Annotated in this window: 52 protein-coding genes and 1 pseudogene (2 of these 53 cut by a window edge); 32 read left to right on the top strand and 21 right to left on the bottom strand. The window is 26.7% G+C overall.

Features of this window, described 5'->3' with window-relative positions; translation table 11 throughout:
* The 11 genes from ACH5BK_RS02390 to ACH5BK_RS02340 all read right to left on the bottom strand — a co-directional run.
* Positions 1-940 carry the 5' portion of a hypothetical protein gene (locus ACH5BK_RS02390; RefSeq protein WP_404304206.1) on the bottom strand. Its footprint begins 104 nt before the window's first position, so only the first 940 of its 1,044 coding nucleotides appear in the window; its start codon is at positions 938-940; the stop codon falls past the left edge of the window.
* Between the two features lie 97 nt (positions 941-1,037).
* Positions 1,038-2,216: a glutathionylspermidine synthase family protein gene (locus ACH5BK_RS02385; RefSeq protein ID WP_404304205.1), complete on the bottom strand. Its 1,179-nt coding sequence runs from the start codon at positions 2,214-2,216 to the stop codon at positions 1,038-1,040.
* A 3-nt stretch (positions 2,217-2,219) separates the two neighbouring features.
* A complete protein-coding gene (locus ACH5BK_RS02380) occupies positions 2,220-2,867 on the bottom strand; it encodes a UPF0323 family lipoprotein (RefSeq protein ID WP_404304204.1) in 648 nt (215 codons plus the stop codon).
* Between the two features lie 140 nt (positions 2,868-3,007).
* The gene (locus ACH5BK_RS02375; protein ID WP_404304203.1) at positions 3,008-3,340 is read right to left on the bottom strand and encodes a DUF6172 family protein; all 333 of its coding nucleotides are present in this window, start codon (positions 3,338-3,340) and stop codon (positions 3,008-3,010) included.
* 61 nt (positions 3,341-3,401) lie between these two features.
* A complete protein-coding gene (locus ACH5BK_RS02370) occupies positions 3,402-4,490 on the bottom strand; it encodes a S8 family peptidase (protein ID WP_404304202.1) in 1,089 nt (362 codons plus the stop codon).
* Complete coding sequence (locus tag ACH5BK_RS02365; protein ID WP_404304201.1) at positions 4,487-4,873, bottom strand: hypothetical protein; 387 nt, start codon at positions 4,871-4,873, stop codon at positions 4,487-4,489. Before ACH5BK_RS02365 ends, ACH5BK_RS02370 begins: the two co-directional genes overlap by 4 nt.
* Positions 4,874-4,875: 2 nt before the next feature.
* Positions 4,876-5,751 carry an FAD:protein FMN transferase gene (locus tag ACH5BK_RS02360; protein WP_404304200.1) on the bottom strand — a complete coding sequence of 292 codons (876 nt, stop codon included), beginning with the start codon at positions 5,749-5,751 and terminating at the stop codon, positions 4,876-4,878.
* A 1-nt stretch (position 5,752) separates the two neighbouring features.
* The gene (locus tag ACH5BK_RS02355) at positions 5,753-7,498 is read right to left on the bottom strand and encodes a hypothetical protein (protein ID WP_404304199.1); all 1,746 of its coding nucleotides are present in this window, start codon (positions 7,496-7,498) and stop codon (positions 5,753-5,755) included.
* Between the two features lie 8 nt (positions 7,499-7,506).
* Positions 7,507-8,742: a DUF3570 domain-containing protein gene (locus ACH5BK_RS02350; RefSeq protein ID WP_404304198.1), complete on the bottom strand. Its 1,236-nt coding sequence runs from the start codon at positions 8,740-8,742 to the stop codon at positions 7,507-7,509.
* The gene (locus tag ACH5BK_RS02345; protein WP_404304197.1) at positions 8,733-8,954 is read right to left on the bottom strand and encodes a DUF4266 domain-containing protein; all 222 of its coding nucleotides are present in this window, start codon (positions 8,952-8,954) and stop codon (positions 8,733-8,735) included. Before ACH5BK_RS02345 ends, ACH5BK_RS02350 begins: the two co-directional genes overlap by 10 nt.
* Positions 8,955-9,407, bottom strand: a complete 453-nt coding sequence (locus ACH5BK_RS02340; protein WP_404304196.1) for a TlpA family protein disulfide reductase — start codon at positions 9,405-9,407, stop codon at positions 8,955-8,957. It abuts the gene before it with no gap.
* Between the two features lie 181 nt (positions 9,408-9,588).
* On the opposite strand from ACH5BK_RS02340, the gene ACH5BK_RS02335 reads away from it, so the two are divergent.
* From ACH5BK_RS02335 to ACH5BK_RS02320, 4 genes are all read left to right on the top strand, one after another.
* Positions 9,589-14,712 (top strand): Ig-like domain-containing protein, encoded by a 5,124-nt coding sequence (locus ACH5BK_RS02335; protein ID WP_404304195.1) that lies wholly within the window; start codon positions 9,589-9,591, stop codon positions 14,710-14,712.
* A 108-nt stretch (positions 14,713-14,820) separates the two neighbouring features.
* Positions 14,821-17,700 (top strand): Ig-like domain-containing protein, encoded by a 2,880-nt coding sequence (locus ACH5BK_RS02330; protein WP_404304194.1) that lies wholly within the window; start codon positions 14,821-14,823, stop codon positions 17,698-17,700.
* Between the two features lie 9 nt (positions 17,701-17,709).
* The gene (locus tag ACH5BK_RS02325) at positions 17,710-20,646 is read left to right on the top strand and encodes an Ig-like domain-containing protein (RefSeq protein ID WP_404304193.1); all 2,937 of its coding nucleotides are present in this window, start codon (positions 17,710-17,712) and stop codon (positions 20,644-20,646) included.
* A gap of 11 nt (positions 20,647-20,657) precedes the next feature.
* Positions 20,658-23,885 carry a hypothetical protein gene (locus tag ACH5BK_RS02320; protein WP_404304192.1) on the top strand — a complete coding sequence of 1,076 codons (3,228 nt, stop codon included), beginning with the start codon at positions 20,658-20,660 and terminating at the stop codon, positions 23,883-23,885.
* Positions 23,886-23,897: 12 nt separating this feature from the next.
* Here ACH5BK_RS02320 and ACH5BK_RS02315 read toward each other — a convergent pair whose 3' ends face one another.
* Positions 23,898-24,077: a hypothetical protein gene (locus tag ACH5BK_RS02315; RefSeq protein ID WP_404304191.1), complete on the bottom strand. Its 180-nt coding sequence runs from the start codon at positions 24,075-24,077 to the stop codon at positions 23,898-23,900.
* Between the two features lie 117 nt (positions 24,078-24,194).
* Here ACH5BK_RS02315 and ACH5BK_RS02310 point away from each other — a divergent pair, with 117 nt between their 5' ends.
* Positions 24,195-24,767 carry an HPP family protein gene (locus ACH5BK_RS02310; protein ID WP_404304190.1) on the top strand — a complete coding sequence of 191 codons (573 nt, stop codon included), beginning with the start codon at positions 24,195-24,197 and terminating at the stop codon, positions 24,765-24,767.
* 20 nt (positions 24,768-24,787) lie between these two features.
* Here ACH5BK_RS02310 and ACH5BK_RS02305 read toward each other — a convergent pair whose 3' ends face one another.
* The gene (locus ACH5BK_RS02305) at positions 24,788-25,138 is read right to left on the bottom strand and encodes a cupin domain-containing protein (protein WP_404304189.1); all 351 of its coding nucleotides are present in this window, start codon (positions 25,136-25,138) and stop codon (positions 24,788-24,790) included.
* A 223-nt stretch (positions 25,139-25,361) separates the two neighbouring features.
* On the opposite strand from ACH5BK_RS02305, the gene ACH5BK_RS02300 reads away from it, so the two are divergent.
* Both ACH5BK_RS02300 and ACH5BK_RS02295 read left to right on the top strand, forming a co-directional pair.
* The gene (locus tag ACH5BK_RS02300; protein ID WP_404304654.1) at positions 25,362-25,511 is read left to right on the top strand and encodes a type II toxin-antitoxin system CcdA family antitoxin; all 150 of its coding nucleotides are present in this window, start codon (positions 25,362-25,364) and stop codon (positions 25,509-25,511) included.
* 40 nt (positions 25,512-25,551) lie between these two features.
* Positions 25,552-25,815 (top strand): annotated as a pseudogene (locus ACH5BK_RS02295) (CcdB family protein); the annotation flags it as partial.
* 34 nt (positions 25,816-25,849) lie between these two features.
* On the opposite strand, the gene ACH5BK_RS02290 reads toward ACH5BK_RS02295, so the two are convergent.
* The gene (locus ACH5BK_RS02290; RefSeq protein WP_404304188.1) at positions 25,850-26,518 is read right to left on the bottom strand and encodes a hypothetical protein; all 669 of its coding nucleotides are present in this window, start codon (positions 26,516-26,518) and stop codon (positions 25,850-25,852) included.
* A 69-nt stretch (positions 26,519-26,587) separates the two neighbouring features.
* Positions 26,588-27,385 carry a shikimate dehydrogenase gene (locus tag ACH5BK_RS02285; protein WP_404304187.1) on the bottom strand — a complete coding sequence of 266 codons (798 nt, stop codon included), beginning with the start codon at positions 27,383-27,385 and terminating at the stop codon, positions 26,588-26,590.
* A 115-nt stretch (positions 27,386-27,500) separates the two neighbouring features.
* Between ACH5BK_RS02285 and ACH5BK_RS02280 the strand changes: the two genes are divergently transcribed.
* Both ACH5BK_RS02280 and ACH5BK_RS02275 read left to right on the top strand, forming a co-directional pair.
* Positions 27,501-28,181: a hypothetical protein gene (locus tag ACH5BK_RS02280; RefSeq protein WP_404304186.1), complete on the top strand. Its 681-nt coding sequence runs from the start codon at positions 27,501-27,503 to the stop codon at positions 28,179-28,181.
* Between the two features lie 49 nt (positions 28,182-28,230).
* On the top strand, positions 28,231-28,674 hold the full coding sequence (locus ACH5BK_RS02275; protein WP_404304185.1) for a hemerythrin family protein: 444 nt from the start codon (positions 28,231-28,233) through the stop codon (positions 28,672-28,674).
* 9 nt (positions 28,675-28,683) lie between these two features.
* Here ACH5BK_RS02275 and ACH5BK_RS02270 read toward each other — a convergent pair whose 3' ends face one another.
* Positions 28,684-29,298: a class I SAM-dependent methyltransferase gene (locus tag ACH5BK_RS02270; protein ID WP_404304184.1), complete on the bottom strand. Its 615-nt coding sequence runs from the start codon at positions 29,296-29,298 to the stop codon at positions 28,684-28,686.
* A gap of 86 nt (positions 29,299-29,384) precedes the next feature.
* Between ACH5BK_RS02270 and pgeF the strand changes: the two genes are divergently transcribed.
* From pgeF to ACH5BK_RS02215, 11 genes are all read left to right on the top strand, one after another.
* Positions 29,385-30,053 (top strand): peptidoglycan editing factor PgeF, encoded by a 669-nt coding sequence (gene pgeF, locus ACH5BK_RS02265; RefSeq protein ID WP_404304183.1) that lies wholly within the window; start codon positions 29,385-29,387, stop codon positions 30,051-30,053.
* Between the two features lie 335 nt (positions 30,054-30,388).
* Complete coding sequence (locus ACH5BK_RS02260) at positions 30,389-31,645, top strand: malic enzyme-like NAD(P)-binding protein (RefSeq protein WP_404304182.1); 1,257 nt, start codon at positions 30,389-30,391, stop codon at positions 31,643-31,645.
* A gap of 72 nt (positions 31,646-31,717) precedes the next feature.
* Positions 31,718-32,551: a formyltetrahydrofolate deformylase gene (gene purU / locus ACH5BK_RS02255; protein WP_404304181.1), complete on the top strand. Its 834-nt coding sequence runs from the start codon at positions 31,718-31,720 to the stop codon at positions 32,549-32,551.
* A complete protein-coding gene (locus tag ACH5BK_RS02250) occupies positions 32,551-33,015 on the top strand; it encodes a tRNA (cytidine(34)-2'-O)-methyltransferase (RefSeq protein ID WP_404304180.1) in 465 nt (154 codons plus the stop codon). The genes purU and ACH5BK_RS02250 overlap by 1 nt, the downstream gene beginning before the upstream one ends.
* A 92-nt stretch (positions 33,016-33,107) precedes the next feature.
* Positions 33,108-33,767: a response regulator transcription factor gene (locus ACH5BK_RS02245; RefSeq protein WP_404304179.1), complete on the top strand. Its 660-nt coding sequence runs from the start codon at positions 33,108-33,110 to the stop codon at positions 33,765-33,767.
* Positions 33,757-34,614 (top strand): sensor histidine kinase, encoded by an 858-nt coding sequence (locus ACH5BK_RS02240; protein ID WP_404304178.1) that lies wholly within the window; start codon positions 33,757-33,759, stop codon positions 34,612-34,614. The genes ACH5BK_RS02245 and ACH5BK_RS02240 overlap by 11 nt, the downstream gene beginning before the upstream one ends.
* 75 nt (positions 34,615-34,689) lie before the next feature.
* On the top strand, positions 34,690-35,628 hold the full coding sequence (locus tag ACH5BK_RS02235; protein ID WP_404304177.1) for an SPFH domain-containing protein: 939 nt from the start codon (positions 34,690-34,692) through the stop codon (positions 35,626-35,628).
* The gene (locus ACH5BK_RS02230) at positions 35,600-36,058 is read left to right on the top strand and encodes an NfeD family protein (RefSeq protein ID WP_404304176.1); all 459 of its coding nucleotides are present in this window, start codon (positions 35,600-35,602) and stop codon (positions 36,056-36,058) included. The genes ACH5BK_RS02235 and ACH5BK_RS02230 overlap by 29 nt, the downstream gene beginning before the upstream one ends.
* Positions 36,048-36,263, top strand: a complete 216-nt coding sequence (locus tag ACH5BK_RS02225; protein WP_404304175.1) for a hypothetical protein — start codon at positions 36,048-36,050, stop codon at positions 36,261-36,263. The genes ACH5BK_RS02230 and ACH5BK_RS02225 overlap by 11 nt, the downstream gene beginning before the upstream one ends.
* 99 nt (positions 36,264-36,362) lie before the next feature.
* Positions 36,363-38,459 carry a TonB-dependent receptor gene (locus tag ACH5BK_RS02220; protein WP_404304174.1) on the top strand — a complete coding sequence of 699 codons (2,097 nt, stop codon included), beginning with the start codon at positions 36,363-36,365 and terminating at the stop codon, positions 38,457-38,459.
* 10 nt (positions 38,460-38,469) lie between these two features.
* A complete protein-coding gene (locus ACH5BK_RS02215; RefSeq protein ID WP_404304173.1) occupies positions 38,470-39,894 on the top strand; it encodes a 4Fe-4S binding protein in 1,425 nt (474 codons plus the stop codon).
* A gap of 22 nt (positions 39,895-39,916) precedes the next feature.
* Here the strand turns inward: ACH5BK_RS02215 and ACH5BK_RS02210 are convergent, their stop codons facing one another.
* Positions 39,917-40,543 carry an HAD family hydrolase gene (locus tag ACH5BK_RS02210; protein ID WP_404304172.1) on the bottom strand — a complete coding sequence of 209 codons (627 nt, stop codon included), beginning with the start codon at positions 40,541-40,543 and terminating at the stop codon, positions 39,917-39,919.
* Between the two features lie 382 nt (positions 40,544-40,925).
* Between ACH5BK_RS02210 and ACH5BK_RS02205 the strand changes: the two genes are divergently transcribed.
* The 6 genes from ACH5BK_RS02205 (at position 40,926) to ACH5BK_RS02180 (ending at position 46,239) form a co-directional block, all read left to right on the top strand.
* A complete protein-coding gene (locus ACH5BK_RS02205; protein ID WP_404304171.1) occupies positions 40,926-41,636 on the top strand; it encodes a sulfite exporter TauE/SafE family protein in 711 nt (236 codons plus the stop codon).
* Positions 41,637-41,709: 73 nt separating this feature from the next.
* A complete protein-coding gene (locus ACH5BK_RS02200; RefSeq protein ID WP_404304170.1) occupies positions 41,710-41,895 on the top strand; it encodes a hypothetical protein in 186 nt (61 codons plus the stop codon).
* 20 nt (positions 41,896-41,915) lie between these two features.
* Positions 41,916-43,760 (top strand): TonB-dependent receptor plug domain-containing protein, encoded by a 1,845-nt coding sequence (locus ACH5BK_RS02195; RefSeq protein ID WP_404304169.1) that lies wholly within the window; start codon positions 41,916-41,918, stop codon positions 43,758-43,760.
* Position 43,761: 1 nt separating this feature from the next.
* Positions 43,762-44,589 (top strand): ABC transporter substrate-binding protein, encoded by an 828-nt coding sequence (locus ACH5BK_RS02190; RefSeq protein WP_404304168.1) that lies wholly within the window; start codon positions 43,762-43,764, stop codon positions 44,587-44,589.
* The gene (locus ACH5BK_RS02185) at positions 44,573-45,271 is read left to right on the top strand and encodes an ATP-binding cassette domain-containing protein (RefSeq protein WP_404304167.1); all 699 of its coding nucleotides are present in this window, start codon (positions 44,573-44,575) and stop codon (positions 45,269-45,271) included. Before ACH5BK_RS02190 ends, ACH5BK_RS02185 begins: the two co-directional genes overlap by 17 nt.
* Positions 45,268-46,239, top strand: a complete 972-nt coding sequence (locus ACH5BK_RS02180; RefSeq protein WP_404304166.1) for a FecCD family ABC transporter permease — start codon at positions 45,268-45,270, stop codon at positions 46,237-46,239. The genes ACH5BK_RS02185 and ACH5BK_RS02180 overlap by 4 nt, the downstream gene beginning before the upstream one ends.
* Here ACH5BK_RS02180 and ACH5BK_RS02175 read toward each other — a convergent pair.
* Both ACH5BK_RS02175 and ACH5BK_RS02170 read right to left on the bottom strand, forming a co-directional pair.
* Positions 46,236-46,856 carry an ACP phosphodiesterase gene (locus tag ACH5BK_RS02175; protein WP_404304165.1) on the bottom strand — a complete coding sequence of 207 codons (621 nt, stop codon included), beginning with the start codon at positions 46,854-46,856 and terminating at the stop codon, positions 46,236-46,238. The genes ACH5BK_RS02180 and ACH5BK_RS02175 overlap by 4 nt on opposite strands.
* Positions 46,856-47,602 carry a metallophosphoesterase family protein gene (locus ACH5BK_RS02170; protein WP_404304164.1) on the bottom strand — a complete coding sequence of 249 codons (747 nt, stop codon included), beginning with the start codon at positions 47,600-47,602 and terminating at the stop codon, positions 46,856-46,858. The genes ACH5BK_RS02175 and ACH5BK_RS02170 overlap by 1 nt, the downstream gene beginning before the upstream one ends.
* A gap of 107 nt (positions 47,603-47,709) precedes the next feature.
* Here ACH5BK_RS02170 and ACH5BK_RS02165 point away from each other — a divergent pair, with 107 nt between their 5' ends.
* Entirely contained in the window at positions 47,710-48,972 is a 1,263-nt protein-coding gene (locus ACH5BK_RS02165; protein WP_404304652.1) for a cobyrinate a,c-diamide synthase, read from the top strand.
* Positions 48,973-49,037: 65 nt separating this feature from the next.
* Here the strand turns inward: ACH5BK_RS02165 and ACH5BK_RS02160 are convergent, their stop codons facing one another.
* Positions 49,038-49,250 (bottom strand): malate dehydrogenase, encoded by a 213-nt coding sequence (locus ACH5BK_RS02160; RefSeq protein ID WP_404304163.1) that lies wholly within the window; start codon positions 49,248-49,250, stop codon positions 49,038-49,040.
* A gap of 57 nt (positions 49,251-49,307) precedes the next feature.
* Between ACH5BK_RS02160 and ACH5BK_RS02155 the strand changes: the two genes are divergently transcribed.
* Entirely contained in the window at positions 49,308-50,285 is a 978-nt protein-coding gene (locus tag ACH5BK_RS02155; protein WP_404304162.1) for an SLAC1 anion channel family protein, read from the top strand.
* A gap of 56 nt (positions 50,286-50,341) precedes the next feature.
* On the top strand, positions 50,342-51,361 hold the full coding sequence (locus ACH5BK_RS02150; RefSeq protein ID WP_404304161.1) for an aldo/keto reductase: 1,020 nt from the start codon (positions 50,342-50,344) through the stop codon (positions 51,359-51,361).
* Positions 51,362-51,418: 57 nt separating this feature from the next.
* On the opposite strand, the gene ACH5BK_RS02145 is transcribed toward ACH5BK_RS02150, so the two are convergent.
* On the bottom strand, positions 51,419-52,852 hold the full coding sequence (locus tag ACH5BK_RS02145) for a diguanylate cyclase (protein WP_404304160.1): 1,434 nt from the start codon (positions 52,850-52,852) through the stop codon (positions 51,419-51,421).
* Positions 52,853-53,027: 175 nt separating this feature from the next.
* Between ACH5BK_RS02145 and ACH5BK_RS02140 the strand changes: the two genes are divergently transcribed.
* The 3 genes from ACH5BK_RS02140 to ACH5BK_RS02130 form a co-directional block, all read left to right on the top strand.
* Positions 53,028-55,571, top strand: coding sequence for a methyl-accepting chemotaxis protein (locus ACH5BK_RS02140; RefSeq protein WP_404304159.1), 2,544 nt, complete (start codon positions 53,028-53,030; stop codon positions 55,569-55,571).
* Positions 55,572-55,721: 150 nt separating this feature from the next.
* Positions 55,722-57,404, top strand: coding sequence for a YdiU family protein (locus ACH5BK_RS02135; RefSeq protein WP_404304158.1), 1,683 nt, complete (start codon positions 55,722-55,724; stop codon positions 57,402-57,404).
* Positions 57,405-57,498: 94 nt separating this feature from the next.
* Positions 57,499-57,671, top strand: the 5' portion of a protein-coding gene (locus tag ACH5BK_RS02130; protein WP_404304157.1) for an STAS domain-containing protein. The gene runs 289 nt beyond the window's last position; the window shows 173 of its 462 coding nt (coding positions 1-173); its start codon is at positions 57,499-57,501; the stop codon falls past the right edge of the window.

Here is a 57,671-nt window from a genome sequence, read left to right as displayed (position 1 = left end):
TAATAATCATCTCCATAGACTCTAGGTTTTTACTTTCTAGTTCTTCATCTAAGTTAGCATACTTATGTAATAGAGCATCTAAAGCAAAATGGTAATCATAGGCTAACTGTCCTTTATCATTTAGTACTTTTTTTATAAAAATCCAATTATCAAAAATTTTAGACCAAGATCTTTTTTGTTCACCTGTTTTACAAAGGTTCATAATAATGGCTTTGAATTTAAAAAGAGCAAAATAAGCTTGATGACTACTCCATAATTCTTGAATCCACCAGTCCTCATATTTAGGAAAACCTGTGAATTTTTTGATTTTTTCTTTTTTTTGATTTTCTTCTTTTTTATCTTCATTTGAAACAAAGTTATTTTGAATATTTTTTAATAAAACACTAAAATGTAATATAAGAATAGGGATTCTAAAATTTAATAGTTCTATTTCTTTTAGTTTTTCATCTTTACAATTTTTTAGATGGTTTTCAAAATCTTTTCTAATCTGACTTAATTCATCTTTTAGCTCTTTATGATCTCTTAGGTTTAATTCTAGGGATTTTTCTGCTACTTCAAACAGTTCATCGTCTTCAAAATTAACTTCTTGGGGAAGTTCATCTAAAATCATCATAGCTTCAAGTTTTTGATCATCACTTCTTTGATTATTGTTTTTTATTCTTAGATTTTGATTTTCAAAGTATTTTTTTCTTTTTATTGCTTCTTCAAGTTTCTCTTTTTCTTCAAGTTCTTTTAAATCTTGTTTTAAGAGTTCTTCATACATGGCTTTATGTTTAGTTAGTTTTTCTCTTGTTTCTTCTAAGGTTGATTCAGTTGAAGCTAGGGCTAAACGTGAAAGCCTATTTTCTCCTGCCTCATGATTTGATAATTGTTTTTGAAGTAAACTTACTCTTTTTTCTTCTTCTTTTATCATTTCTTCAAGGGCTATCATACTATTCATAAAGGCTCCAATATGTTAAAAAGCTTAGGTTTTTATATTATAGCTTAATTTAATTATTTTAAGAAAGTATTAATTAATAACTAAGGCATTGCCTTAGTTATTTTATAACATGTCCTACAAATTTTGACATATTATTTAAGATTTTTTCACCTCTTCTAAAACCTAAACCAGAAGCTTCATAAGCATAAAATACTCCTGCTTGATATGAGTTTCCTTGACTATCTGTTGGAAGTTCTACATATTCTTGATAAATAGCTTTGTGTCCTTCATAATCACCTTGTGTCTCTACATCTATACTTCCATCTTCATTTATGATTTTAGTATTTGCTCCTTCTCTACCAAAACATCTCTTTTCAACTTGTTTTTTACCTTGTAGTGGTTCAAAAGAAGTTTCAAGTAGAAGTGGGTGATTTGGATATAAATCCCAAAGAATTTTCATAAAGCCTTTTGATTGGAACATTAAAGTATAAGCAGGGTTGAAAATGATTGCTTTTTTTTCTTTAATGATTTCAGTTAAGATAAGTGCTAATTCACCTTCATCAATAGCTATATCTTCCCATGGAATAAGCTTAAACCAAAACTCAAATAGTTCATCTTCTTTGAAAATACCTTCATCATTAAATCCAACTTGGTCTATAAATTCAAAGTCTGTGTTAAAACCAGCTTCAGTTGCTATATGTTGTAGAAGTTTAGTTGTATTTTCGTCTTCTGGAAGTCCTGAAATAGATGTAAATAATATTTTCCATCCAAGTTTTGAATAGTATTCATCAAACTTTTCTAAGTCACTATCAAGTGTAATAATTCTTTTGAAGTTGTCTTTTAGTGCATCATATAGGTTGTTAAACTGGCTTGCTTCATCAAGTCCATTTTTCTTTAACATTGCCCATTGAATAATAGCTGTTTCAAAAAGTGAAGTTGGTGTATCTGCATTAAATTCGATAAGTTTAATAGGCTTATCATCAATACCACCTGCTAAATCAAATCTAGAATATAAATGCCAATGAACATCATTTTCCCATGACTCTTTTATCATTTCAACAAGATTAAAAGGTATATTTAATTCATGGAATAAATCATTTTCGACTACATACTCTCCAGCTTCACAAAACATATCATAAAGTTCATTTGTTGCTTCATAGTAAGCCTCTGCTTCTTCAGGAGTTATTTCTACTATTTCATCTGCTACATAAGAAGTATTATCTTCATCTGTATGCCATACAAATCCTATAGATTCTAAATATTCATCTGTTAATGGTTCTAGTTTTTGTAATTTCATTTATCATCCACCAAACGATCTTGAAGAACCAAATGAACTTTTAGAACTTGAACTAGATGATTTACTTCCAAAGAAACCACTTTTTTTACTTGAACTAGATGTTTTAGAACTAGTTGCATTTTTACTAAATGAGTTTTGCGATCTACTGTAAGTTTGAGGTGATTTATATTGAGCTTTTCTTTGATTTTGATAGTTTTGATTATTGAATAGTTTATTTCCTAACCAAGAACCAATCATAGCACCTGCAATAGAAGATAGTAAAACTCCTCCTAGTCCCATTCCACCATTAGACATTTCTGGATTTGTAAGAGGTGATGTACCTGCATCGATTTTTGCTTCTTCTTGTTTAACTAATTTATCTATTTCTTCTTTAGTTAGAATTCTTTCACTTCCATCAGGTTTTCTTAAAACGATTGTTGTTTTTGAAGCAGGAAATTCATCTGCAATAGCATATCTTCCATCAGTTGATTGTTCAATAACTACAAAGGCACCTTGCTTTTGAGAAGCTTGTGAAAATGCGTCACTTTGACCTTGTTGCTGGTTATTATTTCCACCATCACTACAACCTACAAGTCCTGTAACTAAAATAGCACCAAGTCCTCCAACCATAGCATAATCTGATATTTTTTTAATATGATTTCTTTTCTTCAAACTAGTAATCCTTTTATACTTATATAAAATAATAAATTTTTAGGATATGATACTTAATTGTTGCTATAAAAAAGATGAAGAAAGACAAAAAAAGTCTTGATCTTTTTTCGTCTTTAGTTTTAAAATTAATTGTTAGTTAATTATTTTGATAAGTCTTCTGTAGTTTCTTCTTGTGATTCTTGAATTTTTTCTTTTTTCTCTTTAATACCATGAGTTGCTATAATCTCAAGATATAAAGTTTCAGCTTTACAAGATGCTGCCTCATCAATTGCTTTTGTAATATCTATAAATTCTAAATGTTGTGCTTCTTCGCCATTTATAGAACTTTTACAATCAAATTTCCAAAAGTCAACGTTTTCTGGTAGTTTTTTCTTTTTTTCTCTTTTGATATATTTTCTAACTTCGTGTTTTATTGCTTCAATAATTCTATCTGGATGTCTTTTCCCATCTTCAAGTTTAAACGTTTTTTTCAATTTTTCTCTTTCGTTTTAATTTAGAATGATACTATATCTAAATTTTAATTTTAATCTACTTTTAAAAACTTTGCATTAAAGATGTAAGATTTATCTTACCAAATCCATAATAGTTGTTTCTTCCATTTTCATAGCTATACGTACCAATTTTATCACTACTATTTTTTAATAAATTTTCTACTTCTATTCTTGTTAAGTTTGGATTCTTTTCAAGCATTAAAGCTATAACTCCTGTTACTATTGGTGCAGCAGCTGATGTTCCTGTAAATCTATTTGAGTCATTAAATAACATGTAGTTTTCATCAATTGAACTTTTACCTTTAAGTCCTGAGTCATCTAAAGTGGTGATTCCTAGATATTCTCCTCCAGGGGCTACTAAATCTAAATTTACTCCATAGTTACTATATGAAGTTAGTAAATTATCTTTATTTGTAGCAGCAACACTAATAACTTCAGGAATATTTGATTCATCATTACCCATATTTTTGCTCTCATTTCCACTTGAGAAGACAATTATTGTTCCTTTTCCATTTCTTCCGTTATTTGCAAGATTTACGATTTTATTTCTAACTGCAGCTGAAACGTTATATGTTCCCCATGAGCAGTTTATTATATCTGCTTTAAACTCTTCGGCTTTATTAAATAGCTCTATTGTTTCACTATCACTCATCTGTCTTTTATGTTTTAGAAAAATTAATTGTGAATTACTCGCTATTCCTTTAATTCCAAGTTTATTATCTCGTGCTCCAATAATTCCACTAACTGCTGTTCCATGGCTTTCATTTGAATTTTGAGAGACATTAGTACTTTTTGAACTAAGATCATAAGTGTTGTTTACAGCACCTTTTAAGTCTTCATGGTTAACATCAAATCCATCATCAATTATGGCAATTCTTACACCTTTTCCACTATAGTTTTTTAAGTAAATAGAAGGATTTATATGTGCATTATTCGCAATTGAATTAAATGAGTAAAATAAAGTATTTCTCTTTAAATACCATTGTTGAGACAAATACTTGTCTTCAAATAAGACTTCATTATTGGTTGAATTATTATTTATTAAAGCAGAAGTACTTTTTTCACTTCCTCCTCCACCACCACAACCTTGAAAAAGAAGAACAATAAAACTTATTGATAATATGATTTTCATCTTGCAAATACCTCTTTTACAAAATCTGGTTGAGCAAATATTACATCATTTTTTCGATTAAGCTCATTTGATACTTCTAATGTTTTACTTTTATTTGTGGTTTTTACTAAGAATAGATTAGAATCTAGTTTTTTTTCAATTTCTAAATCATATAATTTAAGATATTTTTCAACCAATGTACCTTCCTTTAAAGAAAGAATTATATTTTTATTTACTCCTAAAACTACGTTGTTCTCATCTTTGTAATAATCTACACTGCTTGAAGCTCTTGAAATATCTTGAATTTTTTCTAAATGTATTTTTTGATTATCTTTGATATAAAAAAAATCGTTTGAAAATACATAGCTTGTAAGTATTGTTAAAATAATTAAGATTTTGTTCATTTTTATCCTTGATTTATTATATTTTGATGAACATTTAAATTTTCATCTATTAATGCAACTTTAATTTCATCATTAATTTCACAATTTGAATCTATCATAAAAGATGTAGAAAAAATCCCACTACATAAAGTAGAATCACTTATTACTGTTGAAGACAAGATTTCTTCTTGGTCTTTTTTATTTAGTATATGTGAGAACTCATTATCTTCTATATTATATGATCTTTCATAGTTTGCAGATGTAGTTAAAGCTTGATTAGAAAGATTTATATAAAGTAAGTTTTCTTTAGGATTTTTAGGGTTTTTTATTCCAACACTAAAGGGTTGTCCATCTGGTTTTAATCCAATAGTCAAAATATCACCACCATAATTTATTAAAGCAGATTTTATATTGAACTCTTTTATGATTTTACCTGCTTCATCAACACTAAACTCTTTTATTACTCCACCTAAATCAAATTTTGTTTCTTTGTATTTAAAGTTAAGTTTATTAGATTTTATTTCCCAAGTGTTATTGCCCATCTTGTTTTTTAAAGTAGCTAAACAGTTATTTAGTTTTGTAAGTTTTTTATGCTCATAACACTTTTTTATAGTTCCAACTGTAATATCAAAAAGGTTATTTGTTTGCTTTGAATACTCTTTGACTTTTGATAATACTTCCAAAGTTAGTTTATCAACTTGTACAATATTGCTACTTCTATTATTAATGCTCTTATTAAGATATGATTTTTTATCATAAAAATTGTATTTTTTTTCTAAAGCATAAGTGTTTTGTTTTATTTTTTCAAAACACTCTACTGCTATTATTTCATTCTCACAATATAAATGAACCTCACAATTTGTTGTCATGGCATTAAATGTAAATTTAAATAGTTTCATTTTATTTCCTATGATTTTTTAACCAATTTACTTTTTCTGTATTATCAGGAGCTTGTCCATCACCTTTTAATTCTAAAAAGTAACCATTAAAATCAGTTATTGCCATAAGCTTTGTATTTGTAATAAATTTAAAATCATTTATATTTTGATTATAAGATGCTGTACTTTTTACACTTTCATTGCTTAATAAGAATGTTTCTATAGTTCTAGAGTTGTCAAGTGTAACTGCTAGATTTAACTTATCATTTGAAAGATTTATTCTTTTGATATTTGAAGTTGCAGTAAATACTCTTTTAACTTGTATATTATTAAGGTCACTAATATCTAATAAATATATTTCATTGCTATTTTCAAAACTTATTAAAACTTCTGTATTATTTACATTTAAAAATTTATTTGGAATTTTTGTTAAATCATAAGAAGTAATAAAACTATATGTTTGGGCATCATAAATATAAAAAGAACTATCTATTAAAGCAAAAATATATTTTGTATCTTGAGAAATAATAGTGTCTTTTACACTTGAAGATGTATTTATTTGCATAAGAGGAGAATTTAAATCATCCATATCAAAAACAAATATCTTTCCTAAAGAAGATCCTAAAACTATTTTTTTAATACTTTCATTTATATTCATACTTGTAAAAGCATTATAAGAATAATAGTTGTTACTTCCTACACTTAATGAAGCATATTTAAAACTAGGGATATTATTTTCGTTGAAAACTCCCTTATAAATTCCTAAACCTGTATTTGTATTTTCATTTTTATCTTTTTTTACTAAAGAATACATACTGTTATTTGAAACAATAAGTTTTGATAAAACTTTTTCACTAGCTCCTGAGGAAGTTTGTTCCCCATTTACTCCATCTAAATAGTTCGCAGTTGCTAATTTATTAAAATTTGTATTATCAATTAAAGTTAATCTATTATTCCATTTTGAGTGGACGATTGTTTTGTCGCTACTTGTTGTACTTACTGCTACACTTCGTTGGTTATTATCCTGAGAATCAATTGAAATTGAATTATTTGTTTTTGTTAAAGAATAAGAACTATCATATCTTTTTTGTACAGGAATAGATGTAACATTAACATTAAAATTATCTTGTTTAATAACTTCATCTACAACTGTAGCTACGGTTTTAAGAGGTTCATCTTTTTTTAAAGAATATGCTGTTTTAAAAGAACTTACAAGGCTATTTGCTTCAATATTCACAAGATTTGGATTAGAACTTATATAATCTTCACCATCAAGTAAATTTCCTTGAAAAATTGAAGATGAATTTAAAAGTTCGTCTTTAGCAGTTTGTTTTGTAGCATAAGGGTTAAATAATTGTTCATTTAATGTTAAAGTTGTAAAAGGTGTTATTGTTTGATTCGCACTATTTTGAACAGCTGTTAAAATATATTCATCATTTATATTTGCTAGTAAAGGAGCATCACCTGCTTGTTGGGTTTTAAATTTTGAAAAAGAAAACTTACCATCTTCATAACTTTTTTCACTAGGTTCACTAGGATCACATTTTCCATTTATATTCATATCAAAACATACTGTGGCATTTTGAATATATCTACTTGTTAAGACTCTTCCAGAAAGTCCATCTTTTTGTATATATAAAGATTGATTAGAGGTATTATTTACTTCACTATTTGATGTTGCTTTATAGTCACCTGAACCTCCACAACCTTGTAATGCAATAATTGTAACTAAAGATAAAGTACTATTATATATTATATTTTTTTTCATTTTCTTCCTTAAAATCTGTATTTTAAGCCAACACTAGCCCAGTTCATATTTAAACCAAAAGATTGTTCTTGCCTTGCACCAATTATATTTATGTCTATGTCTTTATTTGCATGATATTCAAACCCTAAACTTAAAGTTATACTGTCATATTTTGATAGTCTTTCATCGGCACTTGCATAACTTGTTTCATCAAAATGAAAAGATGAAGATTTGTGATCTTTATAAAAATCAGCTTGTGTTTGATTGTAATATCTAATAAGTGGAATAAAAGTTAATTTAGGTAAAACTTTTATATATGAATTGATGGTAAATGTATTTGAATAAATTCCCCAATCATCTGCGTAAAATCTATAGTTACCATGTAAAGATACTTTTGGATGTATCTTGTAAGCCATATCAAAACTTACTCCATTTGATAACCTTTCTTCAGGTCTTTTTTCTTTTGCTAAAATATAATTATAAACAGGATCAAAAGCAGATGTAGAAATATCAAAATACCTTACAACTGTTTGATAAGGATTACTAAGTTCTCCTTCTTGTTTACTAGCAAAATAGTTTGCTTGAACTACAAGATTTCTTGTTAAAACTTTTGTATATCCTATTTGAAAGTTAACTACATCAAAGTCTTTCCATTTATTATTATCTCTTCTATGTAAAGCTTCATTTTGTTGAAGAGAAACACCTACACTAATAGAGTCATTTTTAGAACTATCCAAATTATATAAATAACCTAAAGAAGCTTCATAACTTTTAAAATCTTCTTCTTTTGAATATGCAAAACCTGTAGTAATTTCATCTCTTTTAGGTGTTCTTTTAATTAAACTTAATGAAATAGCTTTTCTAGTGTCATCAATGTTCGTATTTTTATATACAAAATCATCTTTTGAAGTTTTTGCATTTGATAATAGTTCATTATTATCATTTAGATTCTTACATAAAGTAGGGTTATTAGTACATCTTGTATCATTAGATGTCTTAGTATCTATACCACTTGCTCCTGATGTTGTATCCCAAATAGGTGTACCTCCACTAATAGTGTCATAAGATAGGTTCATATTAAATGTATAATCTGTTCCAAAATCTTTTTTAAAATCAAGGGCAGTAAAATCAATTTTCATTCTATTTTGATTTTCTTCATACCTCATTTGAGAAAGTTTTACTTCATCACTGCTTGCTGCATTTAAAATAGGTGCTGTTATAGATGTAGCTCCTATAACAAGTAAAGATAGTTTTTTTAGTTGCATCCACAACCTCCACCACCAATTCCATTTCCACCAAAACTAGCCTCTTTTGATGTAAAAATATGTTCATTTATCTTTTTTATCATGGCATCTCCTCCACCTAATTGCATATTAGCTTGGGCTAGGGTACCTTTTTCCCAAGGTTTAACTTCTTGATGACAAGCACTTAAAGATATAAGTAAAAATAATAATAATGATAAATTTTTAACATTCATCTATAAACCTTTTACATCATTTTTTATAACTTCATCAACATTATCAATTGCTCCATATAAAATTTTTACAACTGTTCCATTTTTTATATAGTAAAGAGCAGGCATTCCAATAGGTTGAAATTTATTTACTATTTCATATTCACTATCTGAAATTACATTAAAAGTAATTCCTAACCTTTTAATAAAAGCTTTTCCTTCATTTACATCCTTATCAGTTGCAACCCCAATAAAAGTTATTTTTTCTTTTTCTTCTTTATGTAGTTTATTTATTAATGGCAATTCTTTTTCACAAGAAGCACACCAAGAAGCAAAAAAATCAACTATAGTTATATTGTCATTTTTAATGCCAAGCTTCTTAATAACATCATCATCTAATTTGTCCCCAAGCTTATAAGCAAGTAAACTTTTAGGTATAAGCAAAATTAATAATAATGCACTAAATATTGTTTTCATAGGTAATCCTTTGATTTTTTTTTGCGGAATATTATCCTTTTTTCTTTTTATTGTCAATATTGATTATAAATATCAAAATTAAAAAGTATTTTACTTTTTAAGGTAGTATTAATAAAATTGATAATATTATTTCGGGTTATTATTGATATCGATTATCAATTATCAATTTTGGAGATTTGTAATGAATAAGATTCTTGATTTAAGATTTACATTATTTTTTATGATTATATTTGTTTTCACAGCTTGTGATAATAGTAATCATACAAAAACTAGTAATTCTAATGCAGTAAATGGTTATGCTCAAAAAGGTCCTTTTAAAAAAGGCTCTAATGTAAAAGCATTTAAGTTAGTAAATGGTGAGAAAAGTACAACATTTATCGAAACAAAAGTTGATGATAATAAAGGGACTTATAATTTAGATATTCCTTGGGTAGGGCCTACACTTATTGAGATTAGTGGTGAGTATTTTAATGAAACAGATGGTACATATATTCAAAATGGTTTCTTAACTTCTATTATAAATATAAAAGAGAATCAAAAACAAAACTCAAATGTAAATATACTTACACATTTAGCTTCAAAAAATATTATGAAGGAGTTAAAAAATAATTCATCTTCTATTGATGAAGTTATTAAAACTTCAGATAAAAAAGTAGCGAACTTATTTAATCTTGATTTACATGAAAAAAATTTGAAAGATTTAGATTTAACAAACAATAAAGATGAAGAAATAAAAAAAGCAAATGCTCAGCTATTAAAAATATCAGCAGCAATTCTATCAACAAGTAATCCTAAAGAGACTTTAGAAAAAATCACTGAAGATTTTGAAGAAGATGGTGAAATAAATAATGCTGTAGATGAGTTTAACGAATTAAAGCAAAAAGAAGCACAAATAAATTTAGATGAGATTTCATCAACTATGAAAAATAATTTAGGTTTAGAAGATATACCTACAAATGAAGTTTTAGAAGGAACTTTATCTTTAAATAATAATATTTCTTTTATCAATTTAGCTGATGTAAAACCAAATACTGTAGTTGAATCAAATACTATTACAGTAGAAGGTGTTAATCTTGAAGCTCAAATAAGTATAGAAAATGGTGAATTTCAAGTAGATAATGAAGCTTTTTCAAGTGATACTTCAAGTATAAAAAATGGTCAAACTTTAAGAATAAGACACACAAGTGCAAATGAATTTGATAAAACAAAAACAACAATCGTAAAAATTGCAGGTATTGAGTTTAAGTTTACATCAACAACTCAAGAAAATACAAGCAAAGTTATAAATATAAGTGAAGCCCAATACTCTACAAAAGAGAAAACAAACAAAGATGTAAAAGTTACTTTTGTAAGTGATGATGATTTAACAGTACCATCAACTTGGCAAAAACAATCAAATGAGTATTTTAAAATCTATACAGAAAATACAAATGAAAAGGTGATTTTTGAAGATAAGTTTGGTAATAGTGTAGAAAAAACTATATCTATTTCAAATATTGATAAAACTGCACCTATTTTAAGTCAAGCACAATACTCTACTAAGACCTTAACAAATGCTAGTATTACAGTTACTTTTACAAGTGAAAGTACTGATATTGTAACTCCTAGTGGATGGGATAAAAATGAAAATAGCTTTAGTAAAGTTTATTTAAATAATCAAATTGAAGAAGTATCTTTTAGTGATGATGTAGGAAATATTACAAAAAAACAAATTGTAATTTCAAACATAGATAAGACTGCTCCTACTGCAAGTATTGAGTATTCTACAATTGAAAATACAAATGAAGATGTTATTGTAACAATTACTTTAAGTGAAGATGTAAAAGAATTAAATGATAATAGTTGGAAGAAAGAGGGAAAGGTATTCACTAAAACTTTCTCTTCAAGTGCAAATGAAACTATTACTTTTACAGATTTAGCTGGTAATACAGTAGAAAAAACTGTAGCTATTTCAAATATTGATAAAAGTGAGCTTAGTGCAGAAGTTGTAGGAATTTCTTCAACTCCTACAAATCAAGATGTTACAGTAACTCTTAATTTCAATAAAGACATTAAAACTGCACAAGAATCTTGGAATAAAATTTCTAATAGATCTTATTCAAAAGTATTTGCTCAAGATAGTACTGAAACTGTAAATTTTACAGATATTTCAAATAATATTTTTACAAAACAAATTGTAATTTCAAACATAGATAAGACTGATCCTACTGCAAGTGTTGAGTATTCTACAATTGAAAATACAAATGAAGATGTTATTGTAACAATTACTTTAAGTGAAGATGTTATTGATTTAACTGATAACTCTTGGAAAAAAGAAGGAAAGGTATTTACTAAAACTTTCTCTTCAAGTGCAAATGAAACTATTACTTTTACAGACTTAGCTGGTAATACAGTAGAAAAAACTGTAGCTATTTCAAATATTGATAAAAGTGCTTTAAATATTACTTCAATAAGCCCAAGTAATAATAGTGAAAACATTGATATTAAGACTAAGTTTGTAGTGCTATTTAACAAAGAGTTAGCTACTTTAGAACAAAATGATATAGAATTATTAGATGCTTTAGATAATGTAATATCAACTAATATTGTAGTAACTAATAATAAGGTAGAAATTATAAGTGACTCTGACTTAGAATACTTAAAAGTATATAAGTTGAAGATCTCTTCAAACATAAAAGATATTTCAAATAATAGCTTATCTCAAGAACAAACATATACATTTAAAACAACAAAAAAAAGCGGTACACACTATGATGCTAATGGTTTAGTTTATAATGAAATTGTATCTCCTAGAACAGGTAGTATTTGGTTAGATAGAAATTTAGGTGCAAGTGCAGTTTGTACAACAAAGGATGATGCAAATTGTATTGGTGATTTCTTCCAATGGGGAAGATTAATGAATGGGCATGAAAAAAGAAATAGTGAAGTTTCAGCTACAAGAATTGATGTTGATAGCCAAGAAAATAATAAATTTATAAAAGCAAATGGATATGGTACTTCATCTTGGTCAAATAATAAAGATGAAACTTTATGGAGTGGTGTTAATGCTAGTAATAATATTTGTCCAGAAGGATTTAAAGTTCCAAGTATTGATGAGTTAAAAGCTGAACTGTTTTCTTTAAATGATTCATTTGATAGTGAGTTTTTAAAAATTCCTAATAGTTCATATAGACAAACTAACTCAGGTGAAATATATAGTAATATATCTTCAAGTAACAATACACAGCTTTATTCAAGTACTCTTTTAAATAATAATATTAATCCACAAGCAAAAGCTCTAAAATATGATTCATATAAAAGCAAATATGTTTTAGAAGAAAAGGATTTAAGATCTGGTTTAAACGTAAGATGTATAAAAGATTACACAGATGATACTCTTCCTGAAATTTTAGAGATTAAAACAGGGAATAATATCCTATCTAATAATCAAACTGAGATTGATGTAAATGATAATATTACTGTTAAATTCTCTGAATTCTTAAAAGAAGATACTCTAACAAGTGATAATATTAATTTAACAAAAGATGATAATATTTTAGGTTTTAAATCAAGTTTTATCAAAAATGGAAATGAAGTGATTTTTACTTCAACATTATCTTATGGTTCTTCTTATACTCTTCATATAAATACTAATATTGAAGATATCTCTGGTAATAAATTAAAAGAAGAAAAAATCATAAAGTTTACAACTGAAAATGAACCAGATACAACACCTGTAAAATTGGATTCAAATAAATCATCTCTTGGTGTAAGTTTAAGTGACTCAAGAAATGTAGGGATTTCTATTAAAAATAATATTGAAATATATTTTAATGAGCCTATTGATATTTCGACACTTACAAAAGAGAATTTTGTAATAGAAAATGCAAATTATAATTTAGAATTAGATAATACAAAACAAAAAGTAACTATATCATTTAATGCAGACTTAAATTATAATACAAGATACAATCTTTTATTAAAAAAAGAAATTTTAGATTTATCAGGAAATGGTTTTGATGGTTCTGGATATGGATATGGAACTTCGAATAAAGAAATACCTTTTACTACACAAGATGTAGCTGATACAAAAGCTCCAAGTATTATTTCTACATCAGTAAATGATGGGGATTCTAATATTTCAGTTTCAAAGAGTTTATTAATCACTTTTGATGAAGAAGTTAAAGATTATGATAATAGTGCAATAATTTTAAAAGAATTTAATACTAATACTATAGTGAATACGACTAATACTTATTTAGATAAAGTAGTAATAGTAAAACCTAATAGTACTTTATCTGAAAATACTTTATATAAATTAATAGTAAATACTAATATTAAAGATACATCAGACAATGCTCTTGAAACTGATTATGAAATTAGTTTTACAACTGGTTCTAGTATATCTTGTGATGGTAAAATAATAAATGATATTTGTTATAAAGTATCAACTGAAAAAAAATCATGGGAAGAAGCAAAAAATAATTGTGAACTTCAAAATAAAACTTTAGTACAAAAAGATTCAGTATCAGATTTTGTTGAGCTTGCTAATACTTTAAATTTAAATACAAATGAAAGTTATTGGCTTTATGAAGGGAAAAGTGGTACTTATAAACAAGCTACTTATTTAAGGTACAACCAATGGAGTAATCCTGCTTGGAGTACAACTACAGGATATAATGATAGTACTTATTATTATATTTGTAAAAGTGATAAAGTTTCTCCTATTGCCACTTTAGAAAAACCAACTTCTTTAGCTGATGTATCAACTAAAGCAAAATTTGAAATTGTATTTAATGAAGATGTTAAAAATATAGATACTTCTTCTATTGAATTAACAAATAGCTCTAATGAGCTTATTCCTTTGACAGTTTCTTATGAAAATAAGATTTTAACAATTCAAGCAAATAGTGATTTAAATATAAGTTCTACATACACAATCACTTTAAAAAATACTATTACAGATTTCTATAATAATGCATTAGAAGAAAAAACTTTTAGTTTTACTACTAGTAGTGTAGCTTCAAATTGTGATGGAGCAGAAATTGATGGTAAGTGTTATACTTTAGTTAGTGAAGAAAAAACTTATAATGAAGCAAATGCACATTGTACTTTATTATCAAAAGATACATCAGTTGATTTAACAAATCTTGCAACACAATTAAATCTAAAAGATAAAGATACTAGTTATAACCCAATCTATTATTGGTTAAAAGAAAAAGATAGTTGGGGCTATGGACATACTTTATATAAAGGATATTCAGGTTGGTCAACAACTTCTACTAAAGCAGCATCTAGTAATTATCAATTTATTTGTGTGGAATAAAAGAGGAATTTCCTCTTTTATTAATATTAAAATAGAGTTAATTTTTTTTTGATTCTATTTTGATATTAATTATTTAAATTAATATTAATTAAAACACAAGGAGTATAAATGTACGTTAAACATTTACTTAAAAGTTCTTGTATTGCTATTAGCATATCAGCACTTTTTATAGGATGTGGAGGCGGAGGTGGTAGTTCTACTAGCTCTAATAACACAACATCTACAGTAAAAAGTAAAGCATATTTAATAGATTCAGCTGTTGCTGGGGCTAAATATGTAAATAGTGATGGCAGTACAGGTTTTACAAGTAGTGATGGAAGTTTTGATTATGTTGCTGGAACAACAAGATTTTATATTGGAAATATAAAAATAGGGGAGGTCTCTTCTGTAAATACTGATAAAAAAGTATTTATTCAAGATATAGTTGGAGTACCAAGAGAAAATATCAATCATCCTAAGGTACTAAAAATTGCTACTTTTTTACAATCAATAGATAGTGATTTAAATACGAATAAGATAGAAATTGCAGAAAACTTTGATAAGTTTAAAGATATAAATGACAACATAGAAAATGTTGATTTAAGTACTTTATTAACTAACAAAAAGTTTAATCAAAAAAATCAAGATGATGTAAAAGCTCATCTTGAAACAGTATTAAACTCAAATAAGATAAGAGTGGATAAAACTGCTCCAAAAATTATATCAACAACAATAAAATCAAATATAAAAGTTAGCGATTCTTTAGTTGTTACATTTTCAGAAAATCTTGATAGAGATAGTATAAATACTCAAAATATACAGTTAAGAAAAGTTAGTGATAATACTATTATTAATACTAGAATAAATTATTATAATAATACAAATAGTATAGAAATTGATCCTATTACAAATTTAGAATATGATGAGACTTATACTCTAACTATTAGTACAAATATAAAAGATGCTGGAAGTATTTCCCTGGAAAATAAAAAAGTTTATCAATTTAAAACAGCACTAGTTCCCGATGATACTAAGCCTACTGTAAATATTATAGGGGATACTTCAAATATCTTATTAGATGCTACTTTAAAACTTCAATTTTCAGAAAAAGTTGAACAAAACAGTCTAAACTCAAATAGTGTTATTTTAAAAGATGAGGGAAATTTAGCTGTTTTAAGTACTATAAGTTATGATCTGGCTTCTAATATTTTAAGTATTAAACCAAGTGAAAATTTAAAACCTTCTAAAACTTATGCAATTAAACTAACAAATAAGATAGAAGATTTAGCAAACAATACTCTTGATGAATTTAACATAGAGTTTACAACACTTGATGAAATTAACGCAACACCTCTTAGTGTTTCATCAACTTCATTATCTTCTCAAAGTACTATAGCAAAAAATAGTAATATTAATATAGAGTTTTCAAAAGAGATTGATACTAAAACATTAAGTGAAAATGTTATTATTCAAGAAGTTGGTAAAAATTATTCAATCTCAAGTGAAATTGCTGTAAATGGTAATACTATTACTGTAAATCCTGTAAATGATTTAAAAGATGATACTTCTTATGAACTTATTATAAAAACAGGACTAAAAGATAGTTTTGGAAATAACTTTGACACTGAACAAAAATTTTCTTTCCAAACACAAGCTATTGTTGATCAGAAAGCTCCTACTTTAGAAATATCATCAATTGAAAATGAAGCTAAAGATATTAGTTTAGATACTATTTTTAGTTTTACTTTTAATGAAAATATGGATGAAAATTCAATAAATAATGGTATTTCTTTAAAGACGATAGATGATGTAAATATACCTATTACAATTAATTATTCAAATAAAGTTGTAACAATTACACCAAATACAAGTTTAGATTATTCAAAAGTTTATAAACTTACTTTAAAATCTTCAATACAAGATTTAGCTGGGAATAAATATGATGGAGAACCTAATTTAGTAGGATTAGATGATAAAGTTATTAGTTTCATAACAATAAGTGACCCAAGTGACAATCAAGAGCCTCAACTTATAAGTACAGCAAGTTTAGGTGTTATTTCAAAAGATTCAAAAATAACAATAGAATTTGATGAAGAAATAAAAGAAATAACTTCTTCAAATGCTAATAATTATCTTGATATTCCTTTTGGATATAGTTTTGAAAGTTATAGTAATAAAATAGTAACAGTAGCTCCTACAAGTAATAATGAATATAATACAAATTATGAAATAATACTAAAAACTTCTATTGAAGATTTAGCTGGAAATAGTTTAAGTAGTTCTAAAACAATAAGTTTTAAAACACAAGAACAAGCAGATACAACGGCTCCAAAACTTTTAAGTTCAATTCCAGATAATAAAGTAGAGAGTGTACCTGTTGATTCCATTATAAAACTAAATTTTGATGAAGAATTAGATCAAACAAGTGTAAATATTAATAATATAAGACTTGTTAAAGCAAATGATGAAAATACAAATCTAATTACAAATACAGAGTTAAGTTATTTAAATAGAACAATTTCAATAAATCCAAATAATGACTTAGACTTAAATACAGATTATATAGTAATAGTTTCAAAAGATGGAATAAAAGATTTAAATAATAATTTATTTGAAGGTCAATTTGGAAATGATGTAAGAATCAGTTTTAAAACACAAACTGCTACTTCTGCTACTACTTGTCAAAATGGTTATACACAATATCAAAATAGTTGTTATAAAGTTTCAAATGAAAGTAAAAATTATGATGAAGCAAAACAAGCTTGTCAAGATGAAACTGCAACTCTTGTAAGTAAAGAACTTTTTTATGATACTGATTTTAAAGAGTATAAATCACAATTAGTAAGTAACTTCGCTAGTGCATTGTCTTTATCTAAAAATAATATGTATTGGTTACAAGAAGAAGAGCAAAGTAAAGCCTCAGTTATTAAAACAAGTCTTCTAAATCAATGGGCAGCACCTGCAACACAAGCAAAAACACAAACAAATTATTTTATTTGTACGAAATAAAGGATTAAAATGATAAAAATAGCAAAAACAGTATCTATAATATCAGCTACACTTATTCTTTCTGGTTGTGGTGGTGGAGGTGGAAGTTCTGAAACTTCTACTACAAATTCAAGATCAACAGCTTACTTAATAGATGCCCCAATAGTTGGTGCAACATACAAAAATGAAAATGGTGAAGAAGGTGTTACAAAAGAAGGAGGAGCTTTTTCTTATACAGGTGGAAAAGTGAGTTTTTATGTTGGTGACATAAAAATAGGAGAGCTTGATTCTATAAATAATGATAATAAAGTAATGCTTCAAGATTTACTAAAACTTGAAAATAGAGATGATACTACAAATGATAAATTATTAAATTATGCAAGATTTTTACAGTCTTTAGATACTGATGAAAAAACAGATGCAATTGAACTTGGAAGTAATGTTAATAAATTTAAAGGTGATGAATTTAAAAAAGATTTAGAAGATATTGATATTGTATCTGTATTAAAAGAAGAAAATATAGATATTAAAGATGTAGAAGAGGTAAAAAAACATCTAAAGAATTCTGTGAGTGCATTTATTAGTAATGATGATAATGAAAAACCTATTATCAATAGAACATTTCCTGAGAATAATGCTAATGAAGTTTTAATTAATGAAAATTTAGTAGTAGAGTTTAATGAAAATATTTCAAAAGAGAGTGTTCTAAAAAGTGAGATAGTATTAAAAAATCAAGATAATTTACCTGTAGAAATTGAGAAAAAAGTAATAAATAACAAACTTATAATCAAGCCCAAAAATAATTTGGATAAAGATGCTTTATATACTTTAAGTATAGATGACAAAATTTCTGATTATTCAGGAAATTTATTAAGTGATAAGAGAAGTGTTTCATTTAGAACTGTTTCTCAAGATGATAATATAGCTCCAATTATTTTAAGTACCTTACCTAGTGTAAAAGAAAATATTAATTTAAATGAAACTTTTGTAGTTAATTTTTCTGAAAAGATGAAAGACTCTACAATTAATAGTAATAATATTACTTTAGTAAAAAAAGGAACACAAGATAAAATTCCTTTAAAAATCAAACATGAAGATAAAAAAGCTCTTATAAGTGCTAGCATTTTACTTGATTCAAATACTACATATACTCTAAGTTTATCAAATCTTGAAGATGAAAGTTCAAATGCAATATCTTCAAGTAAAAATATAGATTTTACAACAGCAAATAGTTTTGTATTTAATGGCTTTGAATACAATGTAATAAAATCTCCTATTACAAATAGATATTGGCTTGATAGAAACTTAGGGGCACAAAAAGTTTGTGAAGACAAATCTGATGAAAAATGTTATGGTGATTATTTCCAATGGGGAAGAAAAGCAAATGGACATGAAAAGAAAAGTAGCGAAGTATTTGATGCAAGTTTAAATCCTTTATCAAAAGATGTACTTTCAAATGGTAAATTTGCCACTTGGGCAGATGATTGGCGAAAAGTTAGAAATGATGATTTATGGAAAGGGGCAAATGCTATAAATGCTGTATGTCCTGCTGGATTTAGAGTACCTACTATTGATGAATTATTAATAGAAACAAAAAATGTAAATGCTCTTTGGAATGAAGGTGAAAAACTTGATGGTCAATATACTAATATAGATAATTTCTTAAAGTTTCCAAATAATGGTTTTAGAAAAAATCTTACAAGAGATGGTATTTTAGAATTAAGAGAATATTCTGGAAATATATGGAGTAGTAGTGTAAATGAAGTTGGTCTTGCATATTCTTTAGGATTTTTCCCAGGTGGTAGTGCTGATAGTGCTGTAGTTAAAGCACAAGGTAAAGCCGTTAGATGTATCAAAGATTATAGTGATGAAAGTAAGCCAGAAGTTACATATACAACACCAAAAGATAATCAAAGTGATGTTCCAATCAATTCTAACCTAGAAATCACTTTTTCTAAACCAGTAATAAAATCAATAGTTAGAAGTAATTTTAAATTATTAAAAGGTGAGGAAGAAATCGCTATTAATATTTTAAGAAATGTAAATAATCATACTATTATTATCTCTATGGACAAAAACCAAGGGGATAACTCTAATGGTTTAAGTTATGATTCTGAATATAAACTTATTATTAAAAAAGATATCTATGATGTTAGTGGAAATACTTTAGAAGAAGATAAAGTAATTACTTTTAGAACACAAAAAGATCCTCAATTTGCAGCAAGTAAAGTGTATTTTTATCCAAAAAATAATCAAACTGATTTTATTAGAAATGAAAATATTCAAATTTCATTTACTAAAGATATAAATGAAAATCTAATAAATAATAATGTTGGTTTATTTAAAGGTGATGTTGAAGTTCAAGCAAGTAAAACATACAAAGATAAAACTTTACTAATAAATCCTAATAGTTCACTTGAAGCAAATACTACTTATACAATTAAAGTAAAAGCAGCATTAGAAGACACAAATGCAATCTCTTTAGAACAAGATATTCAAAGTGAGTTTACTACAGGAAATATTGAAGCAGTTGAAGATAAGTTTGGTTTTATTTATAAAGAATTAGTGTCACCAAAAACTGGTAAAACTTGGCTTGATAGAAATATCAAAGCTACAACTATTTGTGAAACTATAACTTCAAAAGCTTGCTATGGAGATTATTTTAAATGGGAAGAAAGAGATGTTTGTCCAGTAGGATATAAAGTACCTAGTCAAGATGAGTTATATGATGAAATTGAAGGATTTACAAAATCTAATATTTTTGAAAACTTCTTAAGACTTCCTGCAAGTGGTAAGAAAATAGATACACATATAGATAATAAAGATAATTTTATTTATTTATGGACAAATTCAAATAAAAATAGTGAATTTAATAAAGCAAGAGCATTAGAAATAAAAATTAGTCAACCAGAATATCTTGATAATGATATTACTAATGCTTTACCAATTAGATGTATAAAAAAATAGTAGGTGAAAAGATGAGCAAAATATCAAATATTAAAAAAATTTCTTTAAGTACAGTATTAATTTCTGTACTTGCAGGATGCGGCGGTGGAGGTGGAGGTACTTCTACTTCTGCTTCTAGTGGTTCATCAGTTGAAAGTAGAAGTTTACAATATGAATCATGCGTAGATTTAAATCAAAATGCAGTTTGTGAAAATTCAGAGAAAGGTTTAAATCCAGCTGATTATCCAAATATTGCCGTAACTTCAAAAGAAAATAATGGAAAGTACTTAATAGGTCCTTCAAATAGTGATGAAGTATCTGCTTGGAGTACACTTGTTTATAATGAGATGAAATATAATCCTTTAGTAAATAAGGATCAAACAAGTGCAATTAGTTATTTAAAAACTAATTTAGGAGTGATAAATAGAAGTTTAGATAATCCTTTAACAAAAGAGCAAAGCCAAAACTTCGAACAGTCATTAAAAATAGCAATTGAAAATAATCCCTTAGTAAATAAAAACTCAATAATTGCAGCAGTTTGTGAAAAATTTATTTCAAATAAAGGTTCAAATGTAGTAAGTATTAGTACAACTGATGCACAAAAACAGTTTGTAGTATTAAATCATGTAAAAATTGAAAAATTAGACTCAAAGAATTGGGATAATATAGTAAATACAGATTTAATTGGTGAAATTAGAGACTCTGTTGATCAAGAGCTTGTTGATAAACAAGGTGGAGAAAAAATAGTAAGTATTAGTGGAAATTCGAATTTTGTAGTAACAGCAAGTAAGTATCATAATGCTTTAAATGTTGTAAACTATAATGAATCTAATCCTACTTATAAATACAATAAATTTACAGCATTTAGAGTAAATTATGAAGCAGGTGCAACAGGTGGAACGATAACAACACCAGTTACATCAGCACCTGGTGGAGGAACTGTAGGTGGTGGTTCTAATGGTGGAGGTGATGTAATTAGTGGAGGAAGTGCAAGATCAAGAAGTATAAATACTTCAACTTTTGAAGTTAGAGAAGTTAGTAGTAAATCTAAATTTGATACAGATAATAAAAAAGGTCTTTGGGAACATTTACTTGAAAGTGCAGAAATTACTGAAAATGGTGAGTATGTTTACGCTTTAATTAGATCAAAAGATGAGAGTGTAAGCTTCCCTGATGAATCAACTTATGGTTTATTTAAAGTTAAAGTTGGAACTCATGGAGTTTTAGCTTATGATGATGAAAGTACAATTAGAATTCCATCAAAAGATATTAAAAAGTTTAAACTATCAAAAACAACAAATAAAGTGATGGTTTATGGGCAAGTAGAAAATGATAAAGATGAAAAACAAAATATATTTAGAGTTTTAGATCATAATCTAAATTTGTTAAAAGCTGTAGAAATAGATGATTTAAATGATTTCACTACTACTTATGATGATAGAAATATAATAGCTTCTATAAAAGGTTCTTATACATCAAATGCAAAAATTGTAAAATATGCAACAGATAGTTTAGTAAAAAGTGCAGAAGTTGAAGTAGATTTTGAAATCGATAATATTTTTACTTTTGCTTATGGAACAATGGCAATTGCTACAAATAAAAGCTTAAATAAAATTGTATTGATAAATCTTGAAACTATGAAAGTAGAGCAAGAAAAACAGTTTGATATTAGTGCTAATGAGTTTACAGTAAGTCAAGATGGTAAATATTTAGCAGTTGGAAGTGATGATAAAATTAATATTTATAATCTAAATACACCTGCAATTGCTTTACAAAATAGTATTGAAATTGATACAACTGATATTATTGATGATGATGAAGATGAAAAAAATATTATTTCTCATATATCATTTATTTCAAATGATAAAATAGCAATTAAACAAAAACAAGTAAAAAATGGTTTTGATATCTATAAAATAACAGATACAAAACAAGCAATGACAGTGAATAAAAAGCTTGAAACAGCACTAAATACATTGGATAAATATAGTTTAAATAATGGTACAGATTTTGATAAAATAACAAGAAATATGAATTTAATACCATCATATAAAGATGTAAACTTTACTTATAATACTTCTAATTTAAGATTAAATATAGACACAACAACAGGAGAGATTACAAGAGATGAAACACAAAATGTAACTGGTGTTTTAAATGTTGTAGCACAAACAACATTTAGAAATGAAATAACAACAAAAGATAAAAGTTTTAATTTAACAATCTTAAAAGCAGCTCCAAAAATATCTGATAGTATTGAAAAAATCTCAGTTTCAGATACAAAAAATGTAACAGGTGAGATTAGAAAAATCATATCAAATAGTGATGCAAGTACAGTTCTAGTTTATAGAAATTTAGACAACTATATAAAAGGTTTCAACGTATTGAAAGTTGAAAACAATGCTTTAGTATTCACAGATAAAGATGAAAATAGTGTTAATAGATTGTTAAGAGATGATTTATTGAACATGACATTTAAAGACGATAATAGTTTAATAATAGCAACTGTAAATAAGAATTATCCAGGTTTTTCTTCGATCTATGTACAAGATATAACTGCTGATAATACTTTGGTAGAAGGTTTCAATACAACAAACTTAAACAAAGTTATCATTGGAAATAAAGGAACACCTCTTAGTGCTAGTTTTAGTAAAGATAAAACAAAAGTTATAGTAATAAGAAAACATTTTGATTTTGAAGATGCAGATTTTTATGCAGATGTTTATAAAGTCGTTGGAAACACTGTAAGTTTAGATAGAAGTTTACGAATGCAAGCTAATGAAACATATTTAAATAATGAACCTGCTATAAATGAAGATGGAACAGTATTCTATCATCTTGCAAAAAATAAGATTTATAAGCAAGAAGGTGAATCTATAATAAGTGTAGCTTTAACTGATGTAGAAAATATCTATTACCATAATAACAACGTATTTACTACAACTTCAACAGGAGAGATTGTAAGTTTTGATAAGAACTTATCAGCTGAATCAAAAAAAGTATTTGATTTAAATAATAGTATAAATAAACTTTCATTTGCTCAAAATGAGGTTTATGCCTTTACAAAAGGAGATAATGCTGGAGTTTACATCTTAAATGTAGATAGTTTAGGTACTCTTACAGAAAGTAAGTTTAGCCAAAAAGCAAATATCTTAAAAGGTGCAGTATCAAGTGATTCAAATCATATTTTTGCGTATGATAAAAAAGCATTTGAAGCCTTAAAAAATAGAGAAACTTCTTTATATTATATAAAAAAATAAAGCCTTTTGGCTTTATTTTTTATAATCAATATTTCTTTTTCCACAACTAGGACATGGATTAGATTCATTTCTATAGCAAGTAAAACAATATAGAGTTTCACATGATTTACATGTAAGTTTACAATGTTTACATACATATATTGGCTTTTTTTCTTTTTGCCACTCTTTTTTTTTAAATAGGTTAAAAAACATTAAATATCCTAAAGTATTTTTATAATTGTAGTCAAAAATTTTTTTAAGTTTCTTGATACATATCAATGAGATGTTGTGAATGTATTGATATAGTTGAAAAAAAATTGGATAATTAGTATGAAAAAATTTCTTAAACAGTTTAAAAAAATTAATACTGAAAGTTTAGAGCGTTCAAATCTTATTTGGTCTTGGATAGGTGCATTTATTGGGATATTAAGCATTACATTATTTCATAGAGATATTTTAGGAGATAAGGACTTAGCTTTAGTTATCGGCTCTTTTGGTGCAAGTGCGGTTTTAGTTTATGGTGCAATTCATTCACCTTTAGCTCAGCCTAGAAACTTTATAGGTGGACATATCTTATCAGCAGTTGTTGGAGTGGTTTCTTATAAACTTTTTTTTGATAATTTACTTTTATGTTCTGCTTTTGCAGTTGCTACTGCTATTTTAGTGATGCAGTTGACATTGACTTTACATCCACCAGGTGGTGCTACAGCTTTAATAGCTGTTATAGGAAGTGAAGATATACATAATCTTGGGTTTCTTTATATTTTATATCCTGTTGCTTCAGGTTCATTTATATTATTAATTATTGCATTAATAGTCAACAATATTTCAAAATATAGACATTATCCAGATGGAATAAAGTTCAATAAATTTATATTTAATCCAAAGAAAAAATCAAAATAAAGATAGAATAATTTCTATCTTTATAACATCGTAATTTCATCTTCTTTAGTAGTAATCATACATAAAAACTCATAATCACTTCCATAACAAGCTTCATAATAGTGATTTATTCCAGCAGGAATATATAAAAAATCACCTTCTTTAGCATGAAACTCTTCATTTCCTATAACAACTTTTGCTTCACCTTTTAAAACATACTGTTGATGTTGAATTTTATTTGTATGATTTGGCATAGAACCACCTGATGTAAGCTTGATTTTCCTAACTAAGAAATCCTTATCAACACTTGGAGTTAATACAGCGATTTGTGCTTTTTGAGTTTTTGGGATATCATTTTTTTCAATAGTATCTGAGTTTGTACAGTATGACATATATAATCCTTTTTTGTTTTTTAATATATTATATTTTATATTATAATCATTTATTTTGACTTATATTTTAATAAAGTATCAAAAGATTAAGAGATAGTTGTTTTAGTTTTGGCTCTAGGAAAAGAGAAAATAATAAAGTCTATAACTTGTATGGTAAAATATACTAAAGAATTTAAAATAACTAGATAATGCAGCTTTAAATCAAAGGAAAAAGAAAAGTCAGATTATTACAGAAGCATTAACTAGTTATTTAAATATTGCTTCAAAAGAAGAAAAAGCAGAACGGTGGTATAAAGAGAATAAAGAAGCTATTGATGCTTATAACAAAGAAGTAGAAGAGGGCTTAATACTAAAAGATAGTAGGATGTTCTAATGGCTCAATTTGATGTATATAAAATGACAATCCAAGAACAAATAAAAAAACATCATATCTTTTAGATGTACAAAGTGATGTATTAAAACATCTAAATACAAGAGTTGTAGTACCTTTATCTAGAGATAAAAAAGTATTTAATGGTTTAATAAAAGAGTTAGTTGTAAAGGATGAAAAGGTTTATCTAATAACTTCTCAAATAGGTACAGTTTTATTAAATGAGCTAAATGAAAAGGTTTGTTCTTTGGATAGTCAAAAAGAAGAGATTAAAAACTCTATTGACTTTTTGATTTATGGGTTTTAATAAAAAATAAACATTCCTCTTTAAATAATTAGTATTAAGTTTTTTTGATTTGAGAAATAGTTTTCTCTCCCTCAAGTAATGTCAAAGCTTCTTCAAAATGAAAGTTTATACAACTAATTAGTACTAAAGTAGATAATGACAATTCAATTTTGAGTGCCTTTAATTCAATTGAAGAATGGAATTCTTTCTTTGTTTTTATATAATCTAATATCTCTTCAAATGTTTTAAATTCTGATGGAGTATTGTTATTTAATAATGTTTTAACAATATTGGCAATATGAATTTCTAAAGATACTTTACTAAAATAATAAGCTCCACCCTTTGCTGTAAGTTCAGATATCTCACTAATTTTTTCTCTGTGTTTACTTAGTTCAAAATCCAATTTATTATGAGCTATTTTGTTTCTTATACTTTTTAATTTATTAATTGCTTGAAATATATTAAATGGAATGTATCTACATAAAAAAGCTTGATTTAAATTTTTATCAAAACTATTATGAAGAAGCTTGTTTTTAATATCCTTATCATTCTTTATTTCATTAGGTAAAATCTTTATGAATTGTTCTTTCAATGTATGTTCTAAAATAGAAGAACACAATAAAATACAACCTCTATCTGATTCATTAACTATGATATTAAATTCTTTTGATAGATAGCTATTTATATCAATATAATCAAGTGGATGACTACTATTTTCGTTCATTTTATTCTTCTTTATAACTTATATTTTTAATTATTAAATTTATATTTTAGGATGGTGCAGTTGATTTTACTACTCTCCTTTTAATCCCTTTCTCATAGCTTCTACTATATCTTCACTAACTTTTTGTTTTGTGAAGTATTCAAAAGCTAAAACACCTTGGAAAAGTAGCATATCTTCACCATCTTTTATTTCACAGTTATTTTGTTTTGCTAGTGCTAAAAATGGTGTGATTTTTCCATATACACAGTCAAAAGCATAAGAGGCTTTTTCTAAAATTGGCTCTAGGATTTCTTTGTCGCATGGAAGATACTCATCTTTTAGTCCTGCACTTGTTGAGTTTACTACTAGGTCATACTCTTCTGCTTTGAAATTTTCCCATGAGTATGAAGTGATACCTTCATTTTTGAAAAACTCTAGTTTTCCTGCACTTCTGTTTAGTACTGTTACTTTGATATCTTTGTCTGACAAGGCAAGCGCAATTGCTTTTGCTGTTCCTCCTGCTCCTAAAAGTAGTACATTTTTTACCTCTCCAAAAGATTCTATCGCTTTTAAGAAACCTGGTGCATCTGTGTTGTATGCTATGATTTTTCCATTTTCATTTATATATGTGTTTACTGCTTGGATTTTATTTGCTAAACCTCTTACTTCATCGGCATTTTTATATGCAAATTCTTTATGTGGAACTGTGATATTTGCTCCTTTATATGAGTTTTCCAAAAAAGCAGTTTTTATAGTTGCTCCATCTTCTAAGTGGTGTTTTTCATAAACACCATCATAATTTAGTGCTTCAAAACCTGCATTTTGCATTTGTGGTGATTTTGAGTGAGCTACTGGATTTCCAAATATTACGAATTTTTCTTTTGACATATATATTTCCTTAATTTAAAAATATGATTTTATCAAAACTCTGTTGATATATTCGTATATTCACTTTAAATACACAAAATTATTTTAAAGTAAATAAAAAAATATAGGGATTATTATGAGTGACAACAACAGTTTTTTTAGATTTATATGGAGAGTAAACTCTTTGATTATTTTGGCTATTGGTCTTCTTGGAGTGAGTTTATTGGCTTATGGGTTTATTCAAAATCAAAGTTATAAAGAAGTAAGTAATATTGTAAATATTCAAGATAATAAAGATTCAAAAGAAAATTACAAGCTTGAAGCAAATGCACAGTTTTTAAATGACAAATATCAAGTAACACCTCTTGTTTTAACGCAAGATTATGAACAATCATATTATTCAAAGCATACTTATTCTGTAAAAAACTATTTATTTACAGATTTAGAAAATAGCAAATCTTATTGGTTATTCAAAAAAAACGATAAACTTATTTTAGATTTATTTAGATTAGAAAAAAATAATTTAATATCAACATCAAAAGATACAAAGGCTTTGATGTATTTAGTAGTAAAAGAAGATACAAATAACGACGCAAGATTATCTATTCAAGATAGATTTTCTTTAGTTTTATCAACTCCTTCTGGAAAGAAATATATCGAATTATTTGAAAAGCTACAAAGTTTTGTATCATGGAGATTTATAGATGGCTCAGAGATTATAGTTCATTATAAAAAAGATGGTAAATATTTTAGTTCAAATATTGATATTGAAAAATTTAAGATAATAGATACACGAACTATTGATATCAATCAATGATTATTTATACAAATTATGTAAAAATTCATAAAAAACAAAAAGGCTGATAATGCTTATAGATAAAAATAACTTACCATTAGTTGCAGAAGATTTTATGAATGATGTACATTTTGAAGATGTTGATATTATAAATGAACTATATGAAAAAGCAGTAGTTTATAAAAATACGAAAAAAGATGAAGATAGAAAAGATCTTATTACTTGTTATGAAAAGTGGTATAATCATACAGTTAACCACTTTAAGGGGGAAGAAGCAAAAATGCTTGAGTTAAGATTTCCTCCTTATATGATGCATAAAGGTGAACATGATAGATGTTTAGAAAATATGGCTTATATATTGAATAGTTTTATAAATAGTGATGATATTAATTCTTTGATTTCTTATTTAGAAGGGGATTTACTAAGTTGGTTAGTAAATCATATTCAAACTATGGATACTGTTACAGCTAACTTTTTTAAGACTGGTATGAGTCCATGTAGTGCAATGCATTAAAAGGTAAGTTTACTTACCTTTTTTTGCGATTAGATTAAAAAGTGGATACTCCTTATCATTTCTTTCATGAATAAATACAGTATCAGACGAAATAATCTCAAAGCCTATTTTTTCAAAGATTTTACATACTTCCTCTTTTTCATAACCAAAGTGCTCAACTCCATCATTGTTGTGTTTTTTATGAAAAGTTCCATCTTCTTTTTCAAGGTCATTTATACATACAATACCATCTTTTTTTAAGGCATCAAAACATTTTTTAGCAAACATATTTGTATCTTTTATATGATGCATTGTCATTGAAGAGATTACTAAATCAAATTGTTCTTTTGGAAGTTCTTCTTCATTTATATTATGTCTTACAGCTGTAATATTATCAAAGTTTGATTGCTCAGCTTTTTCATTAAATTTTTCTACCATTCCCTCAGAATAATCCATACCTAAAATGTTATTAGTGTTATTATTAAGTGCAAATGCAATAAATCCAGTACCACAACCATAGTCTAAAATATCAGCATTTTGTCTTAAGCTTATTTTTTCAAGAAGATTCTTTACACAAGCATTTGAGCTGTCTATACTTGATTGTTTTTTATCCCAAGTTTTTGCTGCTTCATCAAATCTATTCATTTATATCCTTTGTTTAAAAATAATATTATATCAAAATCAAACTTTTTACAGTACAATTATGAAAAATAATTAAAAGGTAGAAACTTATGAAGAATATATTAGCAGTTTTTACAGATAAAAGTGATGGAAACTTAGCTTATCATGTAGGGGATAAAAGACATAATGTAGATAAAAATCAAAAAGCTTTAGCTATAAAACATGGTTATAGATTTAGTGATTTACGATATATGAATCAAGTTCATGGAAATAAAGTAGCAATTGTAACACATGAATCTCCTAAATGTATAGATGATTGTGATGGTTTAATAACAAATGAAAAAAACTTACCTCTTATGGTTATGGTTGCTGATTGTATTCCTATTCTTTTACATGATAAAGAAGAGGGTGTCATAGCAGCACTACATGCAGGAAGAAACTCTACTTTTTTAAAGATTGTACAAGTAGCACTTGATATTATGAAAAATCATTTTGGATGTAAAGGTGAAAATATAGAAGCTATTATGGGGCCTAGTATTCAAAAGTGTTGTTATGAGGTAAATGATGAGCTTTTAAAAATAGTAGAACAAAACTTTGGAGAAGAGTTTATAGAAGGAAAAAATATTGATCTTCAAGGAATAAATCGTTCAATTTTAGAACAAAATCAAGTAAAAAATATTAAAATTTCAAAAATTTGTACAAAATGTTCAGAAACTGAACATTATTCTTATAGAAAAGACCCAAAAACTGGTAGATTTGCAGGTATTATAAAACTTTAAAATCACATATTACAAAATTACTCAAAAATCAAGCAAAACTTAAAGAGTTTTAAGATTAAAAATTATCTAAAACCTATAAAAAACTTTTTAAGTTTGTATTTTATAATCTTATAAAAAGTACCATAAAAACAATATATTAAAAGCAAAAATACATCAAAGTAATTATTAAAGTTGTATTAAAAAAAGTAATTACTTATAGTAGTTTACATAAATTTTACATAACTAGCTTAAATGAAGCTTGGCTTTTAAATTAGTTTGTAAATTTATCTTTTTTAAGCTTTCTTCTGTTACTATTTTACCACATTTTAAAGAAAGCAGAAAATATAAGGATTAGAATGAGTACTAAAGTAACAAAAAATGAAGCATTAGATTACCATAAAGTTCCCAACCCAGGAAAGGTTGCTATTGCTACTACTACAAGATTAGAATCACAAAGAGATTTATCTCTTGCATACTCTCCAGGAGTTGCATACCCTTGTGAAGAAATAAAAGAAAACCCAGAGGCTGCATATACATATACATCAAAAAGAAATTTAGTTGCAGTTATTTCAAATGGTACAGCTGTACTTGGACTTGGTGATATTGGAGCATTAGCTTCAAAACCAGTTATGGAAGGTAAAGCTGTATTATTCAAAAAGTTTGCAGCAGTAGATTCTTTTGATATTGAAGTTGATGAAAAAGATATTGATAAGTTTTGTGAAACAGTAAAAGCAATTTCTCCAACATTTGGTGGAATTAATTTAGAAGATATTAAAGCACCTGAGTGTTTTGAGATTGAAAGAAGATTAGTTGATGAGTTAAATATTCCTGTTATGCACGATGACCAACATGGAACAGCTATTATTACAACAGCAGGACTTATGAATGCAGCTTCAATGATGGATAAAAAACCAGAAGACATGAAAGTAGTAGTTGTAGGTGCAGGGGCTTCGGCTATTTCTTGTTCTACAATGTACAAAGAATTAGGTGTTAAAAACTTAATTATGTGCGATTCAAAAGGCGTTATTCATAAAGGTAGAACAGATTTAAATAAATATAAAAAAGACTTTATGATTGATGATGCTCTTACTATGAATGAAGCATTTACGGATGCTGATATGGTTCTAGGATTATCAAGACCTGGAACTTTTACAAAAGAACATATTTCACTTATGAGTGAGAGACCTATTGTATTTACATTAGCAAACCCTACACCTGAACTTTTCCCTGAAGAAGTTAGAGAAGTAAGACCAAATGCAATTATTGGTACAGGAAGAAGTGATTTCCCAAATCAAGTAAATAATGTACTTGGATTCCCTTTCATTTTTAGAGGTGCATTAGATGTACAAACTAGAAAAATCAATATGAGCATGAAAATGGCTGCAGCAAAAGCTATTGCAGACTTAGCAAAAGAGCCTTTATATCCTGAATTAAAAGTTATGTTTGGTGATTTATCTTATGGTCCTGATTATATTATTCCTATTCCATTTGACAAAAGACTTATGGTTGAAGTAAGTGCAGCAGTTGCCAATGCAGCAGTGCAAACAGGAGTAGCAAGAATAAAAGAGTTTGATTTAGAAGCATATAGAGAAAAACTTTCTCACATGGTATAGGTTAAATTATCTATTAATTAAGAAAAAGGTATTATTCTCATTTAATTTAAATGAGAATAATATAGGACGATAATGGAAGAGTATATACTTTTAATTGATACTGAAGATGCAAAAGGTTTAGTATACAATATTTCTAAAGTACTTTTTGCAAACAACTTAAACATAGAGCGAAATGCTGAATATGTTGACCCTGAAACTAACAAATTTTTTATGAGAACTAGAATCTCAGGAAATATCTCAAAAGACATTTTATTAAAAGAGTTAAAAGAGGTTTTACCACAAGGCTCAAGAATTAGGCTAAATAAAAAAGCTAAAAAAGATGTAGTTATTTTAGTTACTAAAGAGTCTCATGTATTAGGTGATTTACTTATTAGATATATTGATGGTGAGTTAAATGCAAATATTAAAGCTGTTATTGGTAATCATGAGTATTTAAGAGATTTAGTTGAAAAATTTAATATTCCATTTACTTGTATTAGTGCCGAAGGAATGGACAGAGAAGCTCATGAAGACTTAATGATTGAAGAAATCAATAAATATGAACCAGAAGTAATTGTTTTAGCAAAATATATGAGAATTTTAACTCCTAAATTTGTACAACAATATCCACAAAAAGTGTTAAATATTCACCACTCATTTTTACCTGCATTTATTGGGGCAAACCCTTATAAGCAAGCTCACGAAAGAGGTGTGAAAATTATTGGTGCTACGGCTCATTATGTTACTGATGATTTAGATGAAGGTCCGATTATTTCTCAAGATGTTGTAACAGTTGATCATACTTTCTCTTGGCAAGATATGAGAAAAGCAGGAAGAAACGTAGAAAAAATAGTATTATCAAATGCTTTCCAGTTATTACTAGAAGATAGAGTATTTGTATACGGAAATAAAACGGTAATTTTATAATGTTTAATTTAGTATTACACGAACCAAGAATCCCAGGAAATGTTGGAACTATCGGGAGATTAGCTTTTGCTATGAACTGTAAACTTCACCTTATAAAACCTTATGGTTTTGGAGAGATTACAGAAAAAGAAGTAAGACGAGCTGGACTTGACTATTGGTATGATTTAGAAGTTTATGAGTATGAAAATATAGAAGAGTTTTGGGAAAAAAATCCAATTTCAAATAGACACTTCTTTGCTACTACAAAAACTGAAAAAGTTTATTTTGACGCTAAGTTTGAAACAGGAGATTTTTTCTATTTTGGAAGAGAAGATGCTGGATTACCTGAAAGTATTATGAATAAACATAAAGAAGGATGTATTACTATTCCTATGACAAATGATGCAAGAAGTTTAAATATCGCAAACTCTGTATCAATTGTAGCTTATGAAGCACTAAGACAAAACTTCAAAGATTTTAAATAATCTTTGAAGAATCCTATCTAATAAAAATAAATTAACAAAATTTTAACTATTACATAATATAATATAAACCTATAAAATTAAGGGAAATATTATTGTATAAAATACTACTACTTGAAGATGATAAACTTTTTGCATCTACACTTGAAGACTTTTTAGAAGATGAAGGTTTTGAAATTGATATTGCTTATGATGGAGAGCAGTGTTTAGATCTAAACTATGAAAATAAATATGATTTATATATTTTTGATATAAACGTACCTAAAATAAATGGCCTTGATGTATTAAAACAGCTAAGAGACTCAGGAGATACAACACCTTCTATTTTTTTAACATCCTACAAAGATAAAGAGACTTTACATGAGGGCTTTTTAAAAGGTTGTGATGATTATCTAAAAAAACCTGTAGATTTAGATGAACTTATACTTAGAATAAAAGCTTTATTTAAAAGAAATAAAAAAAGTTTTGAAGCTATCAAATTAAACGATACTTTAGAATTTGATTGTATTTCAAAAAGAGTTTATGAAAATGGAGCTGATTTAAACTTACCTATTAAAGTATTAGAATTGCTAGAGCTTTTTATAGAACATCGAGGAGAGATAGTTACTAAACAAATGATAATCTCTAAGCTTTGGTGTGCAGGAGAAGAGTATAGTGAAGGTTCTATTAGGGTTTATATAAATTCAATAAAGAAACTTTTAGGAAAAGAGTCATTATCAAATATAAAAGGTGTAGGGTATAAGATTGAATTCTAAAAAAAGAGATTTTTTAATATCAATATCTATTGTTTTCACTATTACAATAGTTTTAGTATTGTATTTTAATTTTATGTTTATTTCTTTATTTGGATTAAATCAAGAAAATTTTATATTTATAATCTTGCCTTTAGTTTTACTAGGTTTAGTAATTTTTCTAAGTTTTACAAACAATATTTTAAAACCACTTTTTAAAAGTGATGAAGTCTTACAACAAAGTATAAAAGAGACAATTCATGAACTAAATATTCCTGTATCAACTATACAGATGAATACACAAATGCTTCAAAAGAAAATAGATGATGAAAAAAGTCTAAAAAGATTAGGACGAATAAAACAAGCAAGTGATGATTTATTAAAACTTTATGAAAATATGGAATATGATATCAAAAAGCAAATAGACAAAATAGATAAACAAGAAGCAAATTTAAAAGAGATTATTAATCATTCTATTTCAAAGTTTGATGATATAAAAAAAGATATAAAAATAAACTCAAATATCCCAGATATAAATATTTCAACAGATATAAATGGTTTTGAAAAAGTAATAGACAACTTACTTTCAAATGCAATTAAATACAATCTTAAAGAGCAAGGTCAAGTAAATATATCTTTTGAAAATTCTATTTTAAGTATTTTTAATACAGGTGAGAATATAAATACAAAAAATCTATTTATTATTTTTGATAAATATTACCAAGAAAACTCTAAAAATGATGGCTTTGGTTTAGGTTTAAATATAGTAAAAGAGTTTTGTGATAAAAATAAAATCATTATAAATATTGATACTTTAGAAAATGGAAACTGTTTTAATCTTAATCTAAAAAAAATTCTTATAACTAATTGATAACATTTATCATAATTTAAATTCTTTTTTAAATGAATTATTATATTATAATAGAAATTTAATTAAAGGATTTTCATGATAGATGAAACACTTGTCTTTCCTCTTGCTATTATCATTTTTGTTTTGATTATTATTGCAAAAGGGGTGAGAATAGTACCCCAATCAGATTTATACGTAGTTGAAAGACTAGGGAAATTCCAGAAAATATTACATGGTGGTTTTCATGTAATTATTCCTATTGTTGATCAAGTAAGATCAAAACTTACATCAAGAGAACAGCTTGTAGATATTGCTAAACAATCAGTAATTACAAAAGACAATGTAAATATTTCGATTGATGGTATTGTATTTTGTAAAGTAGATGATGCAAAAGAAGCTACTTATAATGTGGTAAATTTTAAAAATGCAATAGCAAATCTTGCTATGACTACTTTAAGAGCCGAAATAGGTGGAATGGATTTAGATGATACTTTATCAAATAGAGAATCTCTAAATGCAAAACTTCAAACTGAACTTGGTAGTGCAGCAGCAAACTGGGGTATTAAAGTTACAAGAGTTGAAATCTCTGATATTTCTGTTCCAGCTGAAATTGAGCGAGCTATGAATATGCAAATGGAAGCTGAGCGAGAAAAAAGAGCTATTGAAACAAAAGCAAGAGCTGATAAAGAAGCTCAAATTAGAGAAGCAGAAGCATTTAAACAATCAGAAGTCTTAAAAGCAGAAGCAATTGAAAGAATGGCAGATGCTAAAAAATATGAACAAGAAAAAGTAGCAGCAGGTCAGCAAGAAGCTATGAAACTTATCAATGAAGCCATGGCAGAAAATAAAGAAGCAGCAGAATTCTTACTAGCAAAAGATAGAATACAAGCATTTAAAGCCTTAGCAGAATCTGATTCTAATGATAAAATGATTCTTCCTTATGAAGTATCACAAATGATTGGAAGTACAAGTGTACTAGGTGATGCGTTTTTTAAAGGTGTAAGCAATGGAAACACAAACAATAATGCTTCTTGATGTAATCAACCCTTATATTCTTTTAGGAATAGGGGTTGTTTTAATAGGACTTGAGGCTGTGATAGCTTCATTTATTCTTATTTGGTTTGGTTTAGGATTTTTAATAACAGCATTTATTAGTTTAGCTTATGACTTTACAGATGGAATTTGGCAACTAGCAAGTGTATCTATAATCTCACTTTTATTTATATTAGTACTTAGAAAAAAAGTATTAGAAAAGTTTTTGAATTCTAGTGAGAAAGTAAATGATAACTATTTACAAGAAGGTGGAATAGGACAAATCAAAAATCAAAAAGTCTTCTTCAAAGGAACTTACTGGGAAATTGATAGTGATATTGATGAAAAAGAGTTTGAAGAGGGTGAAAAAATAGAAGTTATAAAAACTTATAAAAACTTTGCGAAAATTAGGAAGAAAAACAATGGGAAGTAAATTAACACATTTATTTTTTTATCTAGTAGGGTTTATTATTTTAAAAATTATAACTTTAGGTAAATATCCTTCATTAAGTGACTTTATGCAAGATGAAGTAAATGATCCAGGAATGATATCTTCTGATTCTGCAATTATTTCAGGGTTTGGAGTATTAGTTAGTTTTGTTGGTTTTGGCTTTTTTCTTTATTATACAAATCCTTAAAAGTTAAATGTTACAAACTTAACAAAAACTTAACAAAAAATTAATTTTTTTTTAACACAAGCATTCTATTATCCCCTTTGACTTTATTTAGGGGAAAATATGAAAATAAAACACTCACTTTTTGCGATGGCGTGTCTTACGTCATTTGCATATTCAAATGACACAATCACACTTGATTCTATTTCAGTTACAGCAACAAAAGTTCAAAGAGCTACAAAAGAAGTAACTCAAAGTATATCAGTTGTAAGCAAAGAAGAGATAGATGATAAAAACATCATTAATATATCAGATGCAATAAATACAATACCAGGTGTAAATGTAGAAAGCTCAACAAATAGTTCAAGTCCTAGACTTATTATAAGAGGTGCTGGACTTAAAGCAAGATATGGGGTTAGAGAAATCATGATTATAAAAGATGGGGTTCCTATGACTGACCCTGATGCTTTTACAAGATTTGATTTTATAGATATGCAAGATGTAAAATCTATAGAAGTTCAAAAAGGACCTGGTTCTATCCAAGCTGCAAATGCAACAGGTGGAGTGATACAGCTTATCACAAAATCTGTTTTTGATGAAGATGAAAATAGATTGAAATTTGGGTTTGGAACTTATGGGGCAAGTCAATCAAACTTTAGGTATTCAACAGCACTTGATGATAAAAACTATATTTCAATAAATGCAAGTACAACTAAAAATGATAATAGCTGGAGAGATAATAATGATATTGATTCAAGACAATTAAGTTTAAAATATGGTTATTTATTTGAAGATGATTCAGTATTTGAGAGTGAAATAGCATATACTAAATCAAATATGCAATTACCTGCTTCCATGACACAAAGTGAGTTTGAAGAATTTAAACAAACAGGAAAACAAAAAAACACAAGCTCACCTTGGCAAAATAATGCAAGAAATTCTAAAATACTATTTTTAAATGCAAAATATGAAAAAACAATAGGCAATATTATTTATAAGCCTAGAGTTTATTTTAATACATGGGAGCATTTTCATCCTGTAACTTCAATGATAAATGATAGTGCAGATAATAATATCTATGGTACAGATTTAGAATTAAACTACAAACATAAGCTATTTTCAAATGATGCTACTTTAGTTGCAGGAATTACAGCAAAACAAGATGTAAGTAAAAATTCTAAAAAATATACATATAAAGATTACACAGTAGTAGGTATGGGTAGAAGTAGTATTAAAAAGACATTATCAGAACAAAAAGGAGATTTAGCAAAAGTAGAAGATTCAAAAGCTACTCTTTATGGAATATATTTCCAAGAAAGTTTTAAACCCTCAGATAAAACTTTGGTTGATTTATCACTTAGAATTGATAAAGTAAAGTTTGATGTAGATGGAAATGAAATCTTAAAGTATAATTGGAGTGGTTTTGGAGGAAGTACATATAAAGCAGGTGATGGGAAATACTCTATTGATGAAGATTATACTTTGGTATCTCCTAAAATTGGTTTTTCTTATGCAATAAATGACACTACTAACCTTTATGCTTCTATTGCATCTGCAAATCAAGCACCAACAGATAACGAACTTAAAACAAATATAGTTGAGAATAAAGCAAGTTTAAAAAAGACTCAAAGTAGAAATTATGAAATAGGTTTAAAATCAAGAACAAAAAAATACTCTTACGATTTAGCTATTTATCAAAATGATGTAAAAGATGAAGTTACAGCTGTAAAACAAAACTGGACTAGCTCTTATGAAAATGCAGGGAAAACACAAAAAAGAGGTTTAGAACTTAACACAGCATATATCTTAAATAAAAACATCACTTTAGGTGGTTCTTATGCTTATAGTAATTTTAAATTCAAAGAGTTTAAAGAAGAGGGAACTTATGATAGAAATGGTAACTACTTACCTTATGTCCCAAAACATCAATACTCAATGTTTGCTATGTATAAAAATCAAGGTTTTAAAGCAAGAGTACAATTTAGAACTTGGGGTAGTTATTATATGGATAATGCAAACTCACAAAAGTATGAAGGTTATGAATTTGTAACAGATATGATGCTTGGATATGAAAAAAGAAATCATAATATTCAATTAAATGTAAATAACCTTTTTGATAAGCATTATGCAATGTCATCACAAAAAGACTTAGATGGTGATATCACTTACAAAGCAGCAGCTCCTAGAACTGCAATGCTTACATATACATATAAATTCTAAAAGGTTTAAAATGAAGCAGATTATAAAAAGAAAAAGAAATGATATTTTTTCATTTCCTCTTTTAGGGTTTATGTTTAAAAATGCTAAGTTTTTGTTTGTATTAAAGTTTATTGTTTTTTCATTGTTTATATATGCTATTTATTTTGGTTTTATATATGAAACTAAAAGTGAAAATAGATTTACAACGGGACTGTTTTGGAATCTATTTTGGCCTTTCTTTATGGTAGTTAGTTTAGCTACTTTAGGTAGAGTATTTTGTGGTATTTGTCCCCATGGGTTTTTAGGTAAGTATATTACAAAAATAGGTTTAAATAAAAAAATGCCTAAGTTTTTAGCAAATCCCTTTATTGGGCTAGGAATTTTACTTTTTGGATGGTGGTTAGTTTACTATATGTATCCAAGTTTATTTAAAGCACCTATAGCAACAGCTATTATGTTTACGGTTATGACTATAATTGCTGTATTTGTATTTTATGTGTATGAAAATATGTCTTATTGTAAATATATCTGTCCTATTGGAACATTAACTAAAGTATTTTCAAAAGTTGGGTTTACAAAGTTAGAGACATATAATAAAGGCTGTGCAACTTGTAAAACTTTTGATTGTGCAAGTGCCTGTAATTATGATTTAAAACCTTTTACGTTTGATAAAAAAAACTCTATGCAAGACTGTACTTTATGTATGGACTGTGCAAGTTCATGTGAAAATGTAGCTTTTTCTTTAAAAAAACCTTCTTCAAATTTATTTGGTAAATTTAAAACAAATAAAGCTGAGGTTTGGGCATTGATACTTATAACAGCAGTTATTTCTGTAACTATGAGCTTTCATCATGCACTTGGAAGGAGTGCAATAGTAGAAGAGTTCTTTTGGGTTAAGACTGCAAGATATTTTGAAAGTTTTATAAACTTTGGTTCAATTGACACAGTAGGGCTATCTGCTTTATTTTATGCAGTTATAATATGTGTGTTTTTAAGCATAAGTGGTATGTTTGTAGCCTCAAGAATTATGAAAGTCTCTTATGAAAAAACTTTTTATACTTTAGGTTATGCTTTTGCACCTTTATTTATAATAGGTGGATTATCTCATATTGGAGAGTTTTTCTTTTATTCTTATTCTTCAAATATTGTAAATGGTTTTATTCAAGCTTTCTCTTTAAACTATGAATATATAAAACCTCTTGCTAGTAGAAGAGATGAATGGGTACATATTTTTAAACTATTTAATCATATAGCTTATATTTGGGCATTTATTATTATGATTGGAAGATTAAAATTAATAGATACTAAAACATCACTAAAAGTTTTAGCATTTCCTTTTGCTAGTGCTTTAATCATATTTTATATGTGCTTGAAGTTTTATACTGGATATGTTTTTCAAACTTATGGAGCAAAAAAAGGTGGACATAATCACTCAACTATGATGAAGTCCAAGTAGTTATCTTGAGAAATTTAGAGTTTTATACTCTAAACTTCTCAAATATTTTTTCTTCCAATTCTTTCACTGTATGAATTGCATTTTCTTCATGATTTGAAAAGCCCCAATTTACAAGTACTGAATCAACCCCAGCATTTGTAGCTGCCATAATGTCTTTATGTGAATCACCAATAAGTTGTGCGTTATTATTTAGAATATTATGCTCATTTAATATCTTATGAACCATTTCAGGATGAGGTTTTGGATTTTTTACATCATTAAAACCTAAAATACTTGAAAAGTGTTTTTCTATTCCTACATGATCAAGCATTTTTCTAGCAAAATCAGAGCTAGCATTTGTGGCAACTGCTAGAGTAAAATCACCTTTTAAATCTTCAAGTAGTTGTGTAATCCCATCATAAATTTCTAAATCTAGTAAACAGTGTTCATTGTAATACTCTTCAAAAAGTTTTACTTGTTCATCTGTAAAATGTTTTGTTCCATAAAAAAATTCAGAAGAATTTATATCTGGATCATTTACTTTTTCTAAAATAAAATTTTTTTCTAAAGTTTCTAAGCCTATGTTTTGTCTTACATAGTTGATTGTATTTGTAATTGCATTTGAGCTATCAACTAGTGTTCCATCCATATCAAACATAATTAGTTTCATAAATTTATTCCTATATAATTGTTAAAAATTGATGTATTATATGATTATAATCTTAAAAAAGGATAGGTGATTTTATAAAAAAGTGTTACTTTTCTACAATTTATAAGAAATTTTTTAAAAAGAGGACAAAAAGTATCTTGATTTAACAATTAATTAACATATCCTTTGATAAACTTTTAAACATATAGGGTATTTATATTAAATCCTCCTACTACTAATCATATTTTAATTAGTATCCTATTATTAAATATTAAAATAAATTTTGAATAATACAAAAGCTTCACAACTCCCTTTGTGAAGCTTTTTTTTTGCCCTAATTTTATCAATTAAAAGAAAAATTTATTATTAAATGAATATAATAACTACCTTGGAGTTAGATTATATGGAAACAGTTAGTATTTTAGCAATTATTTCAATTGCAGTTTTAGGTTCATTTGGTCACTGTGTTGGAATGTGTGGTGGAATTGTAATGGCATATTCAAGTACAAAAATAAGAAGTGAATGGTCAAAAAAGCTTCAAGCGATAGCTCATCTTTTTTATTCATTTGGAAGAATCACTACTTATACTTTAATTGGGGCTGTAATAGGTTTTGCAGGAAGTGTTATAACTTTTAATAATCTAACAAACTCTATGCTATTGGTTTTTACAGGTGTTATGATGGTGTTAGTTGGTCTATCGTTACTTGGAAAAATCAAATTTTTGACTATTTTAGAACATACCTGTTCAAAGTCAACTCTTTACCAAAAAACATTTAAGAAGTTACTTGGTTCGGATTCTTTAATAAGTTTTTATTTACTTGGTATGTTAAATGGACTTTTACCATGTGGTTTTGTTTATGCTTTTGCCATTATAGCTGCTGGAACTGCTAGTGCTTTTTGGGGTGCTGTTGTGATGTTTATCTTTGGACTTAGTACTTTACCTGCTCTTTTTTCTCTTGGATTTTTTATAGGACTTTTTAAACAATCTAATTTAAGAGATATATTTATAAAAGTTGCTTCAATTTTAGTGATAGCTTTTGGTTTTTATATGATGTACTTAGGATACCAATTTTACATAGATACAAATGCAGTTTTTACAAATATAAGCATATAATTCCTACTTTTTAACAAAAATTCTATATAATTCCGCATTTTAAAACTACAAAATTTTTTAAAGGAGGAATATTATGATTAGTAAATCAAAAAAATACTTCACGTTTTTTGGTGTCTTAGCTGCTACTGTTGATAGAAAAATGCACTCATTTTACTGTACTGTAAGCTCAATGCGAAGCAAAGATTTACCAAAAATTACAAAATTACTATTAAGTAAACAATTAAAACCAATCAAAATAAATTTAACAAATCACATATAGAAATAAAACAAGGGAAAATAATGAATAAAAAATTAACTACAAGCTTAGTTGCAAGCTTACTAATAGCAACAAACTTAACTGCAAATCAAACTTTAGATGCTATAACTGTTACAAGTGCTACAAAATCAGAACAATCAATCAAAGACGTTACTTCAAATATTGAGGTTATTACAAGCCAAGAAATAGAAGAGAGACATTTTACTACTGTAAATGAAGCTTTAAAATCCTTAAGTGGTATCTCTATAGTTTCAAATGGTGGATTAGGTAATAGTTCATCAGTTTTTTTAAGAGGAATGGATACTAGTAGAATATTAGTATTAATAGATGGTGTAAGATATCAAGACCCTTCAAATACAAGTGGAGCTTCGTTTGAAAACCTGATGATAAGTGATATTGAAAGAATAGAAGTATTAAAAGGAGCTCAATCTGGTATATGGGGTGCAGATGCAAGTGCAGGTGTAATTAATATTATAACTTCAGAAGCAAAAAAAGGTTTTTCAGCTTCAATTAATTCTGAAATTGGAAGTTTTCAAACAAAGAAGTTTGGTGCAAATATTTCTAATAAAACAGACAAGTATAGTGCTAAAATAAGTATTAATAGAGTTCTATCAGATGGGTTTTCTTCTCAGTTACCTTATGGAGATACTTTGGATGATTATGAAAAAGATAGTTATAGAAATACAACTATTAATGCTAAAACTACATTTAATATTACAGATTCTGATTTTATATCTCTTGGAATGAATCATATTAATTCTTTTGTTGAATATGATTCTTATAATAACCCTAATGGAGAAAAAGGAAGTTTTTCAAAAACTAATTTATATTCACTTAATTATAATAAGCTATATGCTAACCATAATATTAATATAAAATATCAGTTATCAGATTTTAACAAAGAATTAATGAATGTTACATCTGGAGTAGAAAAATATGATGGAGAAACAAAAGTTTTTGATATTATGGATAATATTGTGTATTATGATAATGGAAACTTATTGTTAGGTACATCTTATGAAGAAAATGAAGTTGAATATACAGAAGCAAATAGTAACATAGGAGTTAAAAGTAATAATAATAAAGTTATATATTTAACTAATACAAATGTATTTGATAAATTTGTTGCCACTCAATCTTTAAGAAGAGATGATTTTTCTAATTTTGGTTCAAAATTAACTGGTAAATTTGGTTTAAAATATAATTTAAATGAAGATTTATTTTTAAGTGGAAATTATGGTACAGCTTATAATGCACCTAATATTATTAGAATTTTAAATCCTTGGGGTTCAAAAAATGATAATTTAAAACCTGAAGAAACAAAAGGTTTTGATTTAACAGTTTCATATAAAAATTTTCAGCTAACATATTTTGATACTAAAGTAGAAAATCTAATTGATTGGTATGACCCAACACCTTCTAATTGGAGTAATAATGATGGTCACTATAGAAATATCAATGGCAAGTCAAAAATAAAAGGTTATGAACTATCTTACAAAAAAGATGTATTTGAGGATACAATAATGTCTTTAAATTATACTCATTTGAGTGCTAAAGATTCAGATAAGAAAGACTTAGCAAGAAGAGCTAAAAGAAATTTAAACTTTGCAGTTGATTATTATGGATTTTCTAAGACTCATATTAATGTAAATGGTTCGTATGTAGGTACAAGATTTAATAAAGATGATAAAAAAGGTAGACAAACAGGTAGATATACTTTATGGAATACTGTAGTTAATTATGAAGTAAATAAAAATTTATCAACATACTTAAAAGTTGATAATATTACAGATAAGTATTATCAAACTGTTGATGGATATGCAACAGCAGGTAGAAGTGCTTATGTTGGTTTAAACTACAAGTTCTAATATGAAAAAACATATATTTATACTTCTATTTTTATGTATAAATTTATTTGGGAGCCATAGAGTAGTTACTTTGGCTCCTTCAATAAATGAGATTGTTTTTGCTTTAGGTATGGGGCAGAGTGTTGTTGCTAATACTCGGTATTGTGATTTTCCCGAAGAGTCTAAAAAAATACCTAAAGTAGGGGGATATGCAAATATCTCTTTAGAAAAGATTTTAAAAGCAAACCCTTCTGTTGTAATTGGTCAAGATTATGATGAGAAAATGCAACAAAATCTTAAAAATCTTGGAATTAAAAATCTTACTTTTAAAACTCAAACTATTGATGATATAAAAAATACAATTTCTACTTTAGGTAAGTATTTTAAAAAAGAAAAAAGAGCTAAAGAGTTAGTAAATGATATCAATAACTCTTTAAAAGCTTTAAAAAACATAGTAGAAAATAAAAAAATATTAATAGTTATAAGTCCACGAAATAGCTTATCAAATCAGATTTATGTAACAGGTAATTTTTTATATTTTGAAGATATTATAAAAGCCTCAGGAAATAAAAATGCTTTTTTTTCAACAAGTACTAGTCAACCTGTAGTAAATACAGAAAAAATTATAAATATGAATCCTGATATAATAGTGCTTTTAACTCCGTTTTTAGATGGAAAAAAACAAGAGAGAGAAAAACTAAAAGGGCTTTGGAAAAGTTTGCCTATAAATGCAAGTAAAAATAGTGATATTTATACTGTTCATAAACTTTATGCGGGTATACCAAGTCAAAGGGTTATATATTTTATGAAAGATTTTAAAAAGATTTTAGAAAATGTTAGAGATAAGTAATTACAACAGTGATATTTTATATGATATAAGCTTTTCATTGAAAGAGAATGAAAATTTGATTATTTTAGGGCAAAATGGTGCTGGAAAATCAACTCTAGCAAAAGTTCTGTCAAATCTAATCACAAACAACAATGTTAAACTTTTTGGAGAAAATATAAAAGATATAAGTGATGCTAAAAGAGCAAAACTTATAAATTATATACCTCCAAAATTATCAATTTTTGATGAATATATTACACTAAAAGAGTTTTTAGAATTATCTTCTATAGATTATGTAACCCCTAAAAAAGTAGATGAAGTTATAAATTTATTAAACTTAAAAAGATTAGAAAATAGATATTGTAAAGCTTTTAGTTCTGGTGAAAAACAACTTGTTCTTTTAGGCTCTAGTTTAATGCATGATGCAAATATTACGATTTTTGATGAGCTTACAGCAAACTTAGATATTAGTAGATTAAAAGAAGTATATGATATTTTTAAAGCAGATTATTTAAAACAAAAGATTGTTATAACTCACAATCTTGATTTAGCTTATGCTTTAAAATTTAAAGTTCTTTATTTAAAAGATGGGAAAATAGAGTTTTTTGGGGAAAATGATGAGTTCTTTTCAAATGAAAATCTAGAAAAGTTTTACAATAAGTCTATTATAAAAGTAAATGAGCATTTGGTGGTGAACTTATGAAAATAGTTTTGTATATTTTAAGTTTTACAGCTTTAATTTTTGCTCCTTTTGTTGGTGAAATTTCATTAAATCTAAATGAACTTTTAGATAGCACTACTATGAGTTATAAGGTGTTTTGGGATTTAAGAGTGTCAAGAGTTTTACTTGCATTTTTTGTAGGTGGTATTTTAGCTTTAGGTGGTTTGGTTTTTCAGATTATTTTTAAAAATGCTTTGATAACTCCTTATACTTTAGGGATAGCAAGTGGTACTACACTTTTTACAGCTTTGTCTATAGTGTTCTTCCCTGCTATGATACTCTCAGTTTCTGCTGCTTTTGGTTCACTTCTTACTATAATTATTTTATATTTTATTTCTAAGAATATAAATAAAAGTAGTATTGCTGTATCTACAAATTCTATTTTATTAATAGGTATTGCATTATCTTATTTTTATTCATCTGCTTTAATGTTGGTATTTTATATGAGTGATTTACAGCAAAATTATTCAATTATTAGGTTTACTCTTGGTAGTTTAGATACTGTTGGATTTACTAGTTTTTGGGTGGTATTTGGTGTTGCTATTTTTATGTATTTTATAGTTTATAAAAATAAAGAAAATATAAAACTTCTTTTGATTTGTAACGATACTGCCTTTCTAAAAGGTCTAAATGTACATAAATTAAATTTACTTTTATTAGTAGTAATTTCCTTAAGTGTTGGAGTTTGTATAAGTTTTGTAGGACCTATTGGTTTTATAGGGTTAGTAGTACCTCATATAATCAAACTTATTTATAAAAAAAGTGCAGATAAATTAATATTTCCTGTTTTCTTTTTCGGGGGAATATTTTTAGTAGTTTCTGATATGATTGCTAGAAATTTAAATACAGCTTCAAGTTTACCTATTGGTGTTGTGACTGCATTTATTGGAGCGCCATTTTTTGTATATCTTCTTATAAAAAGAAACAAAAAAGCAAATGAAGGAAACTAAATCTTTATATGATTTAGTTTTTCTTCTTCAACTGCTTTTAACTCTTCATTTACTCTTTTGATTAAATCAGGAAAAAACTCTAAAAAATCTTCTTCAAGTTCATCTATTTTTTCACAAACTATTTCATAGTAAGAAATAGCACTATCTCTTTGGGCTAATTTAGGAGATAATCTCATATCAAGTCTTTGAAAAGCTTTTTTTAGATGAAGAAAGTCACTATAGTTTAGTAAATCCCTTGCTATCATATTTTCTACTATTTGATTTGCTCTTAGAGGATAACTATCTTTTTGAATATAAGCTCTTTCATAAAACTCTTGCGTAAAATCTTCAAGTTTTATATTGCAGTACCTATCCCAGTTCTTAGTAAGTAAATAATCATAAACAAAATCTATGATTATTCCTTTTAATAAACCTTTTTCTTTTAGTCTTTTTTTACTTCTTTTAAACGCTTCATGTTTATCAGAGTATGAATCAATGATTTTATGTATGTGCATACCATTTTTTAAATCATTACTTGCATTTTCCCAAGGTCTTGCTTTGTATGGGTCAGCTATAAAATTTCCTATTTGAAAATCAATTGATTTTTTTGATAGAAGTACATGAGCAAGCCAGTTCATTAGGCTTCTTTTACTTTACCAGTTCTAAGAGCATAAGCCCAATCTTTTCTTCCATTCTCTTGTGCCTTTTGGGCTGCTTTTTCATAATCATAAGCAACTCTTACATGATCCATAGAAAATTTATTATCTTCGATATTTAGTATCATATATGAAGCATTTGGAGTGTTGTTTTCTATCTTATGTTTTGGTTCATCTTTACTAAAAGCTTGTAATCCAACTGAACCAGGATTAATAGCAATTTGACCACTATTTAGTTTTTTGTAGTTTGGAATATGAGAGTTTCCACAGAAAATAAAAGGTGCTTCAATATCATCTGTAAGTTTTATGATTTGTTCATCTTCTCTTGGAACTAATTGTTCATCTTTTATATCTTCAAGTAAATATTGAGTATCATCAAAGTAAGTTCCATGAATCATATAGTAAGTTCCACCTATTATTTTCTCAAAAGGTAGCTCTTGAATCCAGTATAAAACATCTTCACCTAAATCATTATAAACATATTTTAATGTTTCATCTTCTTCTAGTTGTGCAAGTGAAGCTTCAAGGATTTTTCTATCTTCATCACCCATGATATTTATAAACTTATTTTCTCTTATTAACTCATAAGTAGCTCTTGGTTCTATTGGGCCATAAAACATATCACCTAGGTTTAAAACTACTTCTATATTTTTTGCTTTTATATCTTTTATTACTTCTTCTAGTGCGTAAACATTTGATTTTATATCTGAAATAATAGCAATTTTCATCTATTTCCTTATTTGAACTTTTTTTGGATTATATCAAATTGAAGGTTCTTTGTAAGTTAGGTAATTAAGAAAAAATAGTAAAATTTCATAAATAATAAAAAGGACAGATTATAAAAGCTTTATGTATTAGTGCAACTGCCTCAAACCAAGGAAAAACAATCCTTACAACTTCTTTACTTTACCACTACAAAAAAAGTGTAAGACCTTTTAAAATAGGACCTGATTTTATCGATCCTCAATTTCATGAAAAAATCTCTAAAACACCAAGTGTAAACTTAGATATAAATATATGTAAAAAAGAGGGTGTTAAATGGTTGTTTTCAAATTATAGTAATAAAGAGTTTTCTATTTTAGAAGGGGTTATGGGTTTTTATGATGGAATGGATAAAAACTCATCAGCTTATGATGTAACAAAACTTTTAAATATCTCAACAATCATTATTTTAGACGCAAGTGGTTCATATATAACTTTAAGTGCTATTATAAAAGGCTTAAAAGAGTACAGAAAAGATAATACTATAAAAGCAGTTGTATTTAATCATATATCATCCCAAGGGCATTATGAACTTATAAAAAATCAAATTGAAAAAGATTTTAATGATGTAGCTTGTTTAGGTTATATCCAAAAAGACTTAGAAGCTTTAAGTTCAACTCATCTAGGTTTAGCTTTAAAAGATTGTGAAGAAGATAAAATAGAAGAACTTTCAAAGGAAGTGCTTAAAAACATAGATTTACAAAAACTTGAAGAGATAACTAAATATGAAAAAGAAGAAATAATCTATCCCTTTGAAAAAGTAGAGAAAATAGATAAACACATAGCAGTTGTTTTTGATAAAAACTTTTCTTTTTTATATCATGATAATTTAGAGTTTTTAAAAGAACACTTTACAAAAGTAAGTATTGTAAATAGTGTAAATGATGAGATTATTCCAAGTGATGCAAATAGTGTGTTTATTTGTGGTGGTTATATCGAAACGAAAGAGTCTTATGAAAGATTTGAAAACTCTAAAAACTTTCAAGCTTCACTAAAAGAACATGCAAAAACAAAAAAAGTTTATGGTGAGTGTGCTGGTCTTATAGTTTTAGGTGAAGTTTGTGATGATAAGAAAATGTTGGGCTTGCTTCCTTTAGATTTTACATTAAATAAAAGATTTATTCGAATGGGATATTATGATAATGATTTAGGTATTACAGGTCATGCTTTTCATTATACAAGTGTAAGTAGCAAAATAAAAGGTGAATATACTTTATATAAGAAAAAAGGTGAGTATGAAAAAGACGCAGCTTTTAAAAACAACAATGTTTTTGGAACATATTTACATACAATGTTTAGGGCAAATTTTCAAAAAATAAAAAGATATTTAGTATAATATAATCAGAACTTATATATAAGTAAAGTTTATTTAAAATAAATAAGATATAATTATAATTGTAGTTAGAATAGAGGATTTAGTTTAGCTTTAAGCTTTTTTGGTAAGTGAGCAAAAACAATCGTATTATTTTTTAAAAATTGATTTTTTTCATAGATTTGAACATCTAAAGTCATTGAAGAAGTTTTGAAACTTTGAAGTTTTATTTTATAGTTTCTTTCTTCATAAGATAGATTCATATTTTTTAAATCTATGATTGTTTTTTTGCTCTTTGCCATTTAGAATTCCTAATTTTTTTCTAATTATAATAAATTTTTCTTAATAGGATTTAATAGATGCAAAATAGTGAATCAATTAAAGCAATTCCATCAAATAGACTTCAATTTTTCCCTATCATGATGTTTGCGATAATCATGGGACTTTCAGGCTTGTCTTTAGTTTTTTATAAATTTAGTGAGGCTTTTTCTATTTCAAAAATATTTGGTTTATCTTTAGGGCTTTTTTCAACAGGTTTATTTTTAATAATAGTAGTAACATATTTATTCAAGATTTTTTTATATTCTAAAGAAGTAAAAGCAGAGATATCGCATCCAATTAGAGTTAATTTTTTTGCGGCTTCGTCAATTTCTACTCTTCTTATATCAATGTTTTTTAGACATATTAATATTGATATTTCAGAAGTATTATTTTATATAGGAGCTTTTGCTCATATATTTTTTACTTTTTATACTATAAAATTTTGGATAAATAATAATCTTGAAATAGCCCACTCAAATCCAGCTTGGTTTATTCCTATTGTTGGAAATTTAATAGTACCAATTTCAGGTGAAGGCTTTATCCATAGTTCGGTTTTATATTTTTATTTTTCAATTGGAATTTTCTTTTGGATTATTCTTTTTTCGATTATTTTAAATAGAATAATTTTTCACAAACAATTTGCTGCAAAATTTATGCCAACACTTTTTATACTTATAGCTCCACCTGCTATAGGGTTTATAGCTTATATAAAACTTACTTTAAGTTTAGATTTTTTTGCTCATATTTTATATAGTTTAGGTCTATTTTTTACAATTTTGGTTTTTGTAATGTATAAAAACTATATGAATATAAAATTTTTTATTTCATGGTGGGCATTTACTTTTCCAATGGCTGCAATAACTCTTGCTACAATTTTAATGTATGAATTAACAAAAGTACAACTTTATGCTTATATTTCTTATATACTAGCTTTTATTACAACTATAATAGTGCTTTTAGTAGCTAAAGAGACTATTATTCATATAAGTAAAAAAGAGATTTGTATAATGGAATAGTTTAAACTTTTCAAGATATAATAAAAAAATATTTTTAAAAATTTGAAGGAATTATTATGGATTTTAGATATATCGGGAAAAGTGGATTAAGAGTATCTTCTATTTGTATGGGAACAATGACATTTGGTTCTACTACATCTAAAGAAGAGGCTTTTAAAATAATGGATAAAGCTTATGACAATGGAATAAACTTTTATGATACAGCAGAGCTTTATCCAGTTCCACCAAAAGCAAATACAGCAGGAATTACTGAGCAATGGGTAGGTGAGTGGTTAAAAACAAAAGATAGAGACTCAATAATCTTAGCCACAAAAGTTGCAGGAGCAGCTTCTGGGTGGTTTGTGCCACCTATTAGACATGGTCTTACAGCAATTGATTCTTTTCATATTAAAAGAGCAGTTGAGGGAAGTTTAAAGAAACTCGATACAGATTATATAGATTTATACCAAATGCACTGGCCTGATACAGTAGTGCCTATTGAAGAGTCATTAAGAGCTTTTGATGATTTAGTAAAAGAGGGAAAAGTAAGATATATAGGAACATCAAATGATAGTGCTTATGGACTTACAAAAGCAAATGAAACTGCAAAAAATAATAAATTAGCTAGATTTGAATCAATACAAAATAATTTTTCATTACTAAATCCAAGATTTTTAGATGAATTAGCTACTGTATGTAGAAATGAAAATATCTCACTTCTTCCATACTCTCCAATTGCTGGAGGGGTTTTAGCTGGAAAATATAACAATGGTTTATATCCTGATGGATGTAGATTTACAGCTTATATCAAAAATAAAAGTCCAAGAGTTCAGGCAATGGCAAATAGATTTGTAAATGAGAAGACTATTGAAGCCACAAAAAAATATATGCAATTAGCAAAAGAGTATGGGATATCACCTGTAACACTAGCAGTTGCCTATTCAAAACACTTTGATTTTGTAGCTTCTACTATTATTGGGGCTAGAACATTAAATCAAGTAAATGAATCTCTAGCAGCCTTTGATTTTAAAATAGATGATGAACTTATGAAAAAAATAGAAGAAGTTCAAAAAGAGATTTTATACCCAATGGGGTAATTGAATATTTGATTCTCTAAGTTTTAAATTTTAAACTTAGAGAATTAATTTATTGTTTTATTTAGCTACTACTTTATTTTTTCCACTTTGTTTTGCTTCATACATTGCAGTGTCAACCCTTGTTATAGCTGTATCAATATCTTCATTAGTTTTTAATTCAGTTACCCCAAAACTTGCTGTTACAGGTTTTTTAATTAAATTAATTAGAACAAGATTGCTTTGTATTTTTTTGCGTAGTTTTTCTGCTGTTTTTAAAGCTTCATTTATATTAGTATCATTAAGTCCAATTATAAACTCCTCTCCACCCCATCTACACTTTAAATCAGCTTCTCTTAATTCTTCTTTTAAAAGTTTTGAAACTTCTTTTAGAACTTCATCTCCTATTTTATGTCCATAAGTATCATTTATATTTTTAAAATTATCAATATCAAAAAATAGAAGACTAAAAGGCTTTCTATTTCTTTTTACAACTTTATGGAAGTTATTTAAATTATTATTAAAGGATCTTCTATTTAATAAATCTGTTAAAGAGTCATTATGAGCTAAATATGCTAGTTTTTTATTAAAACCTTTTATACTATATATTATAAGAATAGTTATAATAAAAGTAGCTAATAGTGATACAAGTAAATTTGCATAAAAAGTATTGTATTCAGTCTTCATAAAGTCATCAATTTTTGCTTCAACTATTAGATGTAAATTTAATTCAGGCACGTATTTTGTATTTATTAGATAGTTTTCATTGTTTCTTGTATATTCAAATACTTTTGTTTTTTTAGAAAGGATTTGCTCTTGTATCTTAGCTAAACTAGGTATATCACTCAGCTTTTTTATAGAATCTATTTTTCTTTCTGATAATACTACTTTTCCATTTTCATCTACAAAGTAAACAGTAAACTTATAGTTTTGTCTAAAATGTTTAAGCATTTTATTAACATAAGAGATTTTTAATCCTATTCCTGTAGTTCCTATAAGCTGATAGTCTAAATCAAAGATTTTATAATTTATGAACATAATAAGAGAATTATCCAAGTTCTCATTATAATCTAAATTTATTTCATGTTTATCTTGAATAGATTTGAATCTATAATACCATTTATCTTCTTGATTATTTTTTTCTAAAGTTTTCAATAATCCATCTTGTGTATAATATTTTTGAGTTTTTTCAGAAACTAAAAAAGCAACAAACATACTGTATTTATTTTTTATCATTTGTAAATAACGTCTAATTTTTTCACTATTTTCTTCTTCATTTAATAGCCAGTCTTTTAAAAAAGTATCATTTGACATCATAGAGGAAATAAGATTTGGTTTTATTATTTGAGTTTGTATTTCAGAATATATGTTGTCTACTGATAAAGGTAAAGAGTAATTTTTTAAATCTTTTTGCGTACTTTCAAGAGATACTAAAAAGTTAATAAAAGATACTGTTATTGATAAAAATATCAATAAAAAAGAAATTGTAGCTATTATTTTCAAGTCATTTTTCATGGTAAAACTTTCAAATTGTTATATGTTTTTTATGATAGCTTAAATGTATTTAAAGGCTAATGAATATGATAAATCATAAAAAATAATAATATATGAAGTAAAATAATCATTAAATATAACATATATTAATATAGAAAATTGTAAAATATATAACTTTTTATTATAAAGGATTTAAATGAAAGACTTGAGTATATCAAAAAAATTTTCTTTGATAACAATAATGGTTACATTGCTGATGTTAGTTATTGGATATGTTGTTTTAAACTATTACAAAAAAGGTTTAACCCTTGAAGTATATAATAATGTACAAAAAGATTTAACAACTTTATCAAAACTCAAAATCAAAGGAAAGCTTGATGTAGGTATCTCAAATGCAGTTTCAATATCAAATGATGGAGAAATAAAAAAAGCTTTATCTTTAAATGACAGAGATTTAGCAATAAATGCCTTAAGTAATTTATCAAAGAGTATGAAGAAATCAACTCCTTTTAAAAATATTAAAGTACATATTCACACAAAAGATTCTCACTCATTTTTAAGATCTTGGAAAATAGATAAATTTGGAGATGATTTAAACTCTTTTAGACATAGTGTTGTTAAGGTTAATAATACAAAAAAAGTTGTAAATACCTTTGAAGTAGGGAAAGCAGGACTTAGTATTAGGGCTGTTGTTCCTGTATTTGACTTAGATAATAATCATTTGGGTTCGTTAGAGTTTATGCAAGGGATTAATTCTGTTGCTAAGTCTTTTGATAAAATTGGAGATGCTTTTTTACTTTTAATGGATAGTTCTTTAGCTGTAGCTAAAGTTGCTGAAGATAAAAAACTTGGAAATTATATAATATCTCAAAAGTTTGTAAATGAAGCATTTTTACAAGATGCTAAAACAATAGACTTTAAAAAATTAAAAGACAATAAATATTTAATATCTGATAAATATTTTTACTCTTTTGTTGAGATAAAAGATTTTAATAACAAAAGTTTAGGTTTAGCTTTATCTGCTAGACCTATTAATATTGTAATGAAATCTGTTGAACATACTTCATCAATAATTTGGAGTGCCTTAATAATTTTAGTTATAGCTTTAATTTTAACTATGATAGTTTCACTAATAAATATGAAAAATAATATATTAAGACCACTTTTAAGCTTAAAAGATTCTATTGATACAATTAAAGATAATAAAAATTCAGAAACTAAAAAACTTGAAATAACTTCAAATGATGAAATAGGAGATTTAGTAAAAAGTTTTAATGGATATTTGGATTTTATTCAAGAAGGTGTTAAGCAAGATAGAAAAGTTATTGAAGAAACTAAGCTTATTATTGAAAAAGTAAATGCAGGTTTATTAAATGATACTATAAAAGGAACAGCTCATTCAAAAGAGGTAGATTCTTTAGTAAAAGAAATCAATAGTATGATAAAAACTTTACAAAATAATTTACTTATTTTATCTGATTCTTTAGTTGCATTAGCAAATGCAAACTATGATTATAAAATACCTCATATTAAAGGTTTAACTGGTATTTTAGCTTCTTTAATGAGTGGTACAAAAGTAACACAATCAACAATTAATGAAGTGATGTGTTTAATTGATAAGTCAAATAAAGAACTAACAAAGAGTGCAAATGATTTAACAATTTCATCGAGAAAATTAAGTGATTCTTCAAATTCTCAAGCTGCATCTTTAGAACAAACAGCCGCAGCTATTGAAGAAGTTTCAGCAACTATAAATAAAAGTAGCCAAAGTGCTGCAAAAATGGCAAATTATGCACAAAGTGTGATGAAGTCAAATGATAAAGGAAGAGAGTTAGCTTCAAGAACTTCAAAATCTATGGATGAATTAAGTATGGAAGTAAATGATATTTACGAATCTATTTCAATAATTGATCAAATAGCATTCCAAACAAATATTCTATCATTGAATGCAGCAGTAGAAGCAGCAACAGCAGGTGAAGCTGGAAAAGGTTTTGCAGTTGTTGCTCAAGAAGTAAGAAATCTAGCAAATAGAAGTGCAGATGCTGCAAAAGAGATAAAAGATTTAGTGGAAAGTGCTACAAATAAGGCTAAAACAGGAAAAACAGTAGCAACAGAAATGATAGATGGATATAATGAACTAGATGAAAATATTAATGCAACTATTGAACTTATAAATGATGTAGCAACTGCTTCAAAAGAACAACAATTAGCAATGAATCAAATTAATGATACCGTAAACTCTTTAGATCAAGCAACCCAGCAAAATGCTTCTTTAGCATCAAATATTAGTATGATGGCTGAAAATACTACTTCTCTTGCTGTACAGTTACAAGGAGTTGTAAATAAAACTAGTTTTGATGATAATGCAAGAAAAAGAATATGTAATACTGATATGATTTTTGATTTAAATAAATTAAAGTCAGATCATATTGTATTTAAAAATACAAACTTTTCGCAATGTAAAGAAGGTTTTAAATTTAATGTAAAAAACCATCATGAATGTAATTTAGGAAAATGGATTGATGAAAATGAAAATTCATCTTTTGCTAATTCTCAAGAATGGAAAGATTTAAAAATTGCTCATGAAAAAGTACATACAATGGTACAAGATACAGTTGATTTATATGCAGAAGATTATGATAATGGTCAGATTTTTGCAGTAACTCAAAATATAGAGAAAAATATTGATCAAGTTTTTCATTTATTAAATAGAGTAAGAGAGATTAACTGTGGACATTAATTAGAACACAGATTTTCTGTGTTCTTTATCTTATCAAATTCTAATTTTTTTTTACTTTTTATATACATCAATGATTATTAAAGAAAGTCAAATGTATAATTACTCAATAATATTTATCAATAGAAAATTAATATGAAAGACAAAGTTAATATGAAAAAAATTAAAAAATTAAATGAACTTGCCAAATTTGCTGATTATTCTTTACTCAGTACTTTAAATAGTGATCCTTCCTCAAATGAAGATGGGCAAAATCATTTTCCAAAAGAGGTTTTTAATGGTCATTATGTACCTGTGAATCCTACACCAATTAAAGATCCAATATATATAGCACATAGTAAGAATTTTTTTGAAGAATTAGGTTTTGATGATACTATAGCTACATCAGAAGATTTTATAAAAATGTTTTCAGGAAATACTTCAAATTTACCTCTTCCTCTAAAAAAAACTGGATGGGCTTGTGGCTATGCCTTATCTATTTATGGTACTGAGTATTATCAACAATGCCCTTTTCAAACAGGAAATGGATATGGAGATGGAAGAGCAATTTCTATTCTAGAAGCAGTTTTAAATGGTAAACGCTGGGAAATGCAACTAAAGGGTGCTGGACGAACTCCATATTGTAGAGGTGCTGATGGACGGGCAGTTTTACGTTCTAGTATAAGAGAATTTCTAGCACAAGAACAAATGTATAAGTTAGGAATACCTACTTCAAGATCTTTATGTCTTTTTTCTTCTAAAAGTGAAACAGTAAAAAGACCATGGTTTACAAAAGGTTCATATTCAAAAGATCCTGAACTTATGATAGATGAAAAAGTTGCTATTTCAACACGTGTTGCCCCTTCTTTTTTAAGAGTAGGTCAATTAGAGCTGTTTGGCAGACGAGCAAGGAAAAATGAACATTTAAAAGCAAAAGAAGAGTTGGAGCAAATAGTTTTATATGCTATTAAAAGAGAATATCCAGAAATAAGTGAAGATTTAACTTTAGAAGATAAGATAATATTATTTGCTAAAAGTTTTAGAAATAGACTTACTTCACTAGTAGCAGATTGGATAAGAGTTGGATACTGCCAAGGTAATTTTAATAGTGATAATTGTTCAGTTGGTGGTTTTACTCTTGATTATGGCCCTTTTGGTTTTATAGACAATTTTCATCCGAGGTATCAACCTTGGACTGGAGGGGGAGTTCACTTCTCTTTTTTCAATCAGCCAGAAGCAGCGAGACAAAACTTTAAGATGTTCTGTCTTTCTTTAAAGCCTTTACTTGAAGATAATAAAAAATATTTAGAAAAACTAGAAGAAATAGAAATAGGCTTTGCTGATATTATGCAAGAGAAGATGGAAGTAATGTGGTCAAAAAAACTTGGAGTTGATAAGTTTGATGAAAATCTATTTAAAGAATTAATAATTCTTATGATTGAAACACAAGTTGATTATACTATATTTTTTAGAGAATTATCTTCTTTGCCAAATGATATACAAACACTTAAAAAAAGTTTCTATAAGAAAATAGATGATAATCAAAGCTTAAAAGATAGATGGGAAAAATGGCTTGAAAAATGGAATTTACATATATGTAGTTCTTTAAAATCAAAAGATGAAATTTCTAAGGAAATGAAAAGCATTAATCCTAAATATACACTAAGAGAATGGTTTTTAGTACCTGCTTATGAAAAAGCAAATGAAGGTGATTATAGTTTAATTCATGAACTGCAAGAAATAATGAATAATCCATATTTAGAACAATCAAAAGAAGTAGAAAAAAAATACTATAGATTAAAGCCTTCTGAGCTTTTTGATATAGCAGGAATATCTCATGTAAGTTGTTCTTCTTAATAAAATTTAATAAATATTATTCTAAAAACAGTTATTTATTATTTTATTGCTACTTTTATATAGTATTATATAACAAAATATAAAAGGAGCGACTATGAGTCAAGTAACACAAGAACAGCAAATTAAGAACCAACAATCTAAAATAAATGATTTAGAAAACGAATTGGCTGGATCTAAATTTGATATACCTTTATTAAAAATTGCAGAATCGGTACTAATGATACCTTTAGTTGGCACAATGGATTCTACAAAGTCTCAAAAAATTAT

Origin of the sequence: Arcobacter sp. YIC-80, assembly GCF_044841725.1 — a bacterium.
In the GTDB taxonomy this organism is placed as follows: Bacteria; Campylobacterota; Campylobacteria; order Campylobacterales; family Arcobacteraceae; genus Arcobacter_B.
This window is presented reverse-complemented; position numbering and strand designations above follow the sequence as displayed.

Bases quoted from the DNA above. Each gene is read 5' to 3' on its own strand.
- ACH5BK_RS02385 (WP_404304205.1), bottom strand. From the start codon at position 2,216: ATGAAATTACAAAAACTAGAACCATTAACAGATGAATATTTAGAATCT.
- ACH5BK_RS02370 (WP_404304202.1), bottom strand. From the start codon at position 4,490: ATGAAAATCATATTATCAATAAGTTTTATTGTTCTTCTTTTTCAAGGT.
- ACH5BK_RS02365 (WP_404304201.1), bottom strand. From the start codon at position 4,873: ATGAACAAAATCTTAATTATTTTAACAATACTTACAAGCTATGTATTT.
- ACH5BK_RS02360 (WP_404304200.1), bottom strand. From the start codon at position 5,751: ATGAAACTATTTAAATTTACATTTAATGCCATGACAACAAATTGTGAG.
- ACH5BK_RS02355 (WP_404304199.1), bottom strand. From the start codon at position 7,498: ATGAAAAAAAATATAATATATAATAGTACTTTATCTTTAGTTACAATT.
- ACH5BK_RS02350 (WP_404304198.1), bottom strand. From the start codon at position 8,742: ATGCAACTAAAAAAACTATCTTTACTTGTTATAGGAGCTACATCTATA.
- ACH5BK_RS02345 (WP_404304197.1), bottom strand. From the start codon at position 8,954: ATGAATGTTAAAAATTTATCATTATTATTATTTTTACTTATATCTTTA.
- ACH5BK_RS02340 (WP_404304196.1), bottom strand. From the start codon at position 9,407: ATGAAAACAATATTTAGTGCATTATTATTAATTTTGCTTATACCTAAA.
- ACH5BK_RS02335 (WP_404304195.1), top strand. From the start codon at position 9,589: ATGAATAAGATTCTTGATTTAAGATTTACATTATTTTTTATGATTATA.
- ACH5BK_RS02330 (WP_404304194.1), top strand. From the start codon at position 14,821: ATGTACGTTAAACATTTACTTAAAAGTTCTTGTATTGCTATTAGCATA.
- ACH5BK_RS02325 (WP_404304193.1), top strand. From the start codon at position 17,710: ATGATAAAAATAGCAAAAACAGTATCTATAATATCAGCTACACTTATT.
- ACH5BK_RS02320 (WP_404304192.1), top strand. From the start codon at position 20,658: ATGAGCAAAATATCAAATATTAAAAAAATTTCTTTAAGTACAGTATTA.
- ACH5BK_RS02315 (WP_404304191.1), bottom strand. From the start codon at position 24,077: ATGTTTTTTAACCTATTTAAAAAAAAAGAGTGGCAAAAAGAAAAAAAG.
- ACH5BK_RS02310 (WP_404304190.1), top strand. From the start codon at position 24,195: ATGAAAAAATTTCTTAAACAGTTTAAAAAAATTAATACTGAAAGTTTA.
- ACH5BK_RS02305 (WP_404304189.1), bottom strand. From the start codon at position 25,138: ATGTCATACTGTACAAACTCAGATACTATTGAAAAAAATGATATCCCA.
- ACH5BK_RS02290 (WP_404304188.1), bottom strand. From the start codon at position 26,518: ATGAACGAAAATAGTAGTCATCCACTTGATTATATTGATATAAATAGC.
- ACH5BK_RS02285 (WP_404304187.1), bottom strand. From the start codon at position 27,385: ATGTCAAAAGAAAAATTCGTAATATTTGGAAATCCAGTAGCTCACTCA.
- ACH5BK_RS02280 (WP_404304186.1), top strand. From the start codon at position 27,501: ATGAGTGACAACAACAGTTTTTTTAGATTTATATGGAGAGTAAACTCT.
- ACH5BK_RS02275 (WP_404304185.1), top strand. From the start codon at position 28,231: ATGCTTATAGATAAAAATAACTTACCATTAGTTGCAGAAGATTTTATG.
- ACH5BK_RS02270 (WP_404304184.1), bottom strand. From the start codon at position 29,298: ATGAATAGATTTGATGAAGCAGCAAAAACTTGGGATAAAAAACAATCA.
- pgeF (WP_404304183.1), top strand. From the start codon at position 29,385: ATGAAGAATATATTAGCAGTTTTTACAGATAAAAGTGATGGAAACTTA.
- ACH5BK_RS02260 (WP_404304182.1), top strand. From the start codon at position 30,389: ATGAGTACTAAAGTAACAAAAAATGAAGCATTAGATTACCATAAAGTT.
- purU (WP_404304181.1), top strand. From the start codon at position 31,718: ATGGAAGAGTATATACTTTTAATTGATACTGAAGATGCAAAAGGTTTA.
- ACH5BK_RS02250 (WP_404304180.1), top strand. From the start codon at position 32,551: ATGTTTAATTTAGTATTACACGAACCAAGAATCCCAGGAAATGTTGGA.
- ACH5BK_RS02235 (WP_404304177.1), top strand. From the start codon at position 34,690: ATGATAGATGAAACACTTGTCTTTCCTCTTGCTATTATCATTTTTGTT.
- ACH5BK_RS02230 (WP_404304176.1), top strand. From the start codon at position 35,600: ATGGAAACACAAACAATAATGCTTCTTGATGTAATCAACCCTTATATT.
- ACH5BK_RS02225 (WP_404304175.1), top strand. From the start codon at position 36,048: ATGGGAAGTAAATTAACACATTTATTTTTTTATCTAGTAGGGTTTATT.
- ACH5BK_RS02220 (WP_404304174.1), top strand. From the start codon at position 36,363: ATGAAAATAAAACACTCACTTTTTGCGATGGCGTGTCTTACGTCATTT.
- ACH5BK_RS02215 (WP_404304173.1), top strand. From the start codon at position 38,470: ATGAAGCAGATTATAAAAAGAAAAAGAAATGATATTTTTTCATTTCCT.
- ACH5BK_RS02210 (WP_404304172.1), bottom strand. From the start codon at position 40,543: ATGAAACTAATTATGTTTGATATGGATGGAACACTAGTTGATAGCTCA.
- ACH5BK_RS02205 (WP_404304171.1), top strand. From the start codon at position 40,926: ATGGAAACAGTTAGTATTTTAGCAATTATTTCAATTGCAGTTTTAGGT.
- ACH5BK_RS02200 (WP_404304170.1), top strand. From the start codon at position 41,710: ATGATTAGTAAATCAAAAAAATACTTCACGTTTTTTGGTGTCTTAGCT.
- ACH5BK_RS02195 (WP_404304169.1), top strand. From the start codon at position 41,916: ATGAATAAAAAATTAACTACAAGCTTAGTTGCAAGCTTACTAATAGCA.
- ACH5BK_RS02190 (WP_404304168.1), top strand. From the start codon at position 43,762: ATGAAAAAACATATATTTATACTTCTATTTTTATGTATAAATTTATTT.
- ACH5BK_RS02185 (WP_404304167.1), top strand. From the start codon at position 44,573: ATGTTAGAGATAAGTAATTACAACAGTGATATTTTATATGATATAAGC.
- ACH5BK_RS02180 (WP_404304166.1), top strand. From the start codon at position 45,268: ATGAAAATAGTTTTGTATATTTTAAGTTTTACAGCTTTAATTTTTGCT.
- ACH5BK_RS02175 (WP_404304165.1), bottom strand. From the start codon at position 46,856: ATGAACTGGCTTGCTCATGTACTTCTATCAAAAAAATCAATTGATTTT.
- ACH5BK_RS02170 (WP_404304164.1), bottom strand. From the start codon at position 47,602: ATGAAAATTGCTATTATTTCAGATATAAAATCAAATGTTTACGCACTA.
- ACH5BK_RS02160 (WP_404304163.1), bottom strand. From the start codon at position 49,250: ATGGCAAAGAGCAAAAAAACAATCATAGATTTAAAAAATATGAATCTA.
- ACH5BK_RS02155 (WP_404304162.1), top strand. From the start codon at position 49,308: ATGCAAAATAGTGAATCAATTAAAGCAATTCCATCAAATAGACTTCAA.
- ACH5BK_RS02150 (WP_404304161.1), top strand. From the start codon at position 50,342: ATGGATTTTAGATATATCGGGAAAAGTGGATTAAGAGTATCTTCTATT.
- ACH5BK_RS02145 (WP_404304160.1), bottom strand. From the start codon at position 52,852: ATGAAAAATGACTTGAAAATAATAGCTACAATTTCTTTTTTATTGATA.
- ACH5BK_RS02140 (WP_404304159.1), top strand. From the start codon at position 53,028: ATGAAAGACTTGAGTATATCAAAAAAATTTTCTTTGATAACAATAATG.
- ACH5BK_RS02135 (WP_404304158.1), top strand. From the start codon at position 55,722: ATGAAAAAAATTAAAAAATTAAATGAACTTGCCAAATTTGCTGATTAT.